This window comes from Streptomyces sp. PT12 (assembly GCF_003311645.1).
Lineage (GTDB): Bacteria > Actinomycetota > Actinomycetes > Streptomycetales > Streptomycetaceae > Streptomyces.
This window is the reverse complement of record NZ_QEST01000079.1, coordinates 173,015-229,228: the sequence shown is the minus strand read 5'-3', so window position 1 is coordinate 229,228 and position 56,214 is coordinate 173,015. Positions and strand designations below refer to the sequence as shown.

51 protein-coding genes and 1 pseudogene (2 of these 52 only partly in view) are annotated in these 56,214 nt (G+C 74.6%); 24 read left to right on the top strand and 28 right to left on the bottom strand.

From position 1 onward, the window contains the following. The 5 genes from DEH69_RS07400 to DEH69_RS07380 form a co-directional block, all read left to right on the top strand. On the top strand, positions 1-1,563 hold the 3' portion of the coding sequence (locus tag DEH69_RS07400) for a gamma-glutamyltransferase family protein (protein ID WP_113686069.1). 246 nt of this gene lie to the left of the window's left edge; only the last 1,563 of its 1,809 coding nucleotides appear in the window; its start codon lies off the left edge, out of view; its stop codon occupies positions 1,561-1,563. Positions 1,564-1,672: 109 nt separating this feature from the next. Further along, on the top strand, positions 1,673-3,070 hold the full coding sequence (locus tag DEH69_RS07395; protein ID WP_113686068.1) for a hypothetical protein: 1,398 nt from the start codon (positions 1,673-1,675) through the stop codon (positions 3,068-3,070). Between the two features lie 135 nt (positions 3,071-3,205). Beyond that, positions 3,206-4,030: an inositol monophosphatase family protein gene (locus DEH69_RS07390; RefSeq protein WP_113686067.1), complete on the top strand. Its 825-nt coding sequence runs from the start codon at positions 3,206-3,208 to the stop codon at positions 4,028-4,030. A 56-nt stretch (positions 4,031-4,086) separates the two neighbouring features. Beyond that, positions 4,087-5,514: an NAD(P)/FAD-dependent oxidoreductase gene (locus DEH69_RS07385; protein ID WP_113686066.1), complete on the top strand. Its 1,428-nt coding sequence runs from the start codon at positions 4,087-4,089 to the stop codon at positions 5,512-5,514. Positions 5,515-5,635: 121 nt separating this feature from the next. Further along, complete coding sequence (locus tag DEH69_RS07380) at positions 5,636-6,772, top strand: glycerate kinase (RefSeq protein ID WP_113686065.1); 1,137 nt, start codon at positions 5,636-5,638, stop codon at positions 6,770-6,772. An 88-nt stretch (positions 6,773-6,860) separates the two neighbouring features. Here DEH69_RS07380 and DEH69_RS07375 read toward each other — a convergent pair whose 3' ends face one another. From DEH69_RS07375 to DEH69_RS07365, 3 genes are all read right to left on the bottom strand, one after another. Next, entirely contained in the window at positions 6,861-8,264 is a 1,404-nt protein-coding gene (locus DEH69_RS07375; protein ID WP_113686064.1) for a hypothetical protein, read from the bottom strand. A 482-nt stretch (positions 8,265-8,746) separates the two neighbouring features. Continuing rightward, entirely contained in the window at positions 8,747-9,313 is a 567-nt protein-coding gene (locus tag DEH69_RS07370) for a hypothetical protein (protein WP_113686063.1), read from the bottom strand. Beyond that, on the bottom strand, positions 9,310-10,461 hold the full coding sequence (locus tag DEH69_RS07365) for an ROK family glucokinase (protein ID WP_113686062.1): 1,152 nt from the start codon (positions 10,459-10,461) through the stop codon (positions 9,310-9,312). Before DEH69_RS07365 ends, DEH69_RS07370 begins: the two co-directional genes overlap by 4 nt. Before the next feature lie 199 nt (positions 10,462-10,660). On the opposite strand from DEH69_RS07365, the gene DEH69_RS07360 reads away from it, so the two are divergent. Both DEH69_RS07360 and DEH69_RS07355 read left to right on the top strand, forming a co-directional pair. Further along, a complete protein-coding gene (locus DEH69_RS07360; RefSeq protein ID WP_113686061.1) occupies positions 10,661-11,680 on the top strand; it encodes a LacI family DNA-binding transcriptional regulator in 1,020 nt (339 codons plus the stop codon). Positions 11,681-11,754: 74 nt separating this feature from the next. Further along, a pseudogene (locus tag DEH69_RS07355) lies at positions 11,755-12,267 on the top strand (amidase family protein); the annotation flags it as partial. Positions 12,268-12,453: 186 nt separating this feature from the next. Here DEH69_RS07355 and DEH69_RS07350 read toward each other — a convergent pair. From DEH69_RS07350 to allB, 3 genes are all read right to left on the bottom strand, one after another. Then, entirely contained in the window at positions 12,454-12,900 is a 447-nt protein-coding gene (locus DEH69_RS07350; protein ID WP_113686060.1) for a ribonuclease domain-containing protein, read from the bottom strand. 100 nt (positions 12,901-13,000) lie between these two features. Beyond that, positions 13,001-14,086 carry an allantoicase gene (gene alc / locus DEH69_RS07345; protein WP_113686059.1) on the bottom strand — a complete coding sequence of 362 codons (1,086 nt, stop codon included), beginning with the start codon at positions 14,084-14,086 and terminating at the stop codon, positions 13,001-13,003. 37 nt (positions 14,087-14,123) lie between these two features. Further along, a complete protein-coding gene (allB, locus tag DEH69_RS07340) occupies positions 14,124-15,464 on the bottom strand; it encodes an allantoinase AllB (protein WP_113686058.1) in 1,341 nt (446 codons plus the stop codon). A 140-nt stretch (positions 15,465-15,604) separates the two neighbouring features. Here allB and DEH69_RS07335 point away from each other — a divergent pair, with 140 nt between their 5' ends. From DEH69_RS07335 to aceB, 3 genes are all read left to right on the top strand, one after another. Beyond that, positions 15,605-16,399: an IclR family transcriptional regulator gene (locus DEH69_RS07335; RefSeq protein ID WP_113686057.1), complete on the top strand. Its 795-nt coding sequence runs from the start codon at positions 15,605-15,607 to the stop codon at positions 16,397-16,399. Further along, positions 16,396-16,983, top strand: coding sequence for an NTP transferase domain-containing protein (locus DEH69_RS07330; protein ID WP_113686056.1), 588 nt, complete (start codon positions 16,396-16,398; stop codon positions 16,981-16,983). Before DEH69_RS07335 ends, DEH69_RS07330 begins: the two co-directional genes overlap by 4 nt. Positions 16,984-17,097: 114 nt before the next feature. After that, a complete protein-coding gene (gene aceB, locus DEH69_RS07325; RefSeq protein ID WP_113686055.1) occupies positions 17,098-18,696 on the top strand; it encodes a malate synthase A in 1,599 nt (532 codons plus the stop codon). Positions 18,697-18,703: 7 nt separating this feature from the next. On the opposite strand, the gene DEH69_RS07320 is transcribed toward aceB, so the two are convergent. The 5 genes from DEH69_RS07320 to DEH69_RS07300 form a co-directional block, all read right to left on the bottom strand. Beyond that, entirely contained in the window at positions 18,704-19,963 is a 1,260-nt protein-coding gene (locus DEH69_RS07320; RefSeq protein ID WP_113686054.1) for a sulfite oxidase, read from the bottom strand. Positions 19,964-20,142: 179 nt separating this feature from the next. Next, positions 20,143-21,507, bottom strand: a complete 1,365-nt coding sequence (locus DEH69_RS07315; protein WP_113686053.1) for an 8-oxoguanine deaminase — start codon at positions 21,505-21,507, stop codon at positions 20,143-20,145. Further along, on the bottom strand, positions 21,504-22,424 hold the full coding sequence (pucL, locus tag DEH69_RS07310; RefSeq protein ID WP_113686052.1) for a factor-independent urate hydroxylase: 921 nt from the start codon (positions 22,422-22,424) through the stop codon (positions 21,504-21,506). The genes DEH69_RS07315 and pucL overlap by 4 nt, the downstream gene beginning before the upstream one ends. A gap of 4 nt (positions 22,425-22,428) precedes the next feature. Next, positions 22,429-23,304 carry a 2-oxo-4-hydroxy-4-carboxy-5-ureidoimidazoline decarboxylase gene (gene uraD / locus DEH69_RS07305; protein ID WP_181727303.1) on the bottom strand — a complete coding sequence of 292 codons (876 nt, stop codon included), beginning with the start codon at positions 23,302-23,304 and terminating at the stop codon, positions 22,429-22,431. Positions 23,305-23,421: 117 nt separating this feature from the next. Then, complete coding sequence (locus DEH69_RS07300; RefSeq protein ID WP_258534504.1) at positions 23,422-23,778, bottom strand: DUF5955 family protein; 357 nt, start codon at positions 23,776-23,778, stop codon at positions 23,422-23,424. A 409-nt stretch (positions 23,779-24,187) separates the two neighbouring features. Here DEH69_RS07300 and DEH69_RS07295 point away from each other — a divergent pair, with 409 nt between their 5' ends. Then, complete coding sequence (locus DEH69_RS07295; RefSeq protein ID WP_309302765.1) at positions 24,188-24,772, top strand: hypothetical protein; 585 nt, start codon at positions 24,188-24,190, stop codon at positions 24,770-24,772. A 23-nt stretch (positions 24,773-24,795) separates the two neighbouring features. Here DEH69_RS07295 and DEH69_RS07290 read toward each other — a convergent pair whose 3' ends face one another. From DEH69_RS07290 to DEH69_RS07275, 4 genes are read right to left on the bottom strand one after another with little or no spacing between them, the layout of a single operon-like run. Further along, entirely contained in the window at positions 24,796-25,902 is a 1,107-nt protein-coding gene (locus DEH69_RS07290; RefSeq protein ID WP_113686049.1) for an XdhC family protein, read from the bottom strand. A gap of 11 nt (positions 25,903-25,913) precedes the next feature. Then, a complete protein-coding gene (pucD, locus tag DEH69_RS07285) occupies positions 25,914-28,289 on the bottom strand; it encodes a xanthine dehydrogenase subunit D (RefSeq protein ID WP_113686048.1) in 2,376 nt (791 codons plus the stop codon). Positions 28,290-28,293: 4 nt separating this feature from the next. Continuing rightward, positions 28,294-28,839 (bottom strand): (2Fe-2S)-binding protein, encoded by a 546-nt coding sequence (locus DEH69_RS07280; RefSeq protein WP_113686047.1) that lies wholly within the window; start codon positions 28,837-28,839, stop codon positions 28,294-28,296. Continuing rightward, entirely contained in the window at positions 28,830-29,723 is an 894-nt protein-coding gene (locus DEH69_RS07275; protein ID WP_113686046.1) for a xanthine dehydrogenase family protein subunit M, read from the bottom strand. Before DEH69_RS07275 ends, DEH69_RS07280 begins: the two co-directional genes overlap by 10 nt. Positions 29,724-29,883: 160 nt before the next feature. Between DEH69_RS07275 and DEH69_RS07270 the strand changes: the two genes are divergently transcribed. Further along, a complete protein-coding gene (locus DEH69_RS07270) occupies positions 29,884-31,491 on the top strand; it encodes a PucR family transcriptional regulator (RefSeq protein ID WP_113686045.1) in 1,608 nt (535 codons plus the stop codon). 5 nt (positions 31,492-31,496) lie between these two features. Here DEH69_RS07270 and DEH69_RS07265 read toward each other — a convergent pair whose 3' ends face one another. Beyond that, the gene (locus DEH69_RS07265; protein ID WP_113686044.1) at positions 31,497-32,501 is read right to left on the bottom strand and encodes a DUF3533 domain-containing protein; all 1,005 of its coding nucleotides are present in this window, start codon (positions 32,499-32,501) and stop codon (positions 31,497-31,499) included. 284 nt (positions 32,502-32,785) lie between these two features. Between DEH69_RS07265 and DEH69_RS07260 the strand changes: the two genes are divergently transcribed. Then, positions 32,786-33,496: a hypothetical protein gene (locus DEH69_RS07260; protein ID WP_113686161.1), complete on the top strand. Its 711-nt coding sequence runs from the start codon at positions 32,786-32,788 to the stop codon at positions 33,494-33,496. An 86-nt stretch (positions 33,497-33,582) separates the two neighbouring features. Here the strand turns inward: DEH69_RS07260 and DEH69_RS07255 are convergent, their stop codons facing one another. After that, entirely contained in the window at positions 33,583-34,326 is a 744-nt protein-coding gene (locus tag DEH69_RS07255) for a GntR family transcriptional regulator (protein WP_113686043.1), read from the bottom strand. Between the two features lie 182 nt (positions 34,327-34,508). On the opposite strand from DEH69_RS07255, the gene DEH69_RS07250 reads away from it, so the two are divergent. Beyond that, complete coding sequence (locus DEH69_RS07250) at positions 34,509-35,333, top strand: (2Fe-2S)-binding protein (protein ID WP_113686042.1); 825 nt, start codon at positions 34,509-34,511, stop codon at positions 35,331-35,333. 177 nt (positions 35,334-35,510) lie between these two features. Next, on the top strand, positions 35,511-36,479 hold the full coding sequence (locus DEH69_RS07245; protein ID WP_113686041.1) for a DUF2637 domain-containing protein: 969 nt from the start codon (positions 35,511-35,513) through the stop codon (positions 36,477-36,479). 83 nt (positions 36,480-36,562) lie between these two features. On the opposite strand, the gene DEH69_RS07240 is transcribed toward DEH69_RS07245, so the two are convergent. The 11 genes from DEH69_RS07240 to DEH69_RS07190 all read right to left on the bottom strand — a co-directional run bounded on the left by DEH69_RS07240 (position 36,563) and on the right by DEH69_RS07190 (position 48,475). Next, positions 36,563-37,048 (bottom strand): methylated-DNA--[protein]-cysteine S-methyltransferase, encoded by a 486-nt coding sequence (locus DEH69_RS07240; protein WP_113686040.1) that lies wholly within the window; start codon positions 37,046-37,048, stop codon positions 36,563-36,565. Further along, entirely contained in the window at positions 37,048-38,538 is a 1,491-nt protein-coding gene (locus tag DEH69_RS07235; protein WP_113686039.1) for a DNA-3-methyladenine glycosylase 2 family protein, read from the bottom strand. The genes DEH69_RS07240 and DEH69_RS07235 overlap by 1 nt, the downstream gene beginning before the upstream one ends. Before the next feature lie 119 nt (positions 38,539-38,657). Then, a complete protein-coding gene (locus DEH69_RS07230) occupies positions 38,658-39,125 on the bottom strand; it encodes a PPOX class F420-dependent oxidoreductase (RefSeq protein WP_113686038.1) in 468 nt (155 codons plus the stop codon). Positions 39,126-39,150: 25 nt separating this feature from the next. Continuing rightward, positions 39,151-39,726: a TerD family protein gene (locus tag DEH69_RS07225; protein ID WP_113686037.1), complete on the bottom strand. Its 576-nt coding sequence runs from the start codon at positions 39,724-39,726 to the stop codon at positions 39,151-39,153. A 61-nt stretch (positions 39,727-39,787) separates the two neighbouring features. Beyond that, entirely contained in the window at positions 39,788-40,807 is a 1,020-nt protein-coding gene (locus DEH69_RS07220) for a hemolysin family protein (RefSeq protein ID WP_113686036.1), read from the bottom strand. Next, on the bottom strand, positions 40,804-42,144 hold the full coding sequence (locus DEH69_RS07215) for a hemolysin family protein (RefSeq protein ID WP_113686035.1): 1,341 nt from the start codon (positions 42,142-42,144) through the stop codon (positions 40,804-40,806). The genes DEH69_RS07220 and DEH69_RS07215 overlap by 4 nt, the downstream gene beginning before the upstream one ends. A gap of 268 nt (positions 42,145-42,412) precedes the next feature. Continuing rightward, a complete protein-coding gene (locus tag DEH69_RS07210; protein ID WP_113686034.1) occupies positions 42,413-43,348 on the bottom strand; it encodes a M56 family metallopeptidase in 936 nt (311 codons plus the stop codon). A gap of 7 nt (positions 43,349-43,355) precedes the next feature. Then, positions 43,356-43,796: a BlaI/MecI/CopY family transcriptional regulator gene (locus tag DEH69_RS07205; RefSeq protein WP_113686033.1), complete on the bottom strand. Its 441-nt coding sequence runs from the start codon at positions 43,794-43,796 to the stop codon at positions 43,356-43,358. A gap of 133 nt (positions 43,797-43,929) precedes the next feature. Continuing rightward, complete coding sequence (gene lon / locus DEH69_RS07200) at positions 43,930-46,320, bottom strand: endopeptidase La (protein WP_113686032.1); 2,391 nt, start codon at positions 46,318-46,320, stop codon at positions 43,930-43,932. A 377-nt stretch (positions 46,321-46,697) separates the two neighbouring features. Continuing rightward, the gene (locus DEH69_RS07195) at positions 46,698-47,594 is read right to left on the bottom strand and encodes a helix-turn-helix transcriptional regulator (RefSeq protein ID WP_113686031.1); all 897 of its coding nucleotides are present in this window, start codon (positions 47,592-47,594) and stop codon (positions 46,698-46,700) included. A 71-nt stretch (positions 47,595-47,665) separates the two neighbouring features. After that, positions 47,666-48,475, bottom strand: a complete 810-nt coding sequence (locus DEH69_RS07190; protein ID WP_113686030.1) for an SAM-dependent methyltransferase — start codon at positions 48,473-48,475, stop codon at positions 47,666-47,668. A 149-nt stretch (positions 48,476-48,624) separates the two neighbouring features. On the opposite strand from DEH69_RS07190, the gene DEH69_RS07185 reads away from it, so the two are divergent. From DEH69_RS07185 to DEH69_RS07150, 9 genes are all read left to right on the top strand, one after another. Continuing rightward, positions 48,625-50,277: an acyl-CoA dehydrogenase family protein gene (locus DEH69_RS07185; RefSeq protein ID WP_113686029.1), complete on the top strand. Its 1,653-nt coding sequence runs from the start codon at positions 48,625-48,627 to the stop codon at positions 50,275-50,277. A 264-nt stretch (positions 50,278-50,541) separates the two neighbouring features. Continuing rightward, positions 50,542-51,126 (top strand): GNAT family N-acetyltransferase, encoded by a 585-nt coding sequence (locus DEH69_RS07180; RefSeq protein ID WP_113686160.1) that lies wholly within the window; start codon positions 50,542-50,544, stop codon positions 51,124-51,126. Positions 51,127-51,218: 92 nt separating this feature from the next. Beyond that, positions 51,219-51,302, top strand: coding sequence for a putative leader peptide (locus tag DEH69_RS33600; RefSeq protein ID WP_369008265.1), 84 nt, complete (start codon positions 51,219-51,221; stop codon positions 51,300-51,302). 165 nt (positions 51,303-51,467) lie between these two features. Beyond that, the gene (locus tag DEH69_RS07175) at positions 51,468-53,204 is read left to right on the top strand and encodes a nitrite/sulfite reductase (protein ID WP_113686028.1); all 1,737 of its coding nucleotides are present in this window, start codon (positions 51,468-51,470) and stop codon (positions 53,202-53,204) included. Positions 53,205-53,241: 37 nt separating this feature from the next. After that, positions 53,242-53,445 (top strand): hypothetical protein, encoded by a 204-nt coding sequence (locus DEH69_RS07170; RefSeq protein ID WP_113686027.1) that lies wholly within the window; start codon positions 53,242-53,244, stop codon positions 53,443-53,445. Positions 53,446-53,465: 20 nt separating this feature from the next. Then, on the top strand, positions 53,466-54,200 hold the full coding sequence (locus tag DEH69_RS07165; protein WP_113686026.1) for a phosphoadenylyl-sulfate reductase: 735 nt from the start codon (positions 53,466-53,468) through the stop codon (positions 54,198-54,200). A gap of 28 nt (positions 54,201-54,228) precedes the next feature. Continuing rightward, positions 54,229-54,792 carry an adenylyl-sulfate kinase gene (gene cysC / locus DEH69_RS07160; protein ID WP_113686025.1) on the top strand — a complete coding sequence of 188 codons (564 nt, stop codon included), beginning with the start codon at positions 54,229-54,231 and terminating at the stop codon, positions 54,790-54,792. Between the two features lie 32 nt (positions 54,793-54,824). Next, a complete protein-coding gene (gene cysD, locus DEH69_RS07155) occupies positions 54,825-55,763 on the top strand; it encodes a sulfate adenylyltransferase subunit CysD (protein ID WP_113686024.1) in 939 nt (312 codons plus the stop codon). After that, positions 55,763-56,214, top strand: the beginning of a protein-coding gene (locus DEH69_RS07150; RefSeq protein WP_113686023.1) for a sulfate adenylyltransferase subunit 1. The gene runs 910 nt beyond the window's last position; only the first 452 of its 1,362 coding nucleotides appear in the window; it begins with the start codon at positions 55,763-55,765; the stop codon falls past the right edge of the window. Before cysD ends, DEH69_RS07150 begins: the two co-directional genes overlap by 1 nt.

Sequence of the window (56,214 nt, the reverse complement as noted above, 5' to 3'; positions counted from 1 at the left end):
ACGCGCGCGACCATCGAGCACTACACCGGGCTCGGGCTCGACCTGGTGCCGGGCACCGGCCCGCTCGCCGCGGTGGTGCCGGGCGCGGTTGACGCGTGGTTGACGCTGCTGCGCGACCACGGCACCAAGGACCTTGACGAGGTGCTCGGGTACGCGATCGGCTATGCGGAGGGCGGGCATCCTGCGGTCGAGCGGATCGGGCAGACGATCGAGGCCGTGCGGGAGCTGTTCGAGGAGGAGTGGACGTCGTCGGCCGAGGTGTTCCTGCCCGGGGGGCGTGCGCCGGGCGCGGGCGAGTTGATGCGCAACCCCACGCTGGCGCACACCTGGAAGCGGCTGCTGCGGGAGTCGGCCGCGGCGGGTGGCGACCGCGAGACCAGGATCGAGGCGGCCAGGCGCGTGTGGCGTGAGGGCTTCATCGGCGAGGCGATCGCGGCGCACGCGGCGCGCCCGGCCATGGACTCGTCGGGGCGGCGGCACGCGGGGGTGCTGAGCGGGGACGACCTGGCGGGGTGGGAGGCGGGGTACGAGGACCCGGTGCGGTACGAGTGGCGCGGCTGGACGGTGTGCAAGGCGGGTCCTTGGTCCCAGGGCCCCGCGCTCCTCCAGCAACTCGCCCTGCTCGACGGCGGGATCGACGCCGCCGCGCACGGGACGCCCGAGTATGTGCACGCGCTGGTCGAGGGCGGCAAGCTGGCGCTCGCGGACCGGGAGGCGTGGTACGGCGACGCGGCGCCCGTTCCGCTCGACGACCTGCTCTCGCCCGCGTACAACGACGCGCGGCGGGCGTTGATCGGCGAGAAGGCGTCGGCGGAGCTGCGCCCCGGGCGCCCAGCGGGGCGTGAGCCGCGGCTGAGCGCCCACGCGCGCCGGGGCGGGGCGCTGCCGGGCGCGAGCGGGGCGAGCGGGGCGGGCACGGCGGGCACGGGGGAGCCGACGGTGGCGCGGGACGGGGAGACGCGGGGTGACACGTGCCATGTGGACGTGGTGGACCGCTGGGGGAACATGATCAGCGCGACCCCGAGCGGCGGCTGGCTCCAATCGAGCCCGGTGGTACCGGAGTTGGGCTTTCCCCTGGGCACGAGGTTGCAGATGACGTGGCTCGAGCCGGGGCTGCCGTCCTCGCTCACGCCGGGGCGCAGGCCGCGCACCACGCTGAGCCCGTCGCTCGCGCTGCGCGGGGACGAGCCGGTGCTGGCGTTCGGCACGCCGGGCGGCGACCAGCAGGACCAGTGGCAGACGCACTTCTTCGTCGCGCTGGCGCTGCGGCCCCCGGTGCGCGGCGGTCTTGACCTCCAGGGGGCGATCGACGCGCCCAACTGGCACCAGGACAGCTTCCCCAGCTCGTTCTACCCGCGGGAGACGCGGCCAGGCAGCGTGACCGTCGAGTCGCGCGTCGGGGAGGGGACCATCGCCGAGCTGCGGCGCAGGGGGCACGAGGTGACGGTGGCCGAGCCGTGGACGGCGGGGCGGCTGTGCGCGGTGGCGCGCGATCCGGAGGCCGGAACGGTGTCCGCGGCGGCCAATCCCCGTGGTATGCAGGGATATGCGGTGGGCAGGTGAGGATTTCTTAACCGGTCCCGGTGTCCTCTTACGGAAAAAGCACGCCCGGAAAACTGTCCGTAGCCCGTGCGAAACAAGCCCCGTAACACGACTTGGGTTCAGTACGCCCATGGCTGATGTGCTGTGGGCGCAACGCGAGCTGATGACCCGGCTGGCCGCCTTCACGGCCGAGCTTCGGGCCGTCACGGACGTGCTCGACCCGGAGGCCGGTTGGTACGGGGCGTTCGCGCGCCGGGGCGCGCAGGAGCTCGACGTCTGGCTGACGGGGCGCGACCTCGCGCCCTGGGACGCGGTGGCGGACCTGCTCCAGGACCTCGCGGGGGCGCGGGGAACGGCCGCGGCCCAGGAGGCGGGGCGCAGGCTGCGCTCGGGGTACGAGGCGGCGGCCGCGGCGCAGGACGCGCTGCCCACGAGCCGGGAGGCGCTGAGTCGGCGGCTCGCGGAGCTGGACCGGGCGGAGCGCGGACTGCGCGATCGGCTGCGGCAGTTGGGCGCCGGGCACGAGGCGGCGCGGCGGGCCGGGATGCAGGAGGAGGCGGACCGCCTCGCGACGCTGCTGCTGTGGGCGCAGGACGACGAGGAGCGGGTGCTGTCGCGGCGCTCCGAGCTGCGGGGGCGCCTGGCGGCGCTGCGCGCGCGGGAGCGCGAGCGGGCGGATGGGGAGGGTGAGGCGCCGGAGCACGGACCGGAGCACGGACCGGAGCATGTCGAGGAGCGTGCCGAGGAGCGCGCGTCGGAGCGGAAGCCGGAGCGCAAGGGGGCGCGGGAGCCGGAGCGCAAGACGGCGCCCGCGCAACGGAAGAGGCCGCGGGGGGCGCGTTTCGCCGGTCTCGACGACGAGGCGGTGCCGAGCGCCGCGCCGGTGGCCGAGCCCTCCGCCGAGCCCGGGCCCGCGGTGGCGCCGCCGCCGACCGGCTCGCGGTTCGCGGGGGCGCTCGGCGAGGCGGCGCGCAGGCCGCGGTTGCAGCCTTCGCCCGAGGACCGGAGGGCGGCGCACGAGACGGCGGAGCGGCTGCGGCGGCTGCGCGCGGAGGGCCAGAGCGGCGCGGCGCACGTCACGCTGTCGGAGGCGGTGACGGGGCCTCCGGTGCGGGTGCCCGTGCTGATGGCCGAGTTGGAGCACACGGGGATGACCTCGGACCTGTCGCTGCTGCTGTGGGAGGCGGCGTCGCTGCCGCCCGTCCCGCTGGCCGCGGTCGCGGACGCGCTGGCCGAGGCGGGGCGTGGGCGGGACTGCGGTCAGCTGCTGCGGCAGAGCGCGGCCCGCCCGGCGCCCGAGGCGGGCACGATCGCGGCGGAGCTGTCGTCGGCGGGGCACGCCAAGGAGGCGGTGGAACTGCTCGCCGCGATCGTGCAGGCGCGCTCGGCGGGCGAGGCGGCCAGGGCGGCGACGGGCGCCCCGTCCCCGCACCTGGTCGTTCCGCTGCTGCTCGACGCCGCGTACCAGGTGTCCCCTGGCCACTACTACGCGGTGACGAGCGAGCTGCGCAGGGCGGGCGTTGCCTGAGCCCAGGACGTTGCCTGAGCCCAGGACGTTGCCTGGACGAAGGATGTGCCTGAGCCAACGGCGTGGCCAGGGGAGCGGGCGTGGCCGGGGAGGGGCCGCGCGGGATCGGGCGGGCGGGCGTGTTTCGATGGTGGGGTGATCGATGAACAGCTGGCCCTGGCGGTCGAACGTGTGGTGCGGGAGGCCGTGTCCGAGGAGGTCATGCCGCGGTGGCGGCGGCTGGCCGACCACGAGGTGGCCGTCAAGACCGGGCCACACGACCTGGTGACGACCGCCGACAGGAACGCCGAGCTGTGGCTGAGGCGCGAGCTGACGGCGTTGCTGCCGGGCTCCGTGGTCGTGGGCGAGGAGGGCGTCGCGGAGGACCCGGCCGGGTATCTGGCGCTGGGCGAGGACGCGCCGGTGTGGATCGTGGACCCGGTGGACGGCACGCGGCAGTTCGTGCGGGGCGAGCGGGGTTTCTGCACGCTGGTGGCGCTCGCGCGCCGGGGCACGATCGAGGCGTCATGGCTTTTCGCGCCGGCGCTCGGGGAGGGCGAGCTGGCGCACGCCCGGCGCGGGGAGGGGGCGTGGCTTGACGGGCGGCGGCTCGTGGCCGGGTCGCCCGCGCCCGGCGCGCCGCTCGACGTGGCGTACTCGCACTCCGACTACACCACGCGCGGCCAGAAGCGCGCGCTGTCCGGGCTGTGGACGGAGGGGGTGGCACCCCGTCAGTGCGGCGCGGCGGGCCTGGAGTACCTGGGGATCGCGACGGGGCGCGTGGACGCGGTGGCGTTCAGCTGGGAGCTGGCGTGGGATCACGCCGCGGGCCTGCTGCTGGTCAGGGAGGCGGGCGGCGTCGATCTGACGCTGACGGGCGGCCCGTTCCGCATCGAGGGCGGCAACGCGCTGCCGTTCACCGCGGCCAGGGACACCGCGACGGCCAAGCGGGTGCTGGGGCTGCTGACCCGCCAGGGGTGACGGAGCGTGGCGGCGTATCCTCGGGGGACCGAAGCGTCCGCGAGGGGAGTTGTCGGGTGCCGTCGATGCGCGACGTCGTCGTGGTGGGGGCCGGGCCGAACGGATTGACGGCGGCCGTGGAGCTGGCCCGCCGCGGGATGTCGGTCGAGCTGTTCGAGGCCAAGGAGACGGTGGGCGGGGGCGCCAGGACCGAGGAGCTGACGCTGCCCGGCTTTCTGCACGACCCGTGCGCGGCCGCGCACCCCATGGGGGCCGGGTCGCCCGCGTTCCGTGCGATGCCGCTCGAACGCTACGGTCTGAAGTGGCTGCACCCCGAGCTGCCGCTCGCCCACCCGTTCGACGACGGGAGCGCGGCGGTGCTCGCGCGCTCGGTCGGGGAGACCGCCGCCTATCTGGGGCCGCGCGACGCGGCGGCCTACCGGCGGCTGATGGCGCCGTTCGCCGGGAAGTGGGACACGCTCGCGGCCGACTTCCTCAAGGTGCCGTGGGACGGTCTGCCGCGCGACCCGGTCACGCTGGCCCGGCTCGGGCTGACGGGCGCGCGCCCCGTGTCCTGGGTGACGCGCCGGTTCGAGGACGACAAGGCGCGCGCGCTGTTCGCGGGGCTCGCGGCGCATGTGGTCGCGCCCGGCTCGACGCCCATGACGGGCGCCATCGCGCTCGTGTTCGCGCTGGCGGCGCACGAGGTGGGCTGGCCGCTGGCACGCGGCGGGTCGCAGTCGATCTCGGACGCGCTCGCGGCGTATCTGCGGGATCTCGGCGGGGTGGTGCACACCGGCGTGGAGGTGAAGCGCCTTGACGAGCTGCCGCCAGCGCGCGCCTATGTGTTCAACACCTCGCCCACCGCGCTCGCGCGCATCGCGGGCCTCGGCGGCAGGGCGTACGAGGGGTTCAGGTACGGGGCGGCGGCGTTCAAGATCGACTACGCGCTCGACGGGCCCGTTCCGTGGACGTCCGCGACGGCGCGCCGCGCCGGGTCGGTGCACATCGGGCCGAGCAGCCGCGAGATCGGCGCGGCGCTGCGCGCGGCGTCGGTGGACGGGCGGGCGCCCGACGCGCCGTTCCTGGTAACCACGCAGCCGACGCTGGTCGACCCGGGCCGCGCGCCCGAGGGCAAGCATGTGTTCTGGGCGTACGGCCATGTGCCGAACGGCTGGGACGGGGACCTCACCGAGGCGATCGAGCGCCAACTCGAACGTTTCGCCCCGGGGTTCAGGGATCTGGTGCTCGCGCGCGCGGTGGCTGGCCCCGCGGAGCTGGCGCGGCGCAACGCCAACTACGTGGGCGGCGACTTCTCGTGCGGCGCGTTCTCCGGGCTCCAGACGGTGTTCAGGCCGCGCCCCGCCTTCAACCCCTACGGCACCGCGCACCCGGCCGTCTTCCTGTGCTCGTCGGCGGCGTGGCCGGGGCCCGGGGTGCACGGGATGTCGGGGCACAACGCCGCCAAGGCCGTGTGGCGGAGGCTGCGGGCGGCGGCCCGCTGAGCGGAGGGCGTCCGCTGAGCCGAGGGCGCCGCTGAGCCGAGGGCGTCCGCGTCGCCCATGGTCAGGGCCCGTGGCGGCGGATAGGGTCGCCACGAGCCGAGTGATCACATAAGGGCGGAACATGACGGAAACAGCACGCGTGCTGATCGCCGCGGATAAGTTCAAGGGCTCGTTGACGGCCGCCGAGGTCGCCGAGCATGTCACGGTCGGCATCCGCGCGGTCAGGCCCACGGCCGTGGTGGAGTCCCTGCCGGTCGCCGACGGCGGCGACGGCACGGTGGAGGCGGCGGTCGCGGGAGGGTTCGCGCCCGTCGAGGTCGAGGTGACGGGGCCGTTGGGGCTGCCGGTGCTCGCGTCGTTCGCGCTGCGCGGCGACGTGGCCGTAGTGGAGATGGCGCAGGCGTCGGGGCTGCGGCTGCTGCCGCCGTTCACGTTCGCGCCGATGACCGCGACGACCTATGGCACGGGGGAGCTGATCGCTGCGGCGCTCGACGCGGGGGCGCGCACGGTGGTCCTCGGCATCGGGGGCTCGGCCACGACGGACGGCGGCGCGGGGATGCTCACGGCGCTTGGCGCGCAGCTGCTCGACCGCGACGGAGACCCGCTCCCCTATGGCGGCGGGCCGCTGCGGGAGTTGGAGACGGCCGACCTGTCGGGCCTCGATCCACGGCTGAAGGACACGGAGTTCGTGCTGGCCAGCGACGTGGTCAACCCCCTGACCGGGCCCGAGGGCGCCGCGTCGGTCTATGGCCCGCAGAAGGGCGCCGACCCGGTGGAGGTGGAGGCGCTCGACGCGGCGCTGGCCAACTACGCGCGCGTACTGGAGCGCAGCGTGGGCTCGCGCGCCGCCGAGTGCGCCACCGCGCCTGGCGCGGGCGCCGCGGGCGGCGTCGGCTATGGCGCGCTCGTCGGGCTGAACGCGCTCTTCCGCCCCGGGATCGATGTGCTCCTCGAGGTCCTGGGCTTCGAGGCGGCGCTCGGCCGCGCGGACCTGGTCGTCACCGGCGAGGGCTCGCTCGACGAGCAGACGCTCCATGGCAAGGCCCCGGCGGGCGTGGCCGCGGGGGCGCGCGCGGCGGGCAAGCGCGTGGTCGCGGTGTGCGGGAGGCTGACCCTGACCGAGGACGCGCTGCGCGGCGCGGGCATCGAACGCGCCTACGCGCTCACCGCGATCGAGGCCGACCCCGAGGTCTGCATCGCGGAGGCGGGCCCGCTGCTCGAACGGGTGGCCAGGCAGCTCGCGGACGAGCAGCTGTGAGGACGCGCCGCCGCGCTGGGCCGAACGCGCCAGGTGAGACGGCGAGTTGGGGTTCGGCGAGCGCGGCGGCGGCGCGTGGGCCGTTCGTTCAGCGCGCCGGAACGGGCCGGGCGCGCGGCGCACGCTCGGGCAGCGCCAGGCCCACCAGGGCCACCGCGAGGCCCGCGCCCGCCACGGCCGTCCAGACCGGGGCCAGGTCCATGCGCTCCACGGCGACCGGGCGCGCCCAGTCCAACGGGTCGGTGGCGACCTCGATGAGCGTCCGGCCAGGGACCGCCTCGTGCGGCCCCGTGGCCATGCGGCCCAGGTCCTCACCGGTGTTGGCGTCCACCAGGTCGTAGTGGGTGGTCTCCGACCAGCGCGCGACCTGGACCCGCACCGTCATGGAGACCTCGGCCTCCCGCCGCTCGCCGAGCACCTGCTGGTAAACCAGCGGGCCAGCGAGCACAAGGGTCACGGCGGCGACCAGCGCGGCGACGCCGGGCACCAGCGCCCTTGGCCCGCCGCCGAGCCCGGCCAGGAACCCGAAGGCGGGGATGAGCGCGAGCGCCACGAAGATGTTCCACTCCCCCGCGGCCACGGCGAGGCCGCCCAGCAGCACGGCGGCCGACAGCAGACCGGTCAACGCCAGGCGCCGCTGGGGCTGGTACGTGCGCGCGGGCCCCGGTGGGAAGTCCCCGACCAGCTCACCCGCGCGCGCCAACGCCTCGCGCGCGGTGGTGAGATCGGCCGCCAGCCGGGTGGTGTCGGGGGCGCCGCCCTTGCCGCCACCGCGTTGCCTCTTGAGCAACTGCGCGCCCTCACGCTGGACTTGGAGCAGGCGCTCGGCCGCGAGCGCCACGCTGCCCAGCAGCGGCTCCTCCACCGCCTCCCAGCGCTCGCGGTACTCGCGCCACGCGCGGGTCTCGCGAAGAGCGGCCAGGCGCGCCGACTTGAGCGTGCCCGGCGCGAGCCCGTCGATCTCGCGCTCCAACTCCCCCTCGTGGGCCCGAAGTCGCTCGGCGGTGTGGACGCCCGCGATCGCCAGGAGGCCGGTGACCTCGGTGGCGCGCTCGGTCAGCTCGGCCGCGACGGCGCGGGCCTGGCCGAGCACGGCGATCACGGCCTGGTCACCGCCCCCGTCGACCAACTGGCCGAGGCGCTCGGCGAATTGGCGGCCCTGCTGCGCATGGAGCCGCGGCCCGGTGTCGGGATCGGGGTCGACCGGCGCCCAGGCGACCCGGGCGTGCCCGAGCAGGCCGAACGCGGCGTAGCAGACGCCCTCGAGGGCCAGGGCCAAGACCCCGGCCATCACGGGCGAGGCGCCCGAGAACACGACGGCGGCGGCGAGCGCCCCGCTCAGCACGAGCGCGAACAGGGGCGACCACAGCAGCAACGGGCCCCGCCTGGGCCGTCTGCCCGGCAGCGTCCCGGGCTCGGCCCCTGGGGCCACCGGCTTGTCCGGGCTGCTCGCGCCCTGGGCGGGCTGCGCGTACTCGGCGTGATCGGTCATGGCCTCCGCTCTCAACTTGGGGACAGCCTAGTCGGCCTGTGGCCCGCCACAACGGGGCGGCAGCCGCGCGGGAACCTCGTGTCCGGGGTGGCGGACCGCGGCGGCCCGGCCTCGCGAGGGCGTCGACTCACCGAAGGCGAGCGAGGGCGAGCGGGCGGCTGAACCGGCCCCGCGGCCGGAGTCAGGACGGCAACCGCGGGCGATCGCATGTCCGCTGCGCCCGCGAGGGCCTCCTTGCTCCGCGGCGAGACGGCGAGGCGCAACGGCCGGGGCGCGGCGGGCGACGCCGCGTCGCCACGGGGCAGCCGCCCCCACCGAAGACGGAAAGGGCGGCAGGCAGGGACACCACCCTCCGGCCGCAGGCCGGACTCCAAGCAGCGCGACGGCGGCCTGCGGCCCACCCCCAACGGCGCGGGGCCCCCAGCCGCAGACCGGACCGCAACCAGCGCGGGGAGCGGGCCGCTGCTGGCCCCCGGCAGGAATCACGGCTCGCTGATGGAGACCGCGTAGACGCGGGGGCGTTCCTCGCTGGTGAGGTCCACCATCACATGGACCTCGGTGTGGGTGCCGGGCTCGCGGATCACCGCTCCCGCGAACTCCCGCGTGGGGTCGTCGAATCGCCAGCCCACCTCGTCGGCGTGCGCGTCGTCGATGGTGAGGGCGCCCTCGTCGAGGACGGAGAGGTCCGCGCCAGCGTCCTCAAGGAAGGCGCTCAACTGCCCAGGCGAGCAACGGAATTCGGCATAGAGTCGGCTGCGTTCCCACGAGTTGGTCTCGAAGTGGCCGACATACGCGGAGCCGCTGGGGATCGGCACGTTGTAGATGCGGCGTTGGACCTTGCTGGGCCACTCGTAGACCAGCGTGCGCGCCGAGGCCGCGCGGGCCTTGTCCTCGCCGCTGTCCCGGCTCTGGTAGGCGGAGAGCACCAGGTATCCGGCGGGGATGGCGATCATCAGCGCGACGACGACGGCCGCGAGCCAGCGGTGCCTCGGGCGGTGCGGCGGGCGCTGCGCGGCGCTCCCCGCCGGTGGGCCGATGGTGGTGGTCATGATGAACGGGCCGCCCGTCCTCGCGGCGCAAGCCGCAGCTCGAATCCGGAACGGTGGGCCCGCTCGGCGCGGCGCCTGTTGGCGCGGCGGAAGCGGCGGGCCACGAGGCGGGCCAGGTCGGCGGCGCCGACCATACCGGCGTCGGTACCGAGCCTGGCCCGGACGATCTGGGCCTCGGGGCGGTACCCGCGGCCGGTCAGGTGGCGGCGGAACGCCTCGCGGGCCGGGCCGATCAGCAGGTCGTCGGCCTCGCTGACGCCGCCGCCGATGACGAAGCGGGCCGGGTCGAGCGCGGCGGCCAGGTTGGCGATGCCGACGCCGAGCCAGCGGCCGATGTCCTCGAGCAGCTCGACGCACATCGCGTCGCCGTCGCGGGCCAACTGGGTGATGAGGGGGCCCGTGATCTCGCCGATCTGGCCGCCGACGCGGGCCAGGATGTGGTGGGCGACCGGGGAGTCGGCGGCGGCGAGCTCGCGGGCCTCGCGGACCAGCGCGTTCCCCGAGCTGTACTGCTCCCAGCAGCCTCTGTTGCCGCAGGGGCAGCGGTGACCGCCGGGGACGACCTGCATGTGGCCGAACTCCCCCGCCACCCCGAAGGAGCCGCGTTTGACCCGCCCGGCCTCCAGTATTCCGCCGCCGATGCCGGTGCCCAGGGTGATCATCACCAGGTGGTCGGCGCCGCGCCCCGCGCCGAAGCGCCACTCGCCCCACGCGGCGGTGTTCGCGTCGTTGTCCACCATGATCGGGACGACGAGGCGGGCAGCCAGGGCGTCGCGCAGCGGCTCGTTGCGCCAGGCGAGGTGGGGGGCGAACAGCACGCGCGAGCGGTCCGCGTCCACCCAGCCCGCGGCGCCGATCCCGACGGCGTGCACGTCGTGCCGGTCGGACAGGTCGAGCACCAGTTCGGCGATGGTGTCCTCGACGACCTTGGGGCTCTTGGACTTGTGGGGCGTCTCGGTGCGCACCCGCTCGAGGATGGTGCCGTCCGCGTCGACGACGCCCGCCATCACCTTGGTGCCGCCGATGTCGATGCCGACGGTGGGCACCCGGGGCGCGGAGAGGTGTGAACGGCGCTCGCGGGTCGCGATGGCGCGCAGCACGGTCGCCCGCGCCGACTGGCGGTGCGCGCGTTCACGGTTGGTACTCATCGGCTCGATTGTGCCCTACGCCTCGCGCACGTGGGCGGCCCCCCGTTCGATGCCGTGCGGCCAGGGACGCGGCGCCTTTGCCGAACGCGCGTTCGCCGCCGTGGGGCGGCGATGGCGTCGAGGCGCTTCTTCGCCCACTATGCGGGGGTGCCGCTCATGTCCATGAGGGCAAGACCGGCCAGTCTTGTGAGGAGAGCCAGTGAAACGTCCGACCATGCGGGACATCGCCGACCGGGCGGGGGTCACCAAGGCGGCCGTGTCGTTCGCGCTGAACGGCAGGCCCGGGGTCTCCGAGCCGACCAGGCGGCGGATCCTGGCGATCGCCGACGAGCTGGGGTGGCAGCCGAGCAGCGCGGCGCGCGCGCTGTCGGACGGCAGGGCGGGGTCGTTCGGGCTGGTCATCGACCGGCCCGCGCGCACGCTCGGCCTTGAGCCGTTCTTCATGCAGCTGATCTCCGGCATCCAGGCCGAACTCGCGCGTGACACCACGCCGTTGCTGCTGACCATGGCGGAGGACCAGGCGGCGGAGCTCGTGCTCTACCGGGAGTGGTGGGCGCGGCGCCTTGTGGACGGGGTGTTCGTGGTGGACCTCCAGGTCTCCGACGCGCGGGTGCCGGTGCTCACCGGGCTCGGCATGCCAGCCGTGGTGCTCGGGGCGCCGCTCGGCACGGGCGGGCTGCCCGCGGTGTGGAGCGACGACGCGGCGGCGGTGGCGACGGCCGTGACCCATCTCGTGGGCCTCGGGCACCGGTCGTTGGGGCGGGTCGCGGGGCCCGCGCACCTGCGGCACACCGCGATCCGCACGGCGGCGTTCGAGCGGGTGACCTGCGAGCTCGGCGTGGAAGGGCGGACGGTGGGGACCGACTACGGCGGCGAGAGCGGCGCCGCGGCCACCAGGGAGCTGCTCACGTCGGCGCGGCCGCCGACCGCCCTGCTCTACGACAACGACGTGATGGCCGTCTCGGGGCTGACGGCGGCCGGGGGGCTCGGGCTGCGCGTGCCGGACGACGTGTCGATCGTGGCGTGGGACGACTCGGCGCTGTGCGAGCTGGTGAGCCCTTCGCTGACGGCGCTGAGCAGGGACATCGCGGCCCATGGCGCGCACGCGGCGCGGCTGCTGCGGCAGGCGGCGGGCGGCGGCGACGTGGCGGATCTCGAGGACGCGGCGCCGACGCTGACGCTGCGCGGCTCCACGGGGCCCGCGCCTTCGCGTCGATGAACGGTGCCGGGGCGCCGGGCGCGTCTCGATGAACGGGCTTGGCTCATGCGGGATCGGACGCGAGGGGGCGGTGCATGCGCGAGAGCGAGTACGCGGCGCTGACGGCGAGGGAGATCGCCGCCGCCGTCATGGCCCGCGCGGTGTCGGCGGCCGAGGTGGTGGCGGCGGCGCTGCGGACGGTCGAGCGGGTCGACGGCCTGGTGCGGGCGTTCGCCGAGGTGTGGCCCGTGGACGTGGCGGCGCGGGCGCGGGCGGTGGACGAGGCCGTCCGGCGCGGTGAGCCGCTGCCGCTCGCCGGGGTGCCGCTCGCGGTCAAGGCGACCGAGGGCCTGGCGTCCGAGCAGTCGCGGCGGCTGCTCGCCGCGGGCTGTGTGCCGGTGAGGGCGGGCGCGACGCCGGGGCGCGGCACGCCGTGGCGGACATGGGGCGCAACCGACCGGGGGCCAACGCTCAATCCCTGGCTGCCCGATCGCTCCCCCGATCGCTCCCCCGGTGGCTCGTCGGCGGGCTCGGCGGTCGCGGTGGCCACGGGCATGATGCCGCTGGCGAGCGGCAGCGACGGGGCGGGCTCCGTGCGGATCCCGGCCGCGTGGTGCGGGGTCATCGGGCTCAAGCCGACCCGGGGCCGCGTGCCCGCGCGTGACCGGGCGGGGCGGTGCGTAGCCGCCCCGCGTAGCCCGCACGGCCCGCGCAGCCACAAGCAAAACGCCCCAATGCCCCAAGCGCCGGGACCGCTTGGGGGACGGTCCCGGCGCCGGGTGGGGGGACGCTGGTCAGCAGGCGTAGTCGATGAGATCGAACGACGCGTAGTGGTCGGAGGTGTAGTAGTCCTCCTGGTAGGAGTCCCCGGTCACGATCCGCCGGGCGCCCCGGTCGGGGCTGCCAGGGGTCTCGACGGTGTACTCGTGGTAGTAGCCGGTGGGCTGGCTGGGCAGCAGACCCTCACGGTTGTAGAAAGTCCCGCCATCCTGCGGGTAGGGGAACGGGCCGCCCTGCTCGATCAGGTCGAGCGTGTCGTACGCCTGGGCGGGCAGGTCGCCGTAGCAGATGTCGCCGAACGCCAGCGGCGACACGGATGTCGCGGTGGGGGTAAGGGCAGACGCGGGGGCCGGGGCGGCGGTGGCCATGGCCTGGCCGCCGACGAACAGGGTCGTGACCAGGGCGCCGAGCGCACCGGCCCGGGCGGTCCTGGAGATGGCGCGGGAGAAGTTCATGCCCATGCCAACCAGTGTGACGCGCGTAGCATCCCCCGCGTCAACGGTGCCGGGCCGATTTTTCCCGGGAGTTCACACGTGGGCGCGAGCGCTCCACAGCATCCACTCAGCGCCCGCCGAGGGCGCGATACCGATCCGCGAGCTGGCGTGCGCCGGTGTCCGTGAGGGCGCCATGGAGGCGCAGCCGCCCGATGCCGCCGTCGGGGAACACGTCGAGCCTGGCGTGCGTGGCGGGTGGCACGCCGTTCAGGACGAAGCGGTGCACCGCGTCGGGGAGCAGCGGGGTGCGCGGCAGCACCTCGGTCCAGGCGTCGCCGTCCCCGACCGACAGGGACGCCCAGCCCGGCGCGTTGCCCTTGTAGGTGCCGGTGTCGATCTCGACGGCGCGGACGGTGGCCTCCCCCGCGAGCCGGTAGCGCAGCCAGTCGTGGCCCGCGTCGCGGCGGCGGCGGGTCTCCCAGCCCTCGTCCATCGTGCGGGGCCGCCCGGGGTGGGTGGTGTGGACGGGCGGGGAGTAGAAGCGGTCGGACGCGTCCTCGGCGAGGCCGCCGTTCTCCAGCGCGAGCAGGTCGAACGTGCCGAGCGCGGCCAGCCACGCCGGATCGGGAACGGCCTCGCCGTGCGCGCGCAGCCTGGCCACGCCGCCGTCGGGGTACTGGGCGAGGCGGAGGTGGGTAAGGCGGCGTTCGACGGCGACGTCGAAGGCGTTCGCGGCGTGGCCGCCGACCTCGGTGCGCGGGACCAGCTCGGTCCAGTCGTCGCCCTCGGGATCGTCGGTGCCGTGCACGGCGACGGCGTGCGGGTGGTTGCCCCTGAAGTGGGCGGTGTCCACGACGATGCCGCGCACGACGCCGGGCGCGCCGAGCCGGATGAGCGCCCAGTCGAACGCGCCGGGCGCGGGGTGGGGCTCGTCGGGGGACGTCCCGCGCCGCCGCCTGGTCTCCCAGCCGTCCATGATCTTGCCCTTGTGCCCGAACGCCGCGGGGTCGAAGACGGGGCGCCCCGGCAGCAGAAGATTCTCGCGCTCGGCGAAGAACTCGTCGCTCGCGGCCACGACCGAGCCGCCCACGCGCCGGTCGGCGAGGTCGGGCAGGGCGGTGAACGGCACGTCGGCGGGGTCGGGGGCGCGGTGGTCGGCGTAGGGGTCGCCGCCTGAGTAGGGCTGGGCCGGTCCGGTGAAGACGGTGGTCACGGGCGGGCGGTCCTCTCGTTCGGGAGCCGGGCGCGGGTCAGGCGCCACGTGCGATCAACCGCCCCGCGCGGCCCGTGACGTCGCCGTCCTCGGCGACGAGCGCCCCGCGCAGCCAGGTGGCGCGGACGACGCCGTGCAGGGTGCGGCCCGCGTAGGCGGTGACGGGGTTGCGGTGGTGGAGGGCGGTGGGGTCGACGGTGAAGGTGGCCTCGGGGTCGAGAACGGCGAAGTCGGCGTCGTTGCCCGGAGCGATGGCGCCCTTGCGGTCCAGGCCCGCGAGCCGCGCGGGCCCCGTGGACATCCAGCGGGCGACGTCGGCGAGGGTGTGGCCGCGGCGGCGGGCGGCGGTCCAGACGGCGGGGAGGCCGAGCTGGAGCGACGCGATGCCGCCCCAGGCCGCGCCGAAGTCGGGGACCTTGAGGTCGGCGGTGCAGGGCGAGTGGTCGGAGACGACGCAGTCGAGGGTGCCGTCGGCGAGCGCGGCCCACAGGGCGTCCTGGTTCGCGGCCTCCCTGATGGGCGGGCAGCACTTGAACTCGGTAGCGCCGTCCGGGACTTCCTCGGCGGTGAGGGTGAGGAAGTGCGGACAGGTCTCGGCGGTGACGCGCACGCCCGACGCCTTGGCCTCGGCGATGAGCGGCAGCGCGCCGGCCGCGGACAGGTGGAGGATGTGGACGCGGGCGTCGAGGCGCCTGGCGAGGTCGATCAGGGGGGCGATGGCCTCGGTCTCGGCGGCGGGCGGCCGGGAGGCGAGGAAGTCCGCGTAACGGCGGCTGCCCTGGGGGGAGGGCGCGGCGGCCAGGTGGCCAGGGTCCTCGGCGTGCACGATCAGCAGCCCGTCGAACGCGGCGATCTCGCCCAGCGCGGTGGCCAGTTGGGCGTGGTCGAGCTCGGGGAACTCCTCGACGCCCGAGGGCGAGAGAAAGCACTTGAAGCCGAAGACGCCCTCGGCGTGCAGGGGGGCGAGCTCCGCGGCGTTGCCGGGGATAGCGCCGCCCCAGAAGCCGAGGTCCACATGGGTGGCCTCGCGCGCGGCCCGGCGTTTGACCTCCAGGTGGGCGGGTGTGGTGGTGGGCGGGACGCTGTTGAGCGGCATGTCGAGGACGGTGGTGACGCCGCCGGCGGCGGCGGCGCGGGTGGCGGTGGCGAAGCCCTCCCACTCGGCGCGGCCCGGGTCGTTGATGTGGACATGGGTGTCGACAAGCCCGGGCAGCAGGGCGTCGGTGCCGAGGTCGAGGTCGAGGGCGCCCTCGGGCGCCGGGGCGTCGCGCGGGAGGACGGCGGCGACGCGGCCGCCCGCGACGGCGACGGCCGCGGGGCGCTGGCCCTCGGGCGTGATGACGCGCGTGGAACGGATCAGCAGCTCAGCGTCGGTCAACGGGACGCTCCCTTCCGCGTCGACGCCCTGGCGGCTCCAACACGCTGGTGAAGTGGTCCGGACCGATCGTGGGCCGACCCGGACGGAACGTCAAGGTCCGCCCGGTAGGCTGCCCGGCAACCGCCCGAAAGGAACGTGACGTGCCACCGTCCGATGTGCGCAAGCCCGCTGCCAACGGCGGCGGCGTCCAGTCCCTTGAGCGCGCCTTCGCGCTGCTGGAGCACATGGCGGACGCCGGTGGCGAGACGGGGCTGAGCGAGCTGGCCACCAGCAGCGGGCTGCCGCTCCCGACGATCCACCGGCTGATGAGGACGCTGGTGGCCTGCGGTTATGTGCGGCAGCAGCCCAACAGGAGGTATGCGCTTGGGCCGCGGCTGATCCGGCTCGGGGAGTCCGCCGCGCGCCCCCTGGCCACCTGGGCGCGCCCCCACCTGGCGCGGCTGGTCGAGGCGACGGGCGAGACGGCGAACATGGCGCTGCTCGACGGCGACGACGTGGTGTATGTGGCGCAGGTGCCCTCGCGTCACTCGATGCGGATGTTCACCGAGGTGGGCCGCAGGGTGCTGCCGCACTCGACGGGCGTGGGCAAGGCGTTGCTCGCTGGCCTGGCCGACCACGACGTGCGGGCGCTGCTGCGCAGGACGGGGATGCCCGCGGCGACCGAGCGGACGATCACGACGCCCGACGCGTTCCTCCTGGCCCTCGCCGAGGTGCGGGAGCGCGGCTTCGCGGTGGACGACAACGAGCAGGAGATAGGCGTGCGATGCATCGCCGTCCGGGTCCCCGAGTCGGCCACCGCCGCGGCGATCTCGGTCTCGGGTCCCGCGGGGCGGGTGACGGACGCGGCCACCGAGAAGATGGTGCCGCTGCTCAAGGAGGTGGCCCGCGATCTGTCGCTTGCGCTCGCCGGGGCGCGGGCGGACGGGCGCGGATGAGCGGGGCCCCCGTCGTCGCGGGGCTGCTGCTGGCCGCCGGGGGCGGGCGGCGGCTCGGAGGGCGGGCAAAGGCGCTGTTGCGCAACGGGGGCGTGCTGTTCGTGGAGCGCGCCGCCGACGCGCTGCGCGCGGCGGGGTGCGCGCCGGTGCATGTGGTGCTCGGCGCGGCCGAGGACGAGGTGCGCGCGCGGGCGCGGCTCGACGGGTGCGCGCTGGTGTCCCATCCGGGCTGGGAGTCGGGCATGGGGTCGTCGCTGCGCGCGGGGCTCGCGTCGCTGCCGCCCGAGGTGGACGCGGCACTGGTGGCGCTCGTCGACCAGCCGGGGATCGGCGAGGAGGCGATGGCGCGGGTGCGGGGCGCGTTCGTGTCGCGGGAGACGCTGGCCGCGGCGGTGTACGAGGGGCGGCGCGGCCATCCGGTGCTGCTCGGCGCGGCGCACTTCGCCGGGGTCGCGCGCGAGGCGCGGGGTGATCAGGGGGCGCGGGGGTACCTGCGGGGGCGGGAGATCGCTCTGGTCGAGTGCGGGGATGTCGCGACGCCCGCGGACATCGACGAGCCCGGCGATCTCGCCGGGCTCTCCTAGCCTTCATTGATCTTCCATCATGAGGAAACTAATATCCACTTTCAGCTCCACAGTCACCGCACCGCACCCGTTCGTGAAGTCCCGCCGTCCGTCCGGCCGAAGGAGTGACCGTTCATGTCCGCCGTCAGCGTCGAAGCACCGAAGATCCTGCCCCGGCAGGAAGAGGTGCTGACCGAAGAGGCGCTCGCCTTCCTGGCCGAGCTGCACGAGCTGTTCACGCCGCGCCGCGACGAGCTGCTGCTGGCACGGGCCAGGCGGCGGCGCGAGATCGCCGAGACCGGCAGGCTCGACTTCCTGCCCGACACCGCGCACATCAGGGAGGGCGAGTGGCGCGTCGCCCCCGCGCCCCCCGCGCTTCAGGACCGGCGCGTGGAGATCACGGGCCCGACCGACCGCAAGATGACCGTCAACGCCCTCAACTCCGGCGCCCGCGTCTGGCTCGCCGACTTCGAGGACGCCTCATCCCCCACGTGGGAGAACGTGATCGGCGGCCAGCTCAACCTCGCGGACGCGTTCCGCCGCCGCATCGACTTCACCGACGAGCGCGGCAAGCACTACGCGCTGCGCCCCGACGCCGAGCTGGCCACCGCCGTGATGCGCCCGCGCGGCTGGCACCTGGACGAGCGCCACCTCAAGGTCGGCGGGCGCGCGGTGCCGGGCGCGCTGGTGGACTTCGGCCTGTACTTCTTCCACAACGCCAGGCGGCTGCGCGAGATCGGCAAGGGCCCGTACTTCTACCTGGCCAAGCTGGAGTCGCACCACGAGGCGCGGCTGTGGAACGACGTGTTCGTCTTCGCGCAGCGCGCGCTCGGCGTCCCCCAGGGCACGGTCAGGGCGACGGTGCTGATCGAGACGATCACGGCGGCGTTCGAGATGGAGGAGATCCTGTACGAGCTGCGCGAGCACGCCTCGGGGCTGAACGCGGGCCGCTGGGACTACCTGTTCTCCATCGTGAAGAACTTCCGCGACGGCGGCGAGAAGTTCGTGCTGCCCGACCGCAACTCCGTGACGATGACCGCGCCGTTCATGCGCGCCTACACCGAGCTGCTGGTCCGCACGTGCCACAAGCGGGGCGCGCACGCGATCGGCGGGATGGCGGCGTTCATCCCGTCCCGCGACGCCAAGGTCAACACCCTGGCCTTTCAAAGGGTGAAGTCCGACAAGGACCGCGAGGCGGGCGACGGGTTCGACGGCTCGTGGGTGGCGCACCCTGGGCTTGTGCCGGTGGCGCGCGAGTCGTTCGACGCGGTGCTCGGGGAGCGCCCGCACCAGAAGGACCGGCTGCGCGAGGACGTCCATGTGACCGCGGACGAGCTGCTTGCGGTGGACACCACGGGCGCGCGCCCGACGTGCGATGGCCTGCGCAACGCCATCCAGGTCGGCACCCGCTACCTCCAGTCGTGGCTGGCGGGGCGGGGCGCGGTGGCGGTGTTCAACCTGATGGAGGACGTCGCCACCGCCGAGATCTCGCGCTCGCAGATCTGGCAGTGGATCAACGCCGAGGTGGTGCTCGCCGACACCGGGGAGCGCGTGACGCGCGACCTCGTGCGCCGCGTCGCCGCCGACCAGCTGGTGGTGATCCGCGACGAGGTGGGTGAGGACGCCTTCGTCTCGGGCGACTGGCAGCGGGCGTTCGACCTGCTGCTGCACCTGTCGCTCGAAGAGGACTATGTGGACTTCCTCACCCTGCCCGCCTACGACCTGCTGCCCTGAGGGCCCCTCACGCGGTGACCGTGACCGGGTGGCGGACCACGGCACCGAAGAGATAGCCCTGCTCGTTGAAGACGGAGCGCTCCGGCTGGGTGGTGCCCGCGCTGTCGGTGGCGCGGGCCAGCAGCTCGGCCGGGCCAGGCTCGGTCGGGGTCCACTCGGCCGACCAGCGCACCCAGCCGCCCTCGCGCGGCGCGTCGAGCAGCCGCACGCGCCGCCACCCCGCGCCGCCGTCCGTGCTGATCTCGACGCGCCGCACGCTGCCGCCACCCGACCATGAGCGGCCGGTCAGCCGGTGGGTGCGGTGGGCGGCGAACGAGGCGCCCGCGTCGAGCTCGAACGCGCTCTTGACCGTCTGCCGGGTCAGCGGCTCGCTGCCCTCGGGCGGGAAGTCGGGGCCGAAGAGGCGGTAGAGGTCGGTGTTCCACGGCGAGTAGAGCGGCTGGCGCGACACCTCGATGTCGCCGACCCACTTGATCGAGGCGATGCCCGCCCAGGAGGGCACCAGCACACGCACCGGGTGGCCGTGGTCGGGCGGCAGCGGCTCGCCGTTCATCTCGTACGCGAGCAGCACGTCGTCAAGCGCCTTGGCCAGCGGCAGCGGGCGGCGGATCCCGCCGAGGTTGACGCCGCCCGAGACGAAGTCGGCGTCGAGGCCGCGCGGCATCACGTCCACGGCGTCCCGGCGCAGCCCGGCGCGGCGCAGCACCTCGGAGAGCCGGACGCCGCGCCAGCGCGCGACGCCGATGGCGCCGAGCGTCCAGGCGGTGCCCGAGACGGTCTCGCCCTGCTGGGTCGTGTAGTGGCTGCGGCCGTTCCCCGCGCACTCGACGAACGCCGACCGCTCGGTGGCGGGCAGCGCGCGCAGGTCGTCGAGGCCGAACTCCGCGTCGCCGCGCAGCCCGTCGCCCCACAGCGTCAGCCGCCAGTCGTCGGCGTCGATGGCGGGCGTGGCGGTGTGGTTGCGCACGAAGAACAGCTCGGCGGGGGTGTGGTAGCCGGTGCCGCGCAGGGCTGACCACCGGGTCTCGGCGTTGGTGCCGCGCACCGTGAACTGATCGGCGGGCAGCGGCTTGACGATGCCGGGCGCGGGGTCCGGGTCGTCGGCGGCGCCTGCGGCGTGGGCGGCGCCGCCGCCCACGGCGGTCAACGCCCCGGCAGCGGCGAGGAGTCTCAGCAGGTCACGGCGGTCGATGCCCTCGGCGCGCGCGATGCCGGAGCGCCACTGGCCACGGCGCACGCGATCGTATGCCCTCTCATCGGTCGTCATGCGCCCGATCTTGCTCGGCGCCGGGCGGCAACTCTATTGCCGCACATTGAGAGGCCGTGAACATTCGCCCCGCGCCCGGGCCGCGGCGCAGCGCCCGCCCCGCCGCGGCCCGTCGCGACGGCCCCACCATGGCACGGGCGCGCGTCGTGGCGCGCGGCGGCGGTGGAGTTGCCGACCGGTCACATGGCCAGGCGTTCGGACTGGGCGCGGGCCTCCTTCGCCAGCGTGCGCTCGTCCGCCGTCGTCAGACGGCCCGACTCCACGATCGGGGTGCCGCCCACCAGGGAGAGGGTCACGGGGGCCGGGGGGCCGAAGACCAGGGCCGCCACGGGGTCGGCGATCGTCGAGTGGCCAAGGCCCGTGAGGTCCCACAGGACCACATCCGCCAGCTTGCCCGGCTCAAGGGAGCCGATCTCCGCCTCGCGGCCCAGCACCCGCGCGCCGCCCCTGGTGGCGAGGCGCAGGGACGCGCGGGCGTCCAGGGCGTTCTCGCGGTGCGGGCCGAGGCGGCTGACCAGCAGGGCGTTGCGCAGCTCGGTGTGCAGCTCGCCCGACTCGTTCGACGCCGTGCCGTCCACGCCGAGGCCCACGGGAACGCCCGCCGCGAGCAGGTCGGGGACGCGGGCGATCCCCGCGGCCAGGCGGGCGTTGGACGACGGGCAGTGCGCCACCCCGGTGCCCGTGCGGGCGAAGGCCGCGATGTCGTCGTCGGTCATGTGCACGCAGTGCGCCATCCACACGTCGTCGCCCAGCCACCCCGTGGACTCGAAGTAGGCGGTGGGGCCCATGCCGAAGCGCTCATGGCAGAAGCGCTCCTCCTCGACCGTCTCCGAGCCGTGCGTGTGCAGCCGCACGCCCAGGCGCCTGGCCAGCGCGGCCGCCTCGCGCATCAGCTCGGTGGTGACCGAGAACGGCGAGCAGGGCGCGACCGCGACATGGAGCATCGAGCCGAACGACGGGTCGTGGTGGTCGAGCACCGCGCGCTCCGTGGCGCGCAGCGCGTCCTCGGTGCTCTCCACCGCCGAGTCGGGCGGCAGGCCGCCGTCGGATGCGCCCAGGTCCATCGAGCCCCTGGTGGCCGTGAAGCGCACGCCGAGCTCCCGCGCGGCGCGGATCTCCGCGCCCAGCAGGTCGCCCGCACCGCGCGGGAAGACATAGTGGTGGTCCATCGCCGTGGTGACGCCGCCGCGCGCCATCATCGCGAGCGAGGCGCGGGCCGCCGCGTGGACCATGGGCTCGTCGATGCGGGCCCACACGGGGTAGAGGGTGGTGAGCCAGTCGAAGAGGTTGGCGTTCTGCGCGAGGCCCCGGGTGAGCCACTGGTAGAAGTGGTGGTGCGTGTTGACCAGGCCCGGGGTGGCCAGGTGGCCCGAGGCGTCGACGCGGCGGGTGACGCCCTCGAGCCCCGCGGGCGCGGGCCCGGCGCCGACCGACTCGACGCGGTCGCCCGCGATCACCAAGTGGCCCGAGGCATGCTCCGTTCCGACGGAGTCAACGGTCGCGATGGCGCAGTTCTCGATCAGCAGGCGAGACACCTCGGTCACCGCAGGCCACCGCCGGTCAGGTCGGCGGGGATGCGGGCATCGGAGCCGTCGCGCAGCACGGTGGCCTCGATGAGGCCGTAGGGGCGGTCGGCGGCCTGGTAGACGGCGCCGTCGCCGGGCTCGTTCGTCAGCCCGAAGGGGGTGAGATCGACGAGGAAGTGATGCTTGTTCGGCAGCGAGAGCCGTATCTCCTCGACGCCCGGCAGCTGGTCGATGACGCGGGAGCCCATCGTGTACAGCGTCTGCTGGAGGGAGCGCGAGTACGTCCCGGCGAACGCCTCGAGCAGGTGGGTGCGCGCCGCCCGGTAGGAGGCGTCCCACTCCCCCACCTCGTCAGGGGGCTCGCCGTCCTCGTGGCGCCACACGGCGGTGACGTCGGTGGCCAGCACGCGGTCGTCGGTCTCGGGGAGCGTCGTCCAGCCGTCCTTGAGATACCCGCGGAACTCCGAGCCGGTGGAGTTGAGCACCGTCAGGCCCGTGAGCCCGGACAGGATCTCCCAGCTGTCGCCCGCCACGCGTTCGAACGTGACCTGCGCGGTGCGCGTCTCGCCGCCGGCGCGGACGAACGAGTGCGCGGCGTCGCCCGGCGTCGCGATGCGCTCCCACGCGTGGACGGCGAGGCGGACGCGGGCCCGGTGGATCGTCGGCTGCGAGGTGACGAAGTGGCGCGCGAGCCTGGCACCGAACGCCTCGGGCGCGCCGATGCCGTGCTCGCGGGCGAACGCGTACACGGTGTTCTTCATCGTGTCGGTGGGCAGCACGGCGGCGTTGGAGCCCGAGAGGTGCACCGCGGCCATCTCGCCCGAGAGGGCGACCGAGACGGTGAGGTCCTCGATGTGGTGGACCGCGCCGTCGCGGGCGACCCGGACGACGCGGGTCTCGGCCTTGCCGTACTGGTTGGGTCCTAGCAGGGTCACGCGGTCAGCTCCCTCGGTAGACGGAGTACCCGAACGGGCTGAGCAGCAGCGGCACATGGTAGTGCTCGCCGGGGACGACCGAGAAGACGACCGCGGCCTCGGGGAAGAACGCGGCGTCCGCCCCTTCGCCGGGCCCCGAGGGCCCCGCGAGATAGGGCTCGACGGCGAACGTCAGCCGGGCGAGCGCGGTGTCGCCCGGCAGCGCGGGGAGCTGGGCGCAGCGGCCGTCCTCGTCGGTGAGCGAGGCCGCGTGCGCGACCCAGGGCCCGGCGGGCGCGGCGGCGGCCGAGAGGGTGACGGGGACGCCCGTGGCGGGGCGGCCGCGCGCGGTGTCGAGCACATGGGTGGAGACGGTGGCGGCCGACCCGACCAGCCGGGTCAGCCGGATGCGGTTGATCTTGCCAAGCTCGGCGCGGACGATCTCCCGTTCGGCGTCGGGGGAGTTGCCCAGGCGCAGGCGCAGCGCGTCGCGCAGCTGCTCGGCGGTCAGCCCCGTGGCGCAGATCAGGAAGACATGGCCGAAGCGGTCCTGGTAGGCGAGGTTGAGGGCGAGCATCTCGGCCTTGAGGTCGGCGGGGGCGCCCGCCATGCCCGCCTGCTCGCGCGCGGAGGCGGCGTCGCCGTCCTCGGGGCGGCCGATGGGCGGGTGGCCGCCGATCGCCTCGGCGAGGTCCTCGTCCGTCAGGGCGGCCGTCGCGGTGTCGTTGGCGACGAGAAGCGCCTCATGGCGCGCGAAGGGGCGCTCGGCGAGAACGCGCCTGCCCCAGGCGCTCGAAGCGCAGACCCGGCGCAGGGCGTGCCGCACCGCGCGCTCGTCGGCGCCGTTGAGCCAGGACAGGCCAGGCGTCGGACTGGGCGGCGGCCCCTGTTCCGCGGTCAACAGCTCTGCTCCATGGTCAACAGCTAAGCCGTGCGGCGCTTGATCGTCAACAGCTTGTTGACCGGTGGAGGGAGGCGCGGACCAGGGAACGGCCGCCTTCGAGCGCGTGGGATCCCGTCAGTGGCCGCCTGGCCAGCCGCACGGGAGCCTGTGGTGCGGCACGCCGAACAGCTCGACCGCCTTGCGCAGCTGGTGAACCCCCGGCGCCAGGGCGCTCACCGAGCCGATCGCCGCGGCGATCAGCAGCAGCGACTCGCCGAGCGCGCCCGTGTCGGGCACGCCGTCGGCCAGCGTGGCCTCGAGCGCCATGAGCTCACGCTCGGCGATCTCCCGGTCCGCGAGCCGCGCCGGATAGCCACGCAGATCCCCGCGCAGCCGGTCCAACGCCGTCCGCAGGGCCAGCAGGCGCGGATCCGACCCGATGGGCGGGACGCTCCGCACGATGTGGGCGGTCTCGGCTTCTCCTGCTGCCACTGGGCCCTCCCCTGCCGTCTTCGATGACGCCAACGCCGCGTCCGCCGCGCGTGGCCCGTCCGGTGGGACGGATCGTCCGGTCGGCGGACCGAACAAGGAAAGTAAATATCACTGTCCGCGCATCACGCCACACAGAGGGCGAGATCACGTGTCACGTTCCGGTGAACAGGACGAGTGAGGACGACAGTTCCAAGAACGGCCATCGTAGCCGTGCGGACTGGCCCACGGGTGGGGAAGACTGTGAGAATCCCGTCGAGAAGTTCCGTCCCTGGAGCGGCAGATGGCGAAAAGCGTGCTTGTCAGGTGCCCTGGCTGTCGACGAGAGCACACCTACGTCGAGCAGCGTTACCCATGCGCCTGCGGGGCCCCGCTCACCGTCCCCCTGCCGCGCGAGAGTTCACCCGTATCGGTGCGTTACCGCTCATGGGCGACGGCGTGGACCGAGGTGGAGTGTCCCTCGTGCGGGCACCACGGGCAGTGGCCGCAGCCGGAGTTCGACTGCGCGTGCGGCGTGACGGTGCGGCTGGCGGCCGGGGCGGCGGGGGCCGCCGGGCCGACCGCGGCGCCGGAGCGCGGGGAACGGCTGGAACGGGTGGAGCGCCCGCCGTTCCAGCCGCTGACGATCAGGACGTCGTACGACGCGGTGGCGTGCGCCGCGCAGTTCCTGCGGTGGCTCGGCTTCATCGGGGTGCGGGGCCTGGTGCCGCGCCCGGCGACCGGGATCGATCTGCGGGGCCCCACGATGCTCGGCCTCGTCAACGCGACGACGATGCCCGCGCGGTCGCGTGAGGTCGAGACCCTGTGGCTGCACGCCGCGCTCGAGTCGGCGTCGGCGGTCGCGTTCGCGCTCGCGGGGTTCGACCGGGGCTCGCGGTGCCAGGCCGACGGCCTGGGGCTGCCGTTGTTCGTGCTCGACCTGACGGGGCGGCCCCAGCCGGTGAACGAGCCCGCCGAGGCGCTGCTGCGGCGCGGCGCCGGTGACGCCGAGGCGTAGGAGGCGCGGCGCTCTCGGTGCCCCTACGGCGTGTGCTGGTGGATCGGGCGGGTCGAGTCGGTCAAAGGCGCTCCCGAGCCGCCGTGGGTGACGGCGACGATCTCCGCGGCGATCGACAGGGCCGTCTCCTGGGGCGTGCGGGCGCCGAGGTCGAGGCCGATCGGCGAGCGCAGCCTGGCGAGTTCGGCCTCGGTGCTGCCCGCGTCGCGCAGCCTCCGCAGCCGGTCCTCGTGGGTGCGGCGCGAGCCCATCGCGCCCACATAGGCGAGCGGGAGCCGCAGCGCCCTGGTGAGCACCGGCACGTCGAACCGCTCCTCGTGCGTGAGCACGCACACGGCGGTGCGGGGGTCGGAAGCCTGGGCGTCGAGGTAGCGGTGCGGCCAGTCCACGACGACCTCGTGGGCGGCGGGAAAGCGGGCGGGGGTGGTGAACACGGGGCGCGCGTCGCACACGGTCACGCGGTGGCCGAGGAACGCGCCCGCGGAGGCCAGGGCGGCGGCGAAGTCCACCGCGCCGAAGATCAGCAGCCGGGGCGGGGGAACGCTGACCTCGACGAAGAGCGTGAGGGGCGCCGCGCCGTCGACGGCGAGCGGCGCGGCGCCGGTCCGCCCCGCGGCCAGCGCCCTGGTGGCCTCGGCGACCGCCGCGCGGTCGAGCGCGTCGGCGCCGCCCAGCGTGCCGAAGGCGTCGCCGCCCGGCGTGACGAGCAGGGCGCCGACGGGCCCTTCGGGGCCCCCGGCGACGCGGACGAGCGCGGCCTCGGCGCGCGCGGCGGCGGCGTCGAGCGCGGCGGCGAGCGCGGGGCGCGCCGGCGCGTCGGCGGGGACGGGGGTGACCAGGACGTCGAGGGAGCCGCCGCATGTGAGCCCGGCGGCGAACGCGTCGCCGTCGTCGTACCCGAAGCTGCCGGTGCGCGGGACGCCGCTGTCCAGCGCCTCGCGGCACAGCTCGTAGACGGCCGCCTCCACGCAGCCGCCCGAGACGCTGCCAAGGGCGGTGCCGTCGGCGTCGACGGCAAGGGCGGCGCCCGGGGCCCTGGGGGCGCTGCCGTGCACGGCGGTCACGGTGGCCACGGCGAACGGGCGCCCGTCGTGGCACCAGGCGCGCAGGTCGGTGGCGATGTCGAACACGGTCGCCTCCCTCAGCCGACCAGGTGCTCGGGCCGCACGGGCACCCGGTGCAGGGCGCGTCCCGTGGCCCGCCTGATGGCGGCGACGACGGCGGGCGTCGCGGTGAGGGTGGGCGCCTCGCCGACGCCGCGCAGCCCGTAGGGGGCGTGTTCGTCGGCGAGTTCGAGGACGTCGACGGGCATCGCGGGGGTGTCGAGGATCGTGGGGATGAGGTAGTCGGTGAACGAGGGGTTGCGGATGCGCCCGTCGGGGCCGACCTGGATCTCCTCGAGCACGGCGAGCCCGAGGCCCTGGGTGGCGCCGCCGTGGATCTGGCCGACGACGGCGGCGGGGTTGACGGCCCGTCCCACGTCCTGCGCGGCGGCCAGCTCGACGACCTTGACCAGGCCGAGCTCGGTGTCCACCTCGACGACGGCGCGGTGCGCGCAGAACGCGTACTGCACATGCCCGAAGCCCTGGCCCGTCGTGAGGTCGAACGGCTGGGTGGGGCGGTGCCTGAACTCCAGCTCCAGGTCGACCGCTTCGCCGCCGAGCACGTCGACGAGGGCGGCCAGCACCTCGCCGTCCGCGGTGACGACCTTGCCGTCCGCGAGCCGCAGCGTGTGGCGTTCGCCCCAGCCGAACCGTTCGGCGCCCAGGCGCAGCACCTCGGCGCGCACCGCCTCGCAGGTGTTCTTGACGGCGCCGCCCGTCATATAGGTCTGCCGGGACGCGGACGTGGACCCCGCGGAGCCGACGCCGGTGTCGGCGGGCAGGATCGTGACCCGGGTGACACCAAGCTCGGTGCGGGCGATCTGGGCGTGCACGGTGACGCCGCCCTGGCCGACCTCCGCCATGGCCGTGTGGACGGTGGCCACGGGCTCGCCGCCGATGGCCTCGAGGCGGACGCGGGCGGTGGAGTAGTCGTCGAAGCCCTCGGAAAAGCCGACGTTCTTGACGCCGACGGCGTATCCGACGCCGCGGACCACGCCCTCGCCGTGGCCCGCGTTGGACAGGCCGCCCGGCAGGGCGCGCACATCGACGGTGCGCGCGCCCGTGGTGGGGTCGGTGGTCTCCCAGGCGCGCTCGGGCGGCAGCGGCCGGTCGCGGACGAGGCGCAGCAGCTCGGCCACGGGCGCGGGGGCGTCGATGACCTGGCCCGTGGGCATGGTGGAGCCCTGGCTGACGGCGTTGCGCCGCCGTAGCTCGACGGGGTCGACGCCGAGGGCGTCGGCGAGCTTGTCCATCTGCGACTCGTAGGCGAAGCACGCCTGGACGGCGCCGAAGCCGCGCATGGCGCCGCAGGGTGGGTTGTTGGTGTAGAGGGCGAGCGCCTCGACGTCCACGTGCTCGACCTCGTAGGGGCCGACGCCGAGCGACGCGGCGTTGCCGACGACGGCGGGCGACGAGGAGGCGTAGGCGCCGCCGTCGAGCACGATGCGGGCCCTGACGAAGACGAGGCGCCCTTCGCGCGTGGCGCCGTGCTCGTACGTCAGGGTCGCGGGGTGGCGGTGGACATGGCCGAAGAACGACTCGTGCCGGTTGTAGACGATCTTGACGGGGCGGCCCGTGCGCAGGGCGAGCAGGCACGCGTGGGCCTGCATCGACAGGTCCTCGCGGGCCCCGAACGCGCCGCCGACACCCGCGAGGGTCAGCCGCACCTTCTCGGGCGGCAGGCCGAGAACCGGCGCGAGCTGCCGCTGGTCGACGTGGAGCCACTGCGTGGCGATGTAGAGGTCGACTCCCCCGTCGTCGCCGGGGACGGCGAGCCCGGACTCGGGCCCGAGGAACGCCTGGTCCTGCATGCCGACGTCATAGGTGCCGGTGACCACGACGTCCGCGGTGGCGGCGGCAGCGGCGGCGTCGCCGCGCAGGACGGGCTGGCGGTGGACGATGTTGGGGTGGGCGACGTGCGCGGCGTGCCGGTCGGTGCGGCCGGGGTGGAGCACGGGCGCCCCTGGCGCCGTGGCGGACGCCTCGTCGTGGACCACGGGCAGCTCCTCGTAGTCCACGCGGATGCGCGCGGCGGCGCGGCGGGCGGTCTCGGGGTGGTCGGCGGCGACGAGGGCGACGGGCTCGCCCTGGTAGCGCACGATGTCGCGGGCCAGTACGGGCTGGTCCTCGATCTCCAGGCCGTAGTGGGTGGCGGCCGGCAGGTCGTCATGGGTGAGGACGGCGTGCACGCCGGGGAGCGCGAGCGCGTCGGAGACATCGACGCCGGTGATCCTGGCGTGGGCGTGGGGGCTGCGGAGGGTGTGGCCCCAGAGCATGTCCTCGTGCCACAGGTCGGACGAGTAGGCGAACTCGCCCGTCACCTTGAGCGTGCCGTCGGGGCGCGGCGCGGAGGTGCCGACGCCTCCGGTGTGGGACTGCTGGGTGGCGCGGGCGGGGGACGGGATCACGGGCATGGCGTCAACGCCCCTCAGCGGCCGGGGCGTCGGGGATCCCGGCCGGGCCGACGGCGGGCTCGGCGGGGGCGTCCGCGGTGCGGGCGGAGGCCAGCCGGACGGCGTCGATGATCGCCTCGTAGCCGGTGCAGCGGCAGAGGTTCCCCGACAGGGCCTCGCGGATGTCGGCGTCGGCTGGCCTGGGCTCGCGGGCCAGCAGCTCGTCCGCGGCCATCAGCAGGCCCGGGGTGCAGAAGCCGCACTGCACGGCGCCCGCGTCCAGGAACGCGCGCTGGAGCGCGCTCAGGCGCGGCGCGCCGTCCTCGCCCTCCGGCGCGAGGCCCTCGACGGTGGTGACCTCGGCGCCTTCGGCCTGGCCCGCGGCGACGAGGCAGGAGCACACGAGATCGCCGTCGAGGCGGACGGTGCAGGAGCCGCACTCGCCCTGCTCGCACGCGTTCTTGCTGCCGGGCAGGCCAAGTCGCTCGCGCAGCACGTAGAGAAGGCTCTCGCCGGGCCAGATGTCGTCGGCGGTGCGCGGATGGCCGTTGACGGTGAGGTTCAGGCGCACGAGGCGGCTCCTTGGGGTGCCGTGTAGGCGGACCAGGTCCAGTGCAGGGTGCGGCGGGCGAGGACGGCGACGGCGTGGCGGCGGTAGTCGGCGCTGCCGCGCACGTCGTCGATGGGGGCGCACGCGGACGCGGCGAGCTGGGCGAAACGGGCGGCGGCCGACGGCGTGACGGGCCTGCCGTGGTCCCAGTGGCCGCCCTCGTCGAGCACGCCGTTCAGGAACTCCTCGGCCGCGCGCGCCCGCACGGGGGTGGGCGCGGCCGAGCCGATGCCCGTCCGCACGGTGCGGGTGTGCGGGTGCAGGGCGAGGGAGAACGCGCAGACCGCGATCACCATGGCGTTGCGCGTGCCGACCTTGGCGAACTGCTGGGGGCCGCGCGCCGCCTCCACGTGGACCGCGCGGATCAGCTCGTCGTCGGCGAGGACGTTGCGCTTGGGCCCCGTGAAGAAGTCGTCGATCGGGATCAGGCGGCTGCCGCGCACCGACGCCGCCTCGACGCGCGCGCCCGCGGCGAGCAGCGCGGGGTGGGCGTCGCCCGCGGGGGACGCGGTGCCGAGGTTCCCGCCGACGCTGCCGCGGGCGCGGATCTGCGGGGAGCCGACGGTGTGCGCGGCCAGGGCGAGGGCGGGCAGCGGGGCGCCGAGCCGTTCGACGATGTCCCGGAAGGGGACGCGGGCGCCGAGGACCACCGTGTCGCCTTCGTCGGCGGTGTCCCAGGCGGCGAGGTCGCCCACGCGGCTGAGGTCGAGAAGGCGGGCGGGGCGGCGGAGGTCGAAGTTCAGCTCGACCATGAGGTCGGTGCCACCGGCCAGGGGAACGGCGTCGGGGTAGGCCGCCTTGGCGGCGAGCGCATCACGCCAGCTGGCCGGGCGGAGGAAGTCCATCAGGGGCACTCCTGCCTCGAAGGGTGCGCGGCGGTCCCCCAAGTACAGCCGGGGAGCGCCGCGCGTGGCAGTCACGGAACGGCCGAAGCGCCGCCCCGCGGTGACCCCCATTCTTGTAGATTCATACGAGGGAAGGGCACCAGCGACATCGGCGGACGGCATGCGACTGCGCACACTGCTGGAGACGACGTCCCTCGGCCTGCGCCTCCTCGGCGGCGAGGGGGCCGGGCTCGACCGGCCGGTGCGGGGCGTGATGACGACCGACCTGCGCGACCCGAGCCGCTATCTGCGCGGCGGTGAGCTGGTGCTGACCGGCCTGGCGTGGTGGCGGGGGCCCGAGGACTCCGAGCCGTTCGTGCGGATCCTGGTGGCGGCCGGGGTCGCGGGCCTGGCGGCGGGCGAGGCGGAGTTCGGCTCGGTGCCGGACGACCTGACGGCCGCGTGCGCGCGGCACCGGCTGCCGCTGTTCGCGGTGGCCGAGGAGGTCGGCTTCGCCGAGATCACCGAGCATGTGGTGCGGCGCGTGTCGAGCGAGCGGGCCGGGGACCTGGCGGCGGTCGTGGAGCGGCATCGGCGGCTGATGTCGGCCGGGGGCGGTGGGCCGCGCGCGGTGCTCGACCTGCTGGCCTCCGACCTCGACCTGGCGGCCTGGCTGATCTCCGCGACGGGGCGGCCCATAGCGGAGACGGGGCGCGGGGCGCTGCCCGCCGGGGCGGGCGGCGAGCTGGCCGTCAGGCGGCTGGCCGCGACGCGCGCGGGGCGCCCGGGGCCCTGGACGGGGCGCGTGGCCGGGACGGTGTACTCGGTCTTCCGGGTCAATGGCGCGGGCGGGATCGGCGCGGGGGCGCGAGGCCCGCTGTCGGACTGGCTGCTCGTGGTGCGGGCCGACGCGCGGGACTGGGCCGAGCAGCGGCTCGATCTGCTGGACGGCGTCGCGCGGTTGATCGCCGCGGAGCGCGACCGGGGCGACGCGGCGCGCTCGGTGCCGCGGCGCCTCGCGCGCGAGGTGCTCGACCTGCTGGGCGCGGGGGCGCCACCGGCGGAGGTGGAGGCGCGTCTGCGGGTGCTCGCGCCCGCGCTGAGCGACGTGGCGGCGCACGCCCCGCGCTGGCAGGTGGTGGCGGCGCGTGTGGAGGGCGTGGAGGAGTCGGCGGGCGACCTGCTCGATGAGCTGCTGGCGCCGTTCGCCGAGGTGGCGGTGGGTCAGGGCGGGGACGAGGCGGTGGCGCTCGTGCCGCTGTCGGCCGCCGACGGGCAGGAGCCGCTGTCCGCCGAGGCGGTGCTCGGGCCCGCGCGGCGCGTGCTCGACGGCGGCCTCGGTCCAGGGGGGCGGCTGACGCTCGGGGTGAGCGCGGCCGTTCCCTCGGCGGAGGGGCTGCGCGGCGCGTGGGAGGAGGCGCGGCACTCCCGTCGGGTGGCGGCGGCGCGCCAGGAGCGGGTGTCGGGCGCGGGTCACGAGGAGCTGGCGTCGCACGTGCTGCTGCTGCCGTTCGTCCCCGACGACGTGCGGGGGGCGTTCACGGCGCGGCTGCTCGAGCCGTTGCGCGCCTACGACCGGCGGCACGGGGCGGGGCTGATGGCGACGTTGGAGGCGTTTCTCGCGGCGGACGGCTCGTGGACGCGGTGCGCGGCGCGGCTGCACCTGCACGTCAACACGCTGCGGTACCGCGTCGGCCGCATCGAGCAGCTGACCGGGCGCGACCTGGGGCGCCTGGAGGACAAGGTGGACTTCTTCCTGGCGCTGCGGCTCGCGCGCCCGGAGCGCTGACACGTTCACGGCAGGCGGAGGCGGCCGGGGCGCGCGGCGCGGAGCCGGGCGAGCAGCAGGGTGAGCGCGGCGCCCGCCACCGCCCAGATCGCCAGCACCAGCACGGGCGTCGCGGTGGAGCGGCCGTCGAAGTAGGCGATGGAGCGCGCGGTCCACACGCCCGCGCCTGGGATCAGCGCCGGGCCGATGGCCTGCCAGAACGCGGGCAGCAGCGGATAGGGGAACGCGCCGCCCGCGCTGGGGTTGCCCAGCACGACCACCAGCAGGAGCGCGAGGCCGATGCCCGCGAGCCCGAAGAGGCCCTGGAGCGCAAACATCAGCGCGCCCGTCGCGAACACCACGAGCGCCCCCAGCGCGCCGAGCGCCGCGACGGACCCCGGCAGCGCGCCGAGGACGGGCCCGGCGATGACGGCGCCGCCGACGCCGCCGACCACCGCGTACCCCGCGAGGACCAGCAGGCGCGGCAGCGCGTGGCGCGTTCCCTCGGGGCGTGGCCCGAGCGTCAGGCCGAGCGCCGCCGCGCACAGGTAGCCGCCCACGCACCAGCCCACGACCAGATAGAACGACGACACGCCCCTGGGATCGCCGTCCGCCGTCGGCGCGACGTCGACGGTGCGAAGCGAACGCCCCTCCGCCTCACCGGCGCGGGCGACCACGGCAGTCAGCGCCTCGGAGAGCGCCGTGCCGCCGCCCGAGGCGACGAGCAGCGTGTCGGTCGTGCCCGCGCCGTCGACCAGCAGGGCGCCGTCGACGGCGCGGCGCTCGACCGCGCGGCGGGCCTCGGCCTCGTCGGCGGCGCGGTGGAGCGGGTCGAGGGGCGCGCCGGGGAGCGTGTCGAGGCGGCGCACCACCTCGGCGCGCGCGTCGTCGGGGGCGACGACGGCGAGCGGGATCCGGTCGGGCTCGGGGGCGTGCAGGGCGCCGACATAGGACAGCACGAAGGCGAGGTGCAGCAGGAGCACCCCGAGCACAAGCGCCGCGGTCCGGCCGATCGGCCCCGCCCGTTCCATAGCGGCATCGTGGGGCGCACGGGGGTGGTGGCGCACCCGGGACCGGGCCGTTCGGCTGAGGCGCGGCTACTTGTGAACTCGTTCACTCAGCCCTCTTGGCCAGGTGTGGCTCTCCGTGCTGAGATGCATCCACTTGACGATCAACGGCTCGCCGGGCGACGGCCCGACGAAGCGCTGGGGAGGGCGATGTGACGGAGACCGCCGTGCCGCATCCGGTCACGACCACGGGGGGAGCCGCGGCCCCGCCTCCGGCGCGGGAGCGTGCGGGGGCCAGGGACACGGCGGTGTGGCGGCTGCGGTCGCGCGGGTGTTGGGAGGACGCGGCGGCGCTGCTGGCGGCGTCGGCGGCGACGGAGCCGGCGGCGGCGCTGCTGCGGGCCGAACTCCTCGTCGAACGCTGCATGTACACATCCGACGGCTGGGGCCACGCGGAGGACGCGCTGCGGTCGGCCGAGGCGATGTCGCTCGACGACGAGGAACGGGGCGCCGCCGCGTGCGAGCGCGGCTATCTCGCCTATGCCTCAACCGTGCTGCGGGTGCGCGACCGGGCCGACGAGGCGCGGGCCGCGCTGGGGCGGGCCGCCGCGCTGCTGGCCCCCGAGTCGCCCTCGCGGGCGCTGCTCGACTTCAGGCGGGGGCTGATGACGGAGCTGGTGAGCGGCACGGGGCAGGCGGCCGAGGCGGGGTTCAGGCGCGCCCACAACCTGGCGCTGAGCCAGGGCGACACGCTGCTCGCGTCGTCCACGTGGCGGCACCTGGCGACGGTCGCGCGGGAGGCGGGCGAGGTCGCTGAGGCGCGCGAGGGGTTCGCGGAGTCGCTGCGGCTGCGCGAGGAGGCGGGGTTCCTCGTCGGGATCGCGCCCGCGCTGGTCGCGCTGGCCGAGGTCTCGCCTGACCCCGACGCCGCACGGCTGCGGGCCGAGGCATCGCGCCTGTTCCGCCTGCTGGGCGCCGTCCCCCGCTGGCTCGCCCCCGAACTGGCCGGAGGGAACTGAACGTTGCCTCCCGGGGGAGCGGCGGCCGCGTTCACGGGCGTGCGGCGCGGAACGGCGCGGCTCCTGGCGCCGGGGGCCGGGGGAACTCAGGGGTGGCCGGGGGTTCTCGGGGCGGGGCCCGTGAGGTGTTCGCGGGCGAGGTGTTCCGCGGCCTTCAGGTCGCCCGTGTGGAGGGCGTCAAGCAGGGCGGTGTGCTCCAGGGCGTCGGCCAGCAGCTCGGTCGGCCCCGGGAGCGGGGCGCGCGCGGCGGGGCCCTGCGCCTTGCGGTGCAAGTCCTCGGCTACCTTGACCAGTTGGCGGTTCCCCGTGAGCGTGAGCAGCGCCCGGTGGAAGAGGCGGTCGGCCTCGGCGTAGGCGGCCCGGTCGCCGACCGAGGCCGCGGTGACGGTCGCCTCGGCGAGCGGCCGCAGCTCGTCCCACCGCTCGGGCGGCAGCGTGCGGGCCAGGCGCAGCACCGCGGGCACCTCGAGGGCCACGCGCACCTCGGCCAGCTCGGCCAGCTCGCGGGGGCCGCGGCCCGCGACGCGGAAGCCCCGGTTGGGCACGGTCTCCACCGCGCCCTCGCTCGCGAGCCGCTGCATCGCCTCGCGCACCGGGGTGGCCGAGACGCCATAGCGCTCGGCGAGCGCGGGCGCCGAGTACGTCTCCCCCGGGGCGAGCTCACCGCTGGCCAGGGCATCGCGCAGGGCCGCGAGGACCTGGGCGCGGACGGAGTGGCGCTCCGGCAGCGAACGGGGTCTGCGAGGGAGGGGCGGCCGGTCAGCCGCCGAGGCAGTGCTCACCCCGCTCGCGGCCACCGATATGGCCGATTCCGATCGGGTGGACTCCATCTGTCCGCTCCGTCTTCTCTAGCGCCCGAATCAGCATGGTTCCGACACCTATGGCCAGACCTTAGGCCGACTTGGCGGCACAGCAAACCCCTATCCCTGACCGGATCCTTGATCAGATAAGGTAAGCCTTACCTGTCCGAGGCCGCCCCGAGCCGCTCCGAAGCAAGATTGTTCGGTGACCCATGACCGTGCCCGTGCTCGCCCCCACCACCCCGCTCACATCGGCGTTCACACGGATCACCGAGGTGCTGCCCTCGCTGCGGATCAGCGAGGAGGCTCCACGACGCGGGGACGGCTGGCTGGGCGGGGACGAACTCGCGGCGGGCGGGGCGGCGTTGGACACCCTGCTGGCCTGGGACGACGAGAGTATCGCGGCCGACTACGGCCAGCGCGCACGCCCTGACGTCGTGGCCGGATTCGCGCTGCACCGCTACGCGTGGCCCGTGGCCGTCCTGTTCACCGTGCCCCACTTCCTGCTGCGCCGTGTGCCGCTCCTCGCCCCCGGGGACGTCTCGTTCCACCGCGGCGAGCACCGGATGACGGTGCGGCCTGGCGCGTTCGCGTGCCTGGCCGACGATCCGGCGGCCGACCACCCAGACGCCAGGCCCGTCGCGGACGAGGAGGCGCTGCGCGCCGCGGTGCGCAGGGCCGCCGCGGACCATCTGGGGCCCGTGCTCGCGGCGTTCGGGCCGCGGATGCGGCGCGGGCCGCGCGCGCTGTGGGGCACGGCGACGGACGAGCTGGTCGAGGCGCTGTGGTACGTCGGGAGCCTGCTCGGCGAGGAGGAGCGCGCCGTCGCGGAGGCGGGCGAGCTGCTGCCGGGCGCGCTCACGCCGTACACGCGGGGGGCTTCGTTCCGCGAGCTGACCGGGCCCGACGGCGAGGCGCTGCGGACGCGGGACCGGGCGAGCTGCTGCATGTTCTACACGCTGCGCCCCGAGGACACGTGTGTGACGTGCCCGCGCACGTGTGACGGCGAACGGGTCGGCAGGCTGGCCGCAGGCTGATAACAGATCACCCAAGCACCCGCACAACTCTCCCTGTAATACCACTCGTTGGTGTGATTACGACCGAAATTCGCCTACCGGCGGCTCCGGTAGCATCATGATGCTCGCGGAGGCACAGCCACCACGAAATCACCACAGGCGCCCGCGAATCCGCCACACCCAAGCAGGGGGCACCCCATGAACTTCGCAGACATAGAACTCAACTGGGTGCTGGCGGCGGCCGTGCTGCTTGCCGGCTTCCTGGTGGCGGTGGCGCTGCTCACCAAGGGACGCAAGGCATCCACGGAAGGCGCCGACACCGACTCGTGGGAACGCCTCGAAGCGGCGAGGCGCAGGCGCGAACGCGTCTACGCCTCTGCCTCCTACATGCTCCTCTTCTGCTGCGCGGGCGTCGCCGCCGCGCTGTCGTTCCAGGGCCTGGTCGGCTTCGGCCGGGAGAACCTGAGCCTCTCGGGCGGCTGGGAGTACCTGGTGCCGTTCGGGCTCGACGGCGCGGCGATGTTCTGCGCGGTCATCGCCGTGCGCGAGGCCAGCCACGGCGACTCGTCGATGGGCTCGCGGATGCTGGTGTGGCTCTTCGCCGGTGCCGCCGCCTGGTTCAACTGGGTGCACGCGCCGCGCGGCGCCGCCCACGCCGGGGCCCCGCACTTCTTCGCCGGGATGTCGCTCTCGGCGGCCGTGCTGTTCGACCGGGCGCTCAAGCAGACCCGCAGGGCGGCGCTACGCGAGCAGGGCCTGGTGCCGAGGCCGCTGCCGCAGATCCGCTTCGTCCGCTGGCTGCGGGCGCCGCGCGAGACGTACGGCGCGTGGTCGCTCATGCTCCTTGAGAACGTCCGCACCCTCGACGAGGCCGTCGAGGAGGTCCGCGAGGAGCGGCGCAAGAAGGAGGACGAGCGCGAGCGGCGGCGTGAGCAGCGCAAGCTCGACCGCGTCAGGATCAAGGCGCTCAGCCGCCAGCACAAGATGCTCGGGCGCGGCAGCCAGGTCGAGGTCGCGGTGGCCCCTGCCGAGCCCGCCGCCCTCGAGCCCGCCAAGCAGCGGCGCCCACTCGACGCCGCCAGGGCGGAGGGCGACGACCCGCTCGACGGCGGGCGGCTCGACTCGCTCGAGGAGAAGCTGGCCCGGATCGAGCGGCAGTTCGGCTGACCGATCCGGGACCGGTGGCGTCAGCCGATGGCGTCACCCGATGGCGTCGACGGTGTCACCGAGGGCGTTCTCCGCGCGCGTTGTCAGGCCGCGAGGAGGACGCCCTCAAGTGTGAGCAGGTGGCGCTTGCGGTCGAGGCCGCCCGCGTAGCCGGTGAGCGAGCCGTTTGTCCCGACCACGCGGTGGCACGGGCGGACGATCGACAGGGGGTTGTGGCCCACCGCCCCGCCCACGGCGCGCGCCATGCGGGGCTCGAGCCCGGCCTGCTCGGTGAGCTGGGCATAGGTGACCGTCGTGCCATAGGGGATGCGGTCGATGGCCGCCCAGACCCTGCGGCGGAACGGCGTCCCCCCGGGCGCGAACCCGATGTCGAACGCCGTCAGCTCGCCCGCGAAGTACGCGTCGAACTGCTCGGCGACAGGCCGGAACGCCGCGTCGTCGCGCGCCCAGTCGGGGCCGACCGCCGGCGCGTACTTCTGCCCCGAGAGGGTCAGCCACGCGAGCGCGTCCGGCGCGGGCCCGGCGATCAGCAGGTCGCCGACGGGGCTGGGGTGGGTGGTGTACAGCATCAGTCCTTCTCCGGTCCGGTGCGGGGGTGGGGCGGGGCCGTCGCGGCCCACAGGTGGTGCAGAGCGTAGGAGCGCCAGGGCCGCCAGGCGGCGGATGCGGCCGGGTCGGCGCCGACGAGGCGCAGCCCCTGGCGCACGCCCGCGTCGCCCGGCAGGAAGACATCGGGGTCGCCGAGCGCCCGCATCCTGATGTAGCCAGCGGTCCAGGGCCCGATGCCGCGCAGCGCGAGCAGGGCGCGTTCGGCCTCGTCGCGGTCGGCGCCCGGCGAGAGCACCACGGCGCCGTCGGCGAGCGCGCCCGCCAGGGTGCGCAGGGTGGCGCGCCGTGACTCCGGCATGCCCAGCTCGGCGAGCGGGGCGTCGGCGAGCGCGGCGGGCTCGGGGAAGAGGTGCGTGAGCCCGCCCGTGGGCGCCGCGAGCGGCTTCCCATACGCCTCGACAAGCGCCCCCGCCAGGGCGCGGGCGGCGCCGACGGTGACCTGCTGGCCGAGCACGGCGCGCACGGCCAGCTCGTCGGCGGCGGCGGCGCCGGGCGAGCGCAGCCCGGGGCGAGCGGCGACCAGCGGGCCCAACACCGGGTCGGCGCCCAGGCGTTCGGCCACCGCATACGGGTCGGCGTCCAGGTCGAACAGCCTGCGCGTCCGCTGGACGGCGGCCGTCAGGTCCCTGGGGTCGGTCAGCAGGACGCGGCCTTCGAGCCAGCGGGCGCCCGCCGCCTCGGCGACCTCGGCGACGCCGGTGCCGTGCGGCAGCGCGAGCGAGCGGCGGTAGATCCTGGCGCCCGGCTCCCCCGTGACCTCCTCGATCCCGGCGATGGCGCGGCGCTGAAGGAAGTCGAAGACATGGCGCGCGTCATAGGCGCCGCGGTGGGCGAGCCGCAGGGGTATGCCGTGGCCGCCGCAGGACGCGGGCGCGCCCGAGCGGGCCCGCGGGGCGGTAGCGGCGGCGCGCAGCTCGCCAGGGGTGCGCGCATAGCCGGCGCGCATCGTGTCGTTGAACTGCCGCACGCTGGAGAACCCCGCCGCGAACGCCACCTGGGTGATCGGCAGATCGGTCGTCTGGAGCAGGATGCGGGCGGTGTGCTGGCGCTGCGAGCGGGCCAGCGCGACGGGGCCCGCGCCCAGCTCGGCGGTCAGCTGCCGCCGCACCTGCCTCGCGCTGTATCCGAGCCGCCGCGCGAGCCCGGGGACGCCCTCGCGGTCGACCACGCCGTCGGCGATCATCCGCATCGCGCGGCCGACGGCGTCCGCCCTGGCGTTCCACTCGGCCGACCCGGGCACGGCGTCGGGGCGGCAGCGGCGGCAGGCGCGGAAGCCCGCGGCCTGGGCCGCGGCGGCCGAGGGGTAGAACGTGACGTTGCGCCGCTTCGGGGTGGTCGCCGGGCAGCTGGGGCGGCAGTAGACGCCGGTGGTGCGGACGGCCGTGAAGAAGACGCCGTCGAAGCGCTCGTCGCGGCCGCGCACCGCCTCGTACCTGCTGTCATCGTCCATCACGCCGTCCAGTGTGCGCGCTGGCGAACGCGACGGCTGGCGGATTTCGGACGCGGGGGCTCCCCGTTCGACCGGCCAGCCCGCCCCCGGGTGCGCGGGGGCGGGCTGGCCGCTTCTCCCTACTTCTTCGCCAGGCGAGCGGGGAAGCCGCCCGTCGCGACCGGGCCCCAGCGGCGCGGGGTGATCCGGATCAGCGACTTGCCCTGGCGGGTCATCGCCTCGCGGTACTCGTCCCAGTCGGGGTGCTCCCCCGCGATGTTCCTGAAGTACTCCACGAGCGGCTCGATCGCCTCGGGCACGTCGAGCACCTCGGCCGTGCCGTCGATCTGGACCCAGGGCCCGTCCCACTCGTCGGACAGCACCACGATGCTGACCTCGGGGTCCCGCCTGGCGTTACGCGTCTTGGCGCGCTCCGGGTAGGTCGAGACGACGATCCGTCCGCTGTCGTCGACGCCGCACGTCAGCGGCGACGCCTGCGGGGTGCCGTCCCCGCGCCGCGTCATCAGGATGGCGCGGTGGCGGGGCCGGACAAAATCGAGGAGCTTGGCGAGATCGACACTGGTGCTCGTAGCGATCGAAGGACTCATGGCGGGCAACCCTACGCCTCACGTGTCAGACGTTGACACCGTAGTCGGTGGCGATCCCGGCGAGCCCCGAGGCGTACCCCTGGCCGACCGCGCGGAACTTCCACTCGGTGCCGCGCCGGTACAGCTCGCCGAAGATCATCGCCGTCTCGGTGGCGGCGTCCTCGGTGAGGTCGTACCGGGCCAGCTCGGCGCCTCCCGCCTGGTTCACCACGCGGATGAACGCGTTGCTCACCTGGCCGAAGCTCTGGCCTCTGTTCTGTGCCTCGTGGATCGAGACGGGGAACACGATGCGCGTGATCTCCGGCGGCACCGCCGCGAGGTCGACCTTGATCACCTCGTCGTCGCCCTCGCCCTCACCCGTCAGGTTGTCGCCGGTGTGCTCGACGGACCCGTCGGGGCTCGTGAGGTTGTTGTAGAAGACGAAGTGCAGGTCGGACGCGACCTTCCCGCTCTCCGTCAGCAGCAGGGCGCTGGCGTCCAGGTCGTAGTCGGCGCCGGTCGTCGTCCGCACGTCCCAGCCGAGGCCGACCAGCACCGCTGTCAGTCCTGGGGCCTGCTTGCTGAGCGAGACGTTGCCGCCTTTGGACAGGGTTACGCCCACGTTCTCCTCCTCCGTTCGGGCGATGGAAGTGCCGGTCCCACTCTAGGGACACGGGCCGACATCAGGCTGACGGGACGGGGCCGACGAGCGTCGTCAGGACGTCCTCCATCGTCACAAAGCCCAGCACAGTCCCCCGGCCGCCCGCCACGGCCGCCAGGTGGGTGCCGTCGGCGCGCATCGCGGTCAGGGTGTCGTCGAGTGGGGTGTCGATCTCGACGCGCGTGACGGCGTGCAGCGCCCCGCGCGGGAACGGCTTGTGCCGCTCGGTGACGCCCAGGGCGTCCTTGATGTGCAGATAGCCGAGGACCGCGGAGCCGGGGCCGAGCACCGGCAGGCGCGAGTACCCGGTGGCCGTCGCGGTCCGCTCCAGCTCGGCAGGGGTGATGCGGTGGTCCACGGTGACCATGCGGCTGAGCGGGACCAGGATCTCGCCCACCGGGCGGGTGCCCAGCTCCAGGGCGACACGCAGCCGGTCGCCGTCGGCCGGGTCGAGCAGACCCGCCTGGCTCGAGTCGGCCACCATGCGCGCCAGCTCGTCGTCGGTGAAGACGGCGGCCACCTCGTCCTTGGGCTCGACCTTGAGCAGCCGCAGCAGCACGTTGGCGAACGCGTTGATCCCGAAGATCACCGGGCGCAGCGCGCGGGTCAGGGCCACAAGGGGCGGGCCGAGGGCGAGCGCGGTGGGCACGGGCGCGGCCAGCGCGATGTTCTTGGGCACCATCTCGCCGATCAGCATGTGCAGATAGGTCGCGAGGGACAGCGCGATCAGGAACGCGATCGGGTGCACCAGGCCGTCCGGCACGTTGACCGCCTCGAAGACCGGCTCGAGCAGGTGGGCGATCGCGGGCTCCGCGACCGCGCCCAGGACCAGCGACGACACCGTGATGCCGAGCTGGGCGGTGGCCATCATCGTCGACAGGTGCTCCACGCCCCACAGCGTGGCGCGGGCGCGCTTGTTCCCTGCCTGGGCGCGCGGCTCGATCTGGCTGCGGCGCACGGAGATCATGGCGAACTCGGCGCCGACGAAGAACGCGTTGGTGAACAGGGTCAACGCGCCGATGATCAGTTGCAGGGTCGTCATCGGACGCGGCCCTCCTGGCCCGTGGCCTCGGTGACGGGGACGGGCGCGGTGATCGTGACGCGCTCGGCCACGTGGTGGTCGACGTCGAGCACGGTCAGCTCCCAGTCCCCGACGCGGACGGTGTCGCCCTGCGCGGGTATGCGTTCGAGGCGGGTGGCGAGCAGCCCGGCCAGCGTCTCATAGGGCCCGTCGGGCGCGGTCAGGCCGATGTCGGCCAGCTGGTCGAGGCGCACGCCGCCGTCGGCCTCCCACGCGGGCCTGCCGTCGACGGTGGGCGGGGCGGGCAGCAGGTCGGGGATCTCCATCGGGTCGTGCTCGTCGCGGACCTCGCCGACGACCTCTTCCACGATGTCCTCGATGGTCGCGACGCCCGCCGTTCCGCCGTACTCGTCGATGACGACGGCCATCGTGCGGGCGGCGCCGAGGCGTTCGAGCAGCCGGTCGACGGGGAGGCTGTCGGGCACGAGCAGGGGCGGCGAGAGCAGGTCGGTGACGGGGGTCTCCAGGCGCTTGTCGGGGTCGAGGGCGAGGACGTCACGGATGTGGACCGTGCCGATGACCTCGTCGAGCGAGTCGCGGTAGACGGGGAAGCGGGACAGCCCCGTGGCGTGCGTGAGGTTCGCCGCGTCGGCGGCGGTGGCGTGGCTCTCCAGCGCCAGCACGTCCACGCGGGGGGTCATGACGTTCTCCGCGGTGAGCGCGCCGAGGTTGAGCGTGCGCACGAACAGCTCGGCGGAGTCGGCCTCGAGGGCGCCCTTAGCGGCGGAGTGCCGGGCCAGGGCCACCAGCTCCTCGGGCCCTCGGGCGGAGGCGAGCTCCTCGGTGGGCTCGAGGCCCACGCGGCGCACCATGCGGTTGGCCGTGTTGTTGAGGTGGCCGATCAGCGGGCCGAAGAAGGCGGTGAACGCGCGCTGCGGGCCCGCGACCACCTTGCCCACGGCCAGCGGGCGGGAGATCGCCCAGTTCTTCGGGACCAGCTCGCCAATGACCATGAGGACCACGGTCGAGATGGCCACGCCGAGCACGGTGGCCACGGACGAGGCCGCGCCCCCCGCGCCGATGTCGCGCAGCGGGCCGCGCAGCAGGGAGGCGATCGAGGGCTCGGCCAGCATGCCGATGATCAGGGAGGTGACCGTGATGCCGAGCTGGGCGCCCGACAGCTGGAGCGTCAGCCGCCGCACGGCCTTCAGGGCGCCGTCGGCTCCGCGCTCCCCCGCGGCCGCGGCGCGTTCCAGCTCACCGCGCTCGACGGTGGTCAGCGAGAACTCGGCGGCGACGAAGATCGCGCAGGCGAGGGTGAGGGCCAGGGCGATCAGAAGCAGCAAGATCTCGGTCACCGTGCCACCCCCCTCGCGCCCTGGCTGACGGGCCCGTGACAGGGAATGGCACGGCTGGTACTGGGAGGTTCACCCATGGTGGGTCTGCTGCTCCTTCGGAAAGAACGACTCGTCGGTGCGTATACGCGCTCCCGGGATCCCATGGTAGGAGATCGGGCGGAGCGCGCCCAGGGACCTATGGTTCTACAGGTCTGTAGAAAATTCGATACCGCTTCCGCACACGCTTAAACACGCGCGGGGTACCGATTCATTTCACCATCACGGCCCGTCACCAGGGGGTGGCGGCGTGCAGCAGGAAGAACAGCGTGATCGCGGCGTTCGCCGACGACAGCGCCGAGACCGTCGTGCCCGCCGCGGCGGCCCACGTGGCGAGGCCCACGGCCGTGAAAGCGGGCGGCCAGCCGCTCGGGGCCGGGGGCGGCGGGCCGAGCAGGGCCGCGACCCGGCGCGGCACGGGTCCAGGGGCGGCGGCGAGGCCCGCCAGGGTGGCGGCGGGCGCGCCGCGGGAGACCAGGGCGGCCTTGCCGATGGCCCTGGCCATGGCGCGCCGGTCGCCGATCGCCCGCGCGGCGTCCTCGTCCGCCCACCGCTCCGCGGCATAGCCGACGGCGGTGCGCAGCGGGCGCAGGAACGGATTGGCGCGCGCGGCCAGCTGCACCACGAGCAGGAAGCGGTGGTGGCGCCCCGCGAGGTGGGCGCGCTCGTGCGCGAAGAGCGCCCGGCGCTCGCCCGGCGCGAGGCGTTCGAGCAGGGCGCGGGAGACCACGATGCGCGGGCGTGCGCCGGGCAGGGCGTAGGCATAGGGGTCGGGGTCGGGCAGCACGGCGACGCGCGGTGCGGCGACGCCGCGCAGCGCCCGGTGCGCCAGGCGCCGGACGCGCAGGTGGCGCCAGAGGGTCAGCGCGCAGGCCGCGACGACGGCGAGCAGCGCGGGGATGGCGGCGCGGCCCGCGACCTCCTCGAACGGCACGGCGTCGCGCACCTCGGGGTCGGACCAGCCGTCGGGCAGGGGGTTGCCGGGGAGCTGCGCCGTGCCGACGACCATGACGAGCGCGAGGCACAGGGTGCTGCACAGGGCGAGGACACCGGCGACCGTGCTCAGCATCAGGGTGGCGGTGCGGGGGTGCAGGCGCTGCTCGGCCAGCCGCGCGACCGGCCACGCGGTCAACGGCAGCACCAGCGGCAGGAAGACGAAGAACCCCATCGCTCTCCTATGTGTCCCCCGTGTCCTCCGTGGCCCGCGGATCCTCGGCCTGGTTGAGCAGGCCGCGCAGGAGGCGTTCGTCGTCGGGCGAGAGCGCCGTGACGAAGCTGGCGAGCACCGCCTCGCGGTCGGTCTCCCCGTCCAGCACGCGCCGCATGCGCAGGGCCGCGAGCCAGGACCCGTCGGCCGCCGGGCTCCACGCGAACGAGCGCCCCGCCTTCTCGCGCCTGACCGCGCCCTTGGCCAGCAGCCGGGTCAGGGTGGTGATCACGGTGGTGTACGCGAGCCCTCCGCCGATCCGGTCGCGCACCCACGCGACCCCGACGGGGCCGGGCGCGGCACACAGGGCGGCGAGGACCTGGGCCTCGAGCTCGCCCCGTCCGCGCCGCCTCGGGGGCGTGGGGCTGCTGGGCACGGCGTGGGCTCCTGAGGCTTGCGGGTGCTCCATGATAGCCACGCCCCGGCTCCGCCCCTCCGGCGTTCCGAGGGGCCCGCCCCGCGCACGACGGCGCCCGCCCGCCCCCTCGGCTGGGAGCGGGCGGGCGGTGGGGCGGGGCGGCGGCCCGGGCTGGTGGCCCCGGTCAGGCGGCCACGGCGACCTCCGCGGGGGTCAGGGCCAGGGACAGCACCTGGCGGACGTCGGTGACCGGGTGGATGTCGAGCTTGGCCAGGATCTCGGCCGGGACGTCGTCCAGGTCGGCCTCGTTCCGCTTGGGGATGATCACCGTGGTCAGGCCCGCGCGGTGCGCGGCAAGCAGCTTCTGCTTGACCCCGCCGATCGGCAGGACCCGCCCGGTCAGGGAGACCTCGCCGGTCATCGCCACATCGGGCCGCACCTGCCTGCCGCTGAGCAGCGACGCCAGGGCGGTGGTCATGGTGATGCCCGCGCTCGGCCCGTCCTTCGGCACCGCGCCCGCGGGGATGTGCAGGTGGATGCCGCGCTCCTTGAGGTCGCCGACCGGGAGCTCAAGCTCGGCGCCGCGCGAGCGCAGGTAGGACAGGGCGATCTGGCCCGACTCCTTCATCACGTCGCCGAGCTGGCCCGTCAGGGTCAGCCCCGCGCCGCCCGTCTCGGGGTCGGCGAGCGACGCCTCGATGTAGAGGACGTCGCCGCCCGCGCCCGTGACCGCGAGGCCCGTGGCCACGCCCGGCACCGCCGTGCGCCGCTCTGCGGGCTCCTGCGCCGCCTCGGGGGTGTGGTGCGGGCGCCCGATCAGGTCCCGCAGGTCGCCCTCGGTGACGGTGCGCGGCAGCGTCACCTCGCCCAGCTCGGCGCGGGCCGCGACCTTGCGCAGCAGCCGCGCGACAACGCGCTCGAGGCCGCGGACGCCCGCCTCGCGCGTGTACTCGCCCGCGAGCTTGCGCAGCACGCCGTCCTCGATCGCAACCTCGCCATCGGCGAGCCCCGCGCGCTCCAGCTGCCGGGGAACGAGGTGGTCGCGCGCGATCGTGACCTTCTCGTCCTCCGTGTAGCCGTCGAGGCGGACCAGCTCCATGCGGTCGAGCAGCGGCTGCGGGATGGCCTCGAGAACGTTCGCCGTGGCCAGGAAGACCACGTCGGACAGGTCGAGCTCCACCTCGAGGTAGTGGTCGCGGAACGTGTGGTTCTGCGCGGGGTCGAGGACCTCGAGCAGGGCCGCCGCGGGGTCGCCGCGGAAGTCGCTGCCGACCTTGTCGATCTCGTCGAGCAGCACGACGGGGTTCATCGAGCCCGCCTCCTTGATGGCCCGCACGATCCGGCCAGGCAGCGCGCCGACGTAGGTGCGCCGGTGGCCGCGGATTTCCGCCTCGTCGCGGACGCCGCCGAGGGCGACGCGCACGAACTCGCGGCCCATCGCGCGGGCGACGGACTCGCCGAGCGACGTCTTGCCGACGCCGGGCGGGCCAACCAGGGCGAGCACGGCGCCGCCGCGCCTGCCCCCGACCACGCCGAGCCCGCGGTCGCCGCGGCGCTTGCGCACGGCCAGGTACTCGGTGATGCGCTCCTTAACGTCGTCGAGGCCCGCGTGGTCCGCGTCGAGCACGGCCTTCGCGCCCGCGATGTCGTAGGAGTCCTCCGTCCGCCGCGACCACGGCAGCTCGAGAACGGTGTCGAGCCAGGTGCGGATCCAGCCACTCTCGGGGCTGGCGTCGGACGACCGCTCCAGCTTGTCGACCTCCTTCAACGCCGCCTCGCGCACCTTGTCAGGCAGCTCCGCGGCCTCGACCCTGGCGCGGTAGTCCTCGCCCTCGTCGGCCGCGTCGCCGTTCAGCTCGGCCAGCTCCTTGCGGACGGCCTCCAGCTGGCGGCGCAGCAGGAACTCGCGCTGCTGCTTGTCCACGCCCTCCTGGACGTCCTTGGCGATCGACTCGGCGACGTCCTGCTCGGCCCTGGCCTCGCTCATCAGCTTGATGGCCAGCCTGAGCCGCTCCACCGGGTCCGTGGTCTCAAGCAGCGTCAGCCGCTGCTCGGTGGTGAGGAACGGCAGATAGCCCGCGTTGTCCGCCAGCTGGCCGATGTCCTCGATCTGCTGCACCCGGTCCACGATCTGCCAGGCGCCGCGCTCGCGGAGCCAGCTCGTGGTGAGCGCCTTGTACTCCTTGGCCAGCTCGGTGACCGCTCCAGGCAGCGGGCTGGGAACGGTCTCGGTGATCGGGGTGGCCTCGACCCACAGGGCTCGGCCCGGGCCCGTGGTGCCGGAGCCGATGCGCACCCGGCGCAGGCCGCGGACCAGCGCGCCGGGGTCGCCGTCGGCCAGTCGTCCGACCTGCTCGACCCGGCCGAGCACTCCGGTCCCCGCATAGGTCCCGTCAAGGCGCGGCACCAGCAGCACGCGGGGCTTCTCGCCCCTCGGCGCGGCGGCCTGGGCGGCCTCCACGGCGGCACGCACCTCGGCGTCGGACAGCTCCAGGGGCACCACCATCCCTGGCAGCGCCACCTCGTCGTCCAGCGGCAGCACCGGCAGGGTGAGTATGTCGAACGATGAAGTCATGACCTCTCCCTCGGCAGGCAAATTGAGCTTCGTCGACTCAATGCCGAGGGTGGCCCAGATGTTCCCGGGCCCCAAAACGTTCGCTCCGAGTGAAAGCGCGATCCCCTGCGGGGAGCCCGACCGCCCGCCACCGCGGCCCCTTCAGGGCGGCCTGCTCCGAGCCCGCACCCCGCGTCCTCCGCGTCCTCCGCGTCCTCCGTGTCCACCGTGTCCACCGTGTCCACCGGGCAGAGTCGGGGAGGAGTCCGGGAGCTCCCCCGCCGCCCGGCGCCTCCCGCCGCGAGGTACCCCCATGGAGCAGGCACCGCGCCGGGCGGCGCGAGCCGGTCCCCGTTGCCCGTCCGGCGAGGACCACAGCACCGCCCGTCCGGCGAGGACTACAGCTCGCGCATCACCCGGTGGATGACGTCGCGGGTCGCGTGGGGGGCCTCGGCCTCGACGACGAGGCGGTTCATCACGTGGCGGTACTGCTCGATCTCGGCGGGCTTGTCCGGGTAGACGCCGCCGGTCATCTGCTCCAGGTACACGACGTCGGGCAGCTCGCCGCCAGGCGGCCGCAGGATCGTGACGGGCCCGGCGAGTGCCGCGTGGGCGCCCGCGCTGAACGGTGCCACCTGGATCGTCACATGCGGCAGCTCGGAGACCTCGATCAGGTGGGCGAGCTGGCGGCGCATCGTCGCCTGGCCGCCCACACGGCGCCGCAGGGCCGCCTCGTCGATCACCACCCACACATGGGGCGGCCTCGCGCGCTCCAGGATCAGGGCGCGGCCCATGCGCAGCCGCACCCGGCGTTCGACGCGCTCCTCGCTCTCGTCGTACCCGAGGCGCGTGACGGCCCTGGCGTACTCCTCGGTCTGGAACAGCCCGGGAACGAACTGGAGCTCATACGCGCGGATGACCATGGCCGTCTGCTCGAGGCCGAGATACAGATTCAGCCAGGCCGGGACCACGTCGTGGTAGACGTGCCACCAGCCCGCGGAGTTCGACTGCCGGGCCAGGGCGAGGAGCGTGGCCCGCTCGCCCCGGTCGACGACGCCGTAGAGGGTGAGCAGATCCTCCACGTCCCGGGTCTTGAAGCCGGTGCGGCCGCTCTCGAGGCGGCTGATCTTGGAGTGCGAGGCGCGGATGCGCTCACCGGCGTCCGCGCCCGTGATGCCGCGGGCCTCGCGGAGCTGGCGGAGCCTGGCGCCCAGGATCATCCGCGGGACGGCGGGGCCCGTCTGGCCGTAGTCGATGGGGCGAGCGACGCCGCGCTCCTGGCTCACCACGCTCATGCCCGCTCCCATCGCAGTAGCCGCGAGCGCCCAACTGTACTAAAGCCGCCCCGAGGAACAGGGGGCCCGTGTTACGGCTTTCGCCCTATGCCGCCCACGATGTGCACCGCGACCGGCTCCGTCGTCGAAGGGGTGTCGGGTCGCCACCGCGAACACGGAACCACACCCGGGTCAAGCAGCTCAAGACCGTCGAACAGCTCCGTCACCTGGGCCGCGGTCCGCTGGGTGAGCTTGGGGGTGCCGTGCTCGTTCCAGTACGCGACGGCCTCGTCGGTGCCGGGGCCCACGGAGGTGTGGGAGAGCGCCAGATAGCTGCCGGAGGGCGCCTCGTCGAGCAGACGGCCGATTATCGCCTTGGCCTCGTCCGGGTCCGCGATGTAGTTGACGATGCCGAGCAGCATGACGGCGACCGGGCGGGAGAAGTCGAGGGTCGCGTGCGCGGCGCTCAGGATCGCCCCGGGGTCGCGCAGGTCCGCGTCCAGATAGGCGGTGGCGCCCTCGGGGCTGCTGCCGAGCAGCGCGCGGGCGTGGGCGAGCACGAGCGGGTCGTTGTCCACATAGACGACGCGGCTTTCGGGCGCGATGCGCTGGGCGACCTCGTGGGTGTTGTCCCTGGTGGGCAGCCCGGTGCCGATGTCCAGGAACTGCCGGATCCCGGCCTCCCGCGCGAGATGGGTCACCGCGCGCCCCAGGAACGCGCGGTCCGCCCGCGCGTACGCCCGCATCCCGGGCGCGATGTCCAGGATCGCGTCGCCCGCGCGCCGGTCGACGTCGTAGTAGTCCTTGCCCCCGAGCCAGTAGTTCCAGATGCGGGCCGAGTGCGGCACCGACGAGTCGATGGCGGGCGTCCCGGCCCCGTCGTCGGCCTGGGCGTTCGTCACGAAGACACCTTTCGGGAACGGCGGTTGCGGCGTTTCACCCTAGCCGGGGCCCGTGCGGCGACGACCGGGAGGGGACGCCGGAAGGAGCCCGGGAAGGGGACGCGCGTTCGGGAGGTGACGCGGGGCGGGCGGGCGCCTACCGTAGCGGCATGACGCGCAGCACTCATACCGTGACCAATCAGTCATCACCGCTCGTCGGCCACGACGTCTTCGGCGGGGACGCGGCACTCGCCGAGGGCTTCGCCCGGCACATCGGCGCCGAGGTGGCCGCCGAGGCGACCGCGGAGCTGGCCGCGCTCGGCCGGACGGCGGGCACGGCCGAGGCACAGGAGTGGGGTGCCCAGGCCAACGCGTACCCGCCGGTGCTGCGCACGCACGACCGCTTCGGCCACCGGATCGACGAGGTGGACTTCCACCCGGCGTGGCACCAGCTGCTCGGGCGCGCGGTCGAGGCCGGGCTCACCGACGCGGTGTCGCGCCCCTGGGGGAACCTCAGGCGCACCGCGGGGTTCTACGTGTGGTCGCAGGTGGAGGCCGGGCACGGCTGCCCGGTGTCGATGACGCACTCGGCGGTGCCCGCGCTGCGCGCCCAGCCCGAACTGGCCGCCGTCTGGGAGCCGTTGCTGACCTCCCGCGTCTACGACCCGGGCCCCGGCCCGGCCGCGGGGAAGGCCGGGGCGCTCGCCGGGATGGGGATGACGGAGAAGCAGGGCGGCTCGGACGTGCGGTCGGGCACCACGCGGGCCGAGCCGCTGGCCGAGCCGGGGGCGTACGCGCTCACGGGCCACAAGTGGTTCTGCTCGGCGCCGATGTCGGACGCCTTCCTCGTGCTCGCCCAGGCGCCTGGCGGGCTCACCTGCTTCCTGCTGCCGCGCGTGCTGCCCGACGGCACGCGGAACGCCTTTCTGATCCAGCGGCTCAAGGACAAGCTCGGGAACCGCTCCAACGCCTCAGCCGAGGTCGAGTTCGACGGCAGCACGGTCGCGTGGCGGGTCGGCGACGAGGGGCGCGGCGTGGCGACCATCATCGAGATGGTCAGCGCGACGCGCCTCGACTGCGTGGCGGGCTCGGCGGCGATCATGCGGCAGGCGGTGGCGCGGGCCGCGCACCACGCGGCGGGGCGCGAGGCGTTCGGCGCGCGGCTGATCGACAAGCCGCTCATGCGCAACGTGCTGGCCGACCTGGCCCTGGAGTCCGAGGCGGCCACCGCGCTCATGCTGCGCCTCGCGGCCGCGGCCGACGCCGCGGCGGCGGGCAGCGCACAGGAGCGGCACCTGCTGCGGCTCGCGGTCCCCGCCGCCAAGTACTGGGTGACCAAGCGCTGTACGCCGCTGGTGACCGAGGCGCTCGAGTGCCTCGGCGGCAACGGCTATGTCGAGGAGTCGGGCATGCCGCGGCTGCTGCGCGAGTCGCCGCTCAACTCGATCTGGGAGGGCTCGGGCAATGTGCAGGCGCTCGACGTGCTGCGCGCGCTCCAGCGCGAGCCGGGCGCGTTGAACGCCTTCCTCTCCGAGGTCGGCCGCGCCTCGGGCGCGGACCACCGCCTCGACGCGGCGATCAAGGACCTGCTGACCGACCTCTCCGACCTGTCGGGCATCGAGGCGCGGGCGCGGCGGCTGACCGAACGGCTCGCGCTGGTGCTCCAGGGGGCGCTGCTCGTCCAGCACGCGCCCCCCGCGGTGGGCGACGCGTTCTGCGCGGCGCGGCTCGCCGGCGAGGGCGGCGCGGCGTTCGGCACGCTGCCGGGCGGCGCGGACCTGGGCGCGCTCGTCGAGCGGGCGCGTCCGGTCAACGAGGGCTGACGGCGGGAGGTTTGCCCCGGCGCCTTCGGGCAACGCGATGTCTTGACCACCCGCGGGAGGAACGGCGGACGGGCACACGCGCGGTGCCGGGCGCGAAGGTTGGTGACCCCTGCGGAGGCCGGGGAACGGGCGTGTGAGGCGCGCGGCCCTGAGAAGACCACACCGTCCCCCCACGAGACGGCCCCGGGCCGCCCGTGCGACGGGGGCGCACGGCATGTGTGATGAAATGCCCGGGTGAACGACGCCCCGCTGCCCGCCCCCGCGATGGCCAGGGTGACCACGGTGACCACATGGTGGCTTGAGCAGACCTCGCCGTCCGACCTCTCCCCCGCGCGCGCCCCCGGCGCGGCGGCCGGTCTCACGGTCGCCCTGGCCGAGGTGGCGAGCCCCGAGTTCAGCCGGTTCCTGTATACGGCGGTGGGCGGGGACGTCACCTGGACCGACCGGCTGCCCTGGAGCCATGCGCGGTGGCTGGCGCATCTGGACCGGCCTGGCGTGGAGACCTGGGTGGCCTGGGTCAGGGGCACGCCCGCGGGCTTCGCCGAGCTCGACGGGAGCGAGGAAGGCATGGTGGAGCTGGCCTACTTCGGGCTGCTCCCGGCGTTCCGCGGCCGCGGCATCGGCGGCCAGCTGCTGTCGGTCGCGCTGGCACGGGCCTGGGACCTGGGGGAACGCCTGCCGAGCGGGACGCCGACCCGGCGCGTGTGGGTGCACACCTGCTCCCTCGACGGGCCGCACGCGCTGGCCAACTACCGGCGTCGGGGCTTCAGGTTGTACGACACGACGGAGGCCGACCAGCCGCTGACCGCCACCCCGGGACCCTGGCCCGGGGCGTTCGACCCACAGTGAGCAGGTCGTTACCTGTATCACATAGTGGGACTCCATCGTCCACGTCTCGGATAACGGTGGACTCGCGGGTCACCGCGTGCCACGCTGCCGTCATGTCCCCAGCTGGAATCGCACTGGTGAGTCGGCGCCATGTCGATCTTGGCCGCATGTCCAGCGCCATCTGTCCGGCATGGTGAGCACCTCGGACTGAGCCGCCTCACGTCCTCCCGTCCGCGGGTCGAGCACCCGCGTCCGCGCTTCGGACCCCGCCCTGCCCCGCGACGCCGCGGGCGCTGAACCGGCTGGGGTCCCACAGCCCTGCCGCCCGCAGATCCGAACGCCTCACAAAGGATGCCGCGACGATGCCCGATTCCGCGCCCGGTTCCGCGAACGGTCCGGCGAACGGTTCCGCGAACGCGAAGAAGCCCGCCGCCCCGGGGCGCCGCAAGGCCGCCCGCCACCGCGGCGAAGGCCAGTGGGCGGCCGGCCACTTCACCCCGCTCAACCCCAACGAGCAGGTCAAGAAGGACGACGACGGCCTCAACGTCCGCACGCGCATCGAGACGATCTACGCGCACCGCGGGTTCGACTCGATCGACGGCCAGGACCTGCGCGGGCGGATGCGCTGGTGGGGCCTCTACACCCAGCGCAGGCCGGGGATCGACGGCGGCAGGACGGCCATCCTGGAGCCCGAGGAGCTGGACGACGAGTACTTCATGCTCCGCGTCCGCATCGACGGCGGCCAGCTGACCACGGCGCAGCTGCGCGTGATCGGCGAGATCTCCCAGGAGTTCGCGCGCGGCACCGCCGACATCACCGACCGGCAGAACATCCAGTACCACTGGATCCGCATCGAGGACATGCCGGAGATCTGGCGGCGCCTTGAGGGCGTCGGCCTGTCCACGACCGAGGCGTGCGGCGACACCCCGCGCGTCGTGCTCGGCTCGCCGGTCGCGGGAATCGCGGAGGACGAGATCATCGACGGCACCCCCGCCGTCGAGGAGATCCACCGCCGCGTGGTGGGCAACAAGGCGTACTCCAACCTCCCGCGCAAGTTCAAGACGGCCGTCTCGGGTTCGCCCCTGCTCGACGTGGCGCACGAGATCAACGACGTGGCGTTCGTCGGCGTCGTGCACCCCGAACTCGGCCCCGGCTTCGACGTGTGGGTCGGCGGCGGGCTCTCCACCAACCCCAAGATCGGCGTCAGGCTTGGCGCCTGGGTGCCCCTCGACGAGGTGGCCGACGTGCACGAGGGCATCGTCGGCCTGTTCCGCGACCACGGCTACCGGCGGCTGCGCACGCGCGCCCGCATCAAGTTCCTGGTGGCCGACTGGGGCGCGGAGCGGTTCCGCGACGTGCTCGAGCGCGAGTACCTGCTGCGCCGCCTCGCCGACGGGCCCGCGCCCGAGCAGCCGGTGGCCGAGTGGCGCGACCACGTGGGCGTGCACCGGCAGCGCGACGGGCGTTATTACGTCGGCTTCGCGCCCCGCGTGGGCCGCGTCGACGGCGGCACGCTCGCCAAGATCGCCGACCTGGCCGAGGCGCACGGCTCCTCGCGCGTGCGCACCACCGTCGAGCAGAAGATGATCGTCCTCGACGTGCCGAAGGACCAGGTGGACGCGCTCACCGATGGCCTGGCCGCGCTCGATCTGACCACGCGGCCCTCGACGTTCAGGCGCGGGACCATGGCCTGCACCGGCATCGAGTTCTGCAAGCTCGCCATCGTCGAGACCAAGGCCCGCGCGACGTGGCTCATCGAGGAGATGGAGCGCCGCCTCCCCGACTTCGACGAGCCGCTCACCATCAACGTCAACGGCTGCCCCAACTCCTGCGCCCGCATCCAGATCGCGGACATCGGTCTCAAGGGGCAGCTGGTCACCGACGCGGACGGCAACCAGGTCGAGGGGTTCCAGGTCCACCTCGGCGGCTCGCTCGGCCTCGAACCCGGCTTCGGCCGCAAGGTCCGCGGCCTGAAGGTCACCGCCGCGGGACTCGCCGACTACGTCGAGCGCGTGCTGGTCCGCTTCACCGAACAGCGCGAGCCCGGCGAGCGCTTCGCCCGGTGGGCGGCCCGCGCCGACGAGGAGTCGCTGTCATGACCCGGGCCTTGGCGCCGGCGGGAAGCGGGGGCGCCGCATGAGCGAGCGAGCCGCCCCGTTCTACTGCCCCTACTGCGGGGACGAGGACCTTCGCCCCAGCGAGGAGGGGCACGGCGCCTGGGAGTGCGCGGCCTGCAACCGCGCGTTCCGCCTGTCGTTCCTCGGCCTCCTCGCCAGGGGCCTGGCCCGCGACACGCCCCACCCCACCGACGACGGCAACGGCGCCGCGGAAGCACGCTGACGACGCTTCAGGAGGGCACGATGACCGCCACCACCACGACAGGCCCCCGCTCCGACGGCGCGCCCGCCCGTGCCGAGCGCCTGCGCGCGCTCGCCGAGCGCGCCGGGCGCGAACTCGAGGGCGCCCCCGCCCTCGACATCCTGCGCTGGGCCGCCGACGCGTTCGGCCCGCGGCTGTGCGTCACCTCGTCGATGGAGGACGCCGTCGTGGCCCACCTCGCCTCGCGCGCGCTGCCCGGCGTCGACGTGCTGTTCCTCGACACCGGCTACCACTTCCCCGAGACCATCGGCACGCGCGACGCCGTCGCCGCCGTCATGGAGGTCAACGTCATTACCCTCGCCCCGGCCGCCACCGTCGCCGAGCAGGACGCGGCGCACGGGCCCCGGCTGTTCGAGCGCGATCCCGACCGCTGCTGCGCGATGCGCAAGGTCCAGGTGCTCGAACGCGGCCTCGCCTCCTACGACGCGTGGGCGACGGGCCTGCGCCGCGACGAGTCCCCGACGCGCGCGAACACCCCCGTCGTCGGCTGGGATCCCCGACGCGAAAAGGTGAAGATTGCCCCGATAGCGGCCTGGAGCCAGGCGGATGTGGAAGCCTATGTCGCGGAGCACGGAGTGCTCACCAATCCGCTCCTCCAGGACGGCTACGCGTCCATAGGCTGCGCCCCCTGCACCCGCCGCGTCGCGGCGGGCGAGGACCCGCGCGCCGGGCGCTGGGCTGGCCTCGGCAAGACCGAGTGCGGATTGCACGGCTGACATGACGCCGACGACGAGGACACGCGACATGAGCGGCACGGGCGCGAGCGGGACACCGCCACGCGGCGCCACCATCTGGCTCACAGGGCTGCCGAGCGCGGGCAAGACCACCATCGCCCGCGCCCTGGCCGCGCGGCTCGCCGCCGAAGGACGGCGCGTGGATGTGCTCGACGGCGACGAGGTCAGGGAGTTCCTGTCCGCGGGCCTGGGCTTCAGCCGCGACGACCGGCACACCAACGTGCAACGCATCGGGTTCGTCGCCCAGTTGCTCGCCTCGCACGGGGTGATCGCCCTGGTGCCGGTCATCGCCCCCTACGCCGACAGCCGCGAGGCGGTGCGCAAGCGGCACCAGAAGGCGGGCACCGACTACCTGGAGGTGCACGTGGCCACGCCCGTCGAGGTCTGCTCCGAGCGGGATGTGAAGGGCCTGTACGCCAAGCAGGCCGCGGGCGCGCTGACCGGTCTCACCGGCGTTGACGACCCCTACGAGGTGCCGGACGCCCCTGACCTGCGGATCCACACGCACGAGCAGACCGTCGACGAGTCGGCCGCGGCGCTCCACGCGCTGCTGGCCGAGCGGGGGCTGGCATGAGCGGGGCAACGGACGAGCGAGAGGAAGGCGGCATGACCACGACGGCCCACCTGGCCGGTTCCCTCAGCGGGAGCCCCTACGCGCTGTCCCACCTGGACGTCCTGGAGTCCGAGGCGGTGCACATCTTCCGCGAGGTGGCCGGGGAGTTCGAGCGGCCCGTGATCCTGTTCTCCGGCGGCAAGGACTCGATCGTCATGCTGCACCTGGCGCTCAAGGCGTTCGCGCCCGCGCCGCTGCCGTTCGCGCTGCTGCATGTCGACACCGGGCACAACTTCCCCGAGGTCATCGCCTACCGCGACCGCGTCGTGGCGCTGCACGGGCTGCGCCTGCACGTCGCGTCCGTGCAGGAGTTCATCGACGACGGGCGGCTGCGCGAGCGCCCCGACGGCACGCGCAACCCCCTCCAGACGGTGCCGCTGCTCGACGCGATCGAGACGCACCGCTTCGACGCCGTCTTCGGCGGCGGGCGGCGCGACGAGGAGAAGGCGCGCGCGAAGGAGCGGGTGTTCTCGCTGCGGGACGAGTTCGGCGGCTGGGACCCGCGCCGCCAGCGCCCCGAGCTGTGGCAGCTGTACAACGGGCGGCACGCGCCCGGCGAGCATGTGCGGGTCTTCCCCCTGTCCAACTGGACGGAGTTGGACGTCTGGCAGTACATCGCCCGCGAGAAGATCGAGATCCCCGAGATCTACTACGCCCACGAGCGCGAGGTCTTCCACCGCGGCGGGATGTGGCTGGCCCCGGGCGGGTGGGGCGGGCCGCGGGACGGCGAGCCCGTCGAGACGCGCCTGGTGCGCTACCGCACCGTCGGGGACATGTCGTGCACGGGGGCGGTGGACTCGGACGCGGAGACGATCGAGCGGATCATCGCCGAGATCGCCGCGTCCCGGCTCACCGAGCGGGGCGCGACCAGGGCCGACGACCGGCTGTCCGAGGCCGCCATGGAGGACCGCAAGCGCGAGGGGTACTTCTGATGACCGGCGCCACCGCCAGCACGCCCGCGGCCGCGGGCCCCGAGTCGCTCTCCAGCACGGCGCTGCTGCGCTTCGCCACCGCGGGCTCGGTGGACGACGGCAAGTCCACGCTGGTCGGGCGGCTGCTGCACGACTCCAAGTCGGTGCTCGCCGACCAGTTGGAGGCCGTCGAGCTGGCCTCGCGCAACCGGGGCCAGGAGTCCGTGGACCTCGCGCTGCTGACCGACGGCCTGCGGGCCGAGCGCGAGCAGGGCATCACCATCGACGTCGCCTACCGCTACTTCGCCACGGCCAGGCGGCGTTTCATCCTGGCCGACACCCCGGGGCATGTGCAGTACACCCGGAACATGGTCACGGGCGCCTCGACCGCCGAGCTGGCGATCATCCTGGTGGACGCGCGCAACGGCGTGGTCGAGCAGACCCGCAGGCACGCCGCCGTCGCCGCGCTGCT

Coding starts and splice junctions, on each gene's coding strand:
- DEH69_RS07235 (WP_113686039.1), bottom strand. CDS start 38,538: ATGGACGATGACAGCAGGTACGAGGCGGTGCGCGGCCGCGACGAGCGC.
- DEH69_RS07265 (WP_113686044.1), bottom strand. CDS start 32,501: ATGGAACGGGCGGGGCCGATCGGCCGGACCGCGGCGCTTGTGCTCGGG.
- DEH69_RS07365 (WP_113686062.1), bottom strand. CDS start 10,461: ATGAGTACCAACCGTGAACGCGCGCACCGCCAGTCGGCGCGGGCGACC.
- DEH69_RS07350 (WP_113686060.1), bottom strand. CDS start 12,900: ATGGGCATGAACTTCTCCCGCGCCATCTCCAGGACCGCCCGGGCCGGT.
- DEH69_RS07375 (WP_113686064.1), bottom strand. CDS start 8,264: ATGACCGATCACGCCGAGTACGCGCAGCCCGCCCAGGGCGCGAGCAGC.
- DEH69_RS07275 (WP_113686046.1), bottom strand. CDS start 29,723: ATGGACTTCCTCCGCCCGGCCAGCTGGCGTGATGCGCTCGCCGCCAAG.
- DEH69_RS07195 (WP_113686031.1), bottom strand. CDS start 47,594: ATGAGCGTGGTGAGCCAGGAGCGCGGCGTCGCTCGCCCCATCGACTAC.
- DEH69_RS07185 (WP_113686029.1), top strand. CDS start 48,625: ATGACGCGCAGCACTCATACCGTGACCAATCAGTCATCACCGCTCGTC.
- DEH69_RS07250 (WP_113686042.1), top strand. CDS start 34,509: ATGACCGTGCCCGTGCTCGCCCCCACCACCCCGCTCACATCGGCGTTC.
- DEH69_RS07240 (WP_113686040.1), bottom strand. CDS start 37,048: ATGCTGTACACCACCCACCCCAGCCCCGTCGGCGACCTGCTGATCGCC.
- DEH69_RS07170 (WP_113686027.1), top strand. CDS start 53,242: ATGAGCGAGCGAGCCGCCCCGTTCTACTGCCCCTACTGCGGGGACGAG.
- DEH69_RS07180 (WP_113686160.1), top strand. CDS start 50,542: ATGGCCAGGGTGACCACGGTGACCACATGGTGGCTTGAGCAGACCTCG.
- lon (WP_113686032.1), bottom strand. CDS start 46,320: ATGACTTCATCGTTCGACATACTCACCCTGCCGGTGCTGCCGCTGGAC.
- DEH69_RS07165 (WP_113686026.1), top strand. CDS start 53,466: ATGACCGCCACCACCACGACAGGCCCCCGCTCCGACGGCGCGCCCGCC.
- DEH69_RS07210 (WP_113686034.1), bottom strand. CDS start 43,348: ATGGGGTTCTTCGTCTTCCTGCCGCTGGTGCTGCCGTTGACCGCGTGG.
- DEH69_RS07255 (WP_113686043.1), bottom strand. CDS start 34,326: ATGGAGTCCACCCGATCGGAATCGGCCATATCGGTGGCCGCGAGCGGG.
- DEH69_RS07205 (WP_113686033.1), bottom strand. CDS start 43,796: ATGGAGCACCCGCAAGCCTCAGGAGCCCACGCCGTGCCCAGCAGCCCC.
- DEH69_RS07320 (WP_113686054.1), bottom strand. CDS start 19,963: ATGACGACCGATGAGAGGGCATACGATCGCGTGCGCCGTGGCCAGTGG.
- DEH69_RS33600 (WP_369008265.1), top strand. CDS start 51,219: ATGTCCCCAGCTGGAATCGCACTGGTGAGTCGGCGCCATGTCGATCTT.
- DEH69_RS07220 (WP_113686036.1), bottom strand. CDS start 40,807: ATGACGACCCTGCAACTGATCATCGGCGCGTTGACCCTGTTCACCAAC.
- aceB (WP_113686055.1), top strand. CDS start 17,098: ATGTCCGCCGTCAGCGTCGAAGCACCGAAGATCCTGCCCCGGCAGGAA.
- DEH69_RS07395 (WP_113686068.1), top strand. CDS start 1,673: ATGGCTGATGTGCTGTGGGCGCAACGCGAGCTGATGACCCGGCTGGCC.
- DEH69_RS07330 (WP_113686056.1), top strand. CDS start 16,396: ATGAGCGGGGCCCCCGTCGTCGCGGGGCTGCTGCTGGCCGCCGGGGGC.
- DEH69_RS07380 (WP_113686065.1), top strand. CDS start 5,636: ATGACGGAAACAGCACGCGTGCTGATCGCCGCGGATAAGTTCAAGGGC.
- DEH69_RS07175 (WP_113686028.1), top strand. CDS start 51,468: ATGCCCGATTCCGCGCCCGGTTCCGCGAACGGTCCGGCGAACGGTTCC.
- pucD (WP_113686048.1), bottom strand. CDS start 28,289: ATGCCCGTGATCCCGTCCCCCGCCCGCGCCACCCAGCAGTCCCACACC.
- DEH69_RS07230 (WP_113686038.1), bottom strand. CDS start 39,125: ATGAGTCCTTCGATCGCTACGAGCACCAGTGTCGATCTCGCCAAGCTC.
- DEH69_RS07270 (WP_113686045.1), top strand. CDS start 29,884: ATGCGACTGCGCACACTGCTGGAGACGACGTCCCTCGGCCTGCGCCTC.
- cysD (WP_113686024.1), top strand. CDS start 54,825: ATGACCACGACGGCCCACCTGGCCGGTTCCCTCAGCGGGAGCCCCTAC.
- cysC (WP_113686025.1), top strand. CDS start 54,229: ATGAGCGGCACGGGCGCGAGCGGGACACCGCCACGCGGCGCCACCATC.
- DEH69_RS07370 (WP_113686063.1), bottom strand. CDS start 9,313: ATGACCACCACCATCGGCCCACCGGCGGGGAGCGCCGCGCAGCGCCCG.
- DEH69_RS07245 (WP_113686041.1), top strand. CDS start 35,511: ATGAACTTCGCAGACATAGAACTCAACTGGGTGCTGGCGGCGGCCGTG.